The sequence below is a fragment of the Ewingella americana ATCC 33852 genome (assembly GCF_000735345.1).
GTDB classification, from domain to species: domain Bacteria; phylum Pseudomonadota; class Gammaproteobacteria; order Enterobacterales; family Enterobacteriaceae; genus Ewingella; species Ewingella americana.
In genome coordinates this window covers 1-56,748 of record NZ_JMPJ01000047.1, presented here as the reverse complement: position 1 = coordinate 56,748, position 56,748 = coordinate 1, and the positions used below count along the sequence as shown (strand labels likewise).

Here is a 56,748-nt window from a genome sequence, read left to right as displayed (position 1 = left end):
GATTTCAATCGGAATGCCGGCCTCAACGTAGTAGTGGGCCTGTTCTGCAATCCACGCGGCACGTTCGTTAATCACGCTTTGACGCATGGCTAAACGCTCGTCAGGGGAGAGCATGGTGGTCATTTCATAGGAGAAGTCATAAATCGACAGGAAGGCTTTAATGCGCCCGCCGTTTCGTTGGACCAAATAAACCGCACGTCGCAGCGCGGGTTGGTCGTCCTGATTGGGGTCAATCGCGACCAGAAGGTTCTGATACTTAGCCATGAGGAAACTCCTTAACACCTGTGATTGAACAGCGTTATAGCTCAGTGTATTAAGTACAGAGTAAACCAAGATTTAGCAATCGGACAGAGCAGAAATTGAGTCGGATCAACAAATTATTGTCTTTGCTGATCCGATCATAGAGATGACTTATTTGTGGACTATTTTATGAACTATGCGGTAACCGCCACTGAGTGGCCTGCCAGCTGTGAAAGCATCGCATGGTTTTCAATGGTGATATATTTACCTTTCACGCTAAGCATTTCCGATTTCTGGAAACGGCCTAATAAACGACTGATAGTCTCAACCGTTAAACCAAGGTAATTACCAATATCGCCACGGGTCATTGTCAGGCGGAATTCGCGCTGAGAAAAACAACGTTCAGCAAAACGGCGAGAGAGGTTGAAAATAAATGCCGCCAATCTTTCTTCAGCATTTTTCTTCGAGAGCAGCAGGATCATATCCTGGTCGCCCTTAATTTCACCGCTCATTAAACGCATCATTTGCTGACGCAAATTAGGCATTTTACCCGACAGGTCATCGAGGGTTTCGAAAGGAATTTCACAGACCATGGAGGTTTCTAAAGCTTGTGCAAAGCTCGGATGCTCTAAACCGCCGATAGCGTCAAAACCAACCAAGTCACCTGCAAGGTGGAAGCCGGTGATCTGCTCATCGCCTTGTTCTGTAATGGTGTAGCTCTTAATGGTCCCGGAGCGGATGGCGTACAGAGACTTAAGCTCATCGCCTGCTTTGAACAGTGCCTGGCCTTTCTGAATAGGTTTCTTCCTTTCGATGATATTGTCGAGTTGGTCCAACTCGTGCTCGTTGAGCGTGAAAGGAATACAGAGTTGACTAATGCTACAGTCTTGGCAGTGGATTGCACAGCCACCAGATTGGATACGACGAATAATACGTTTTTCCGGGATCATAATAGATTCACTCTGGCAATATTGATATGGGTCAATTTTAACATCTTTTGCCAGAATTGATAAGTGGGGAATATAGGCCAAAAGGGCTAAATTATTAAAATACCCGATTTTTAAAGGGATTTTTTTTCTTATTATTTGATCTCGACTGCCAAAAATAAGCCAATCGAGAATCAATAAGATCTAAATTAGATTAAATGTATTAAAAAAGTGAATTTTGTTGATCAAATAAATAACCTTCATGCACCAATAACCATTTTTTTCTTTCGACCCCACCCGCGTAGCCGGTGAGCGTGCCATTGCTGCCAATCACCCGATGGCAGGGCACCACGACGCTTATCGGGTTGGAACCATTTGCCAGCCCGACTGCTCTTGATGCCCCCGGATTACCGAGCTGTGCCGCCATTTGACCGTAAGTCATGATCTGCCCGCAAGGAATAGTGCGCAGCATCTTCCACACGGTGCGTTGGAATTCAGTCCCAGCCGTGGCGACGGGCAGAGCGTCGATGGCTGCCAAGTCTCCGGCAAAATAATCGCTAATTCGCTGCTTTATATTTTCCTCTACGCTCTCTTGGTGCAAAGAAAAGCCCGGTTTAGCGTTAGATTTGGCGGGTGACGCGGCGGAGAGGGTTGAAGACTGGTCAGGCCCATAATGGCGAACCAGCAGTTGCAGCAGTCGATGGTGAAAATCAGCCCATTCCAGCGCGCGCAGCTGGCCCTGCGGGTCAGTGATAATCTCCAGATCGCCGAGCGGGGTATCAATAGTCTCACTCTTTAACATCAACATAGGTTTCTCCGACTGTCTCTCCGACAGTTTCTCCAACAAAGACCAAGACGGGTCTCGAATTATCGCATGACCCATAGCATTTTTCGACTTTCAATACCCAACATCAGCACAACCGCTTACAATGCAACAATCGTTTAGCTTTTGTTTACTTATCAGGAAGTGCAATGCAGTCAGACTCTCTGGGATTCCCACCGGAAACCACCGCCGTTTTTGTTGTTGTCGCCGTCGCGGCGCTGCTTATTGATATTCTGGCTCATCGCAGTCACAAGCCTATCGGCCTGAAAAGCGCTTCCTTGTGGACTCTCTTTTGGATCGCCGTTTCCCTCGCTTTTGCCGGTTTCCTCTATTACCACCACGGCAAAGAGGTCGCCAGCCTGTTCCTCACCGGCTATGCCTTAGAGCAGGTACTGTCAGTCGATAATCTGTTCGTGATTATGGCGATTTTTGCCTGGTTCAAAGTGCCGGACGGCTATCGCCACCGCATTCTCTACTGGGGCGTGATTGGCGCTATCGTCTTCCGAGGCATTTTCGTGGTGATTGGCACCAGCCTGCTGGCACTCGGGCCTTGGGTGGAGATGGTCTTCGCGGTGGTCATTCTCTGGACGGCAATCCTGATGATGCGCGCGGGCAATGACGATGAAGAGTCTGACGACTATTCCGACCATATCGCCAATCGTCTGGTGCGTCGCTTCTTCCCAGTTTATCCGAAGCTGATTGGGCCAAAATTTTTGGTCACCAGCCAAGAAGTGGAAGCCGATTTAGCCAAGCCTGAAAACAAAGATTTTAGCTTCAAAGTGAAGCAGGGCGTGCGTTACGCCACGCCGCTGCTGCTGTGTATCGCGGTAGTGGAAATCTCAGACGTCATGTTCGCCTTTGACAGCGTACCGGCGGTGATTGCCGTCAGCCGCGAGCCGCTGATTGTTTATTCGGCAATGATGTTTGCCGTGCTGGGCCTGCGTACGATGTATTTTGTGTTGGAAGCGCTGCGCAAGTATCTGGTGCATCTGGAGAAATCGGTGATTTCGCTGCTGTTCTTCGTGGCGGTGAAACTGGCGCTTAACTCTAGCGACCACCTGTGGCACCACGGCTACAACATCAGCGCCATGACCAGCCTGTACGTGGTACTGGGCGTGTTGGCGCTGGGCATTGTCGCCAGCTTCCTGTTCCCCGGTAAAAAACAACAGGACGCCTAAGCGTCCCGTTTGACCTGCTTTAAAAGGGCGCCCGCTGTGGCGCCCTTACTTTTTTGGCTTACACATCACCTTCGTTATCCAGCTCTACGGCGTCATGCAGCCGGTCGAGCATATCCGGGAAGGCCGACTGCACGCGGCTCCAGCTCGGTATAAAGGGTTTCTCACTCGGCGTATCCACAAAGGCTTGTCCGGCTTCCATAATCGCTTTGGAAAACAGCTCCACTGCTGACTCTTCATTGTGACGGTCGAAGGACAAACCGTTCATCCGCGCGTCATTTTCAAAGCCGTCAATCATATCCAGCGCGTTGCGGTAGTAGGTCGCTTTCAGAATACGGAAAGACTCGCTGGTGATGTTTACCCCCAGCACCGCCATCTTGCGATACAGCGCCTTGGTGATATCAATACTCATGCGCTGCAAGCCGTTGCTGGCATCTTCCTCTGACATCGGCTGGTGTTTGTGGTCATAGTTGTCGGCGATATCCACCTGACAGATGCGTTTGGTGGCGGTATTGCGGTGCATCTCTGACAGCACGCCAATCTCCAGCCCCCAGTCGCTCGGAATGCGCAGGTCATTCAGCACGTGAGTGCGCATGGCGAATTCGCCAGAGAGCGGATAGCGGAAGGTGCGCAGGTAGTCGAGGAAATCCGAGTTACCGTAGACCTTTTGCAGTGATTTGAGCAGAGGGAACACCAGCAGGCGGCCCACGCGGCCGTTAAATTTACCGTCCGCCACACGAGCATAATAGCCTTTGCAGAAGTCATAGTTGAAGTTCGGGTTGGCCACCGGATACATCAGGCGAGCCAGCATATCGCGATTATAAGTGACAATGTCACAATCGTGCAGCCCGACCACCGAGGTGCGGCGTGAGGCGAGGGTATATCCGACGCAGAACCAGACATTGCGGCCTTTGCCCGGCTCCATCGGCGACAACCCTTTCTGCTGTAACTCTTCATCCAAGGCTTTCAGGCGCGGGCCGTCATTCCACAGAATGCGGTGGCGCTGCGGCAGGCGCGAGAAGAACTCGCGGGCAAACAAAAATTGTTCGCGATCGGCGCGGTCAAGGCCGATGACAATCTCATCCAGATAGGGGACTTTGGTCAGCTCATCAACAATCTTGGTCAGCGCCGGGCCTTCCAACTCGGAAAACAGCGAGGGCAGGATCAGCCCCATCGAGCGGCGGCCGGAGAACACCTGAAGGTCATACTCCAGCTCTTCGGTTTTACGATTGGTCAGATTGTGGAAATTGGTAATGATGCCATCCTGATAGAAATCGCTCATAGAACACACTCCCGTAAATGATTAAATTATTAAAATTAAAGGGATAAAAAGTGATCCAGCCCTTGTCGCCAGCCTTCCGGACCATACAAAGTGGTGCGATAAATATTATTTTCCGCCTTATTGAGCGGCATTTTTTGGTCATGTTTCCCACGAATAACCACCGCAAAATCCACGGCTTCTAGCATTGAAATATCATTCGGGCCGTCTCCCAGACCCAAGCTCACCGGCGGATTGTTGCGCTGCTGCCGATAGTGTTCAATCAGCCATTTGACCGCCTGTCCTTTGCCCGCCTCGCGGCCCATCACGTGCCAGAAACGCCCGCCGCGAGTGAGCGCCAAGCCTTCCTCTGCCAGCAATTTCTCCATATGGGCAAAATCGGGCTGGCTGCCAAACCACATCAAAGGCTCCGAGCCTTCGCGCTGCATTGCCAGCCTAGCGTCGTCGAGAGAAAGCCCGGTCCAGTCCGCCACTTGCTGCGGGCTGACATCGCCAAAGCCGCGAAACTCAAAATCGTACCTTTGGCGAAGTTGAACTAAAATTTCACGCACCCGCTGGTAATCCGCACCAATCACCTGATGCTGTGGACCCTCACTGGCCGGGAGATGAATATAAGCGCCGTTCTCAGCGATAAAAGGTAAGTGATTGAGCTGCAAATCACGCTGCAAGGAGGAGACTTCAGCCGAAGTCTTACTGGTGGTGATAATGACCGGCACCCCGTGCTGCGCTAATTTGTCCAGCCAGCCCTGCGCCGGTTGCCAAGAGTAGCTGTCGTGGTCGAGTAATGAACCATCAAGATCGGTAAAAACTACCAAGGAATCATCAAGGTACGGCATTATTTCTCCTCAATTTCATTAAGGAACCGAATACAATCACGAATGATTATTTCGCTCCCTAATCATTCAGTATATACGGAAAATTCAGATTCACTGGGCGAAGGGCCGGGGCGCGAGGTCAGGGGAGAAAGGTTTCAGCAGCCCAAACCGACCTGTTGCTGGCCCGGCGCGGGACTGTTTCTGCGAGCAAAAATAGGTAAACTAGAGGCGTAACGGGAGGGCGTTTAGATGAAAGATGATGATCAACTCTTCAGTCAGGAAATGGCCGATGTCAGGCCGCTGGCAAGCGATAAACGCGTGGTTTACCTCAAAAGTAGCGGGCATCCGGCGGCCAAAGGCAGCGCGGAAAGCCAACCTGAGCGACCTGAAAACACCTTCACCACTGGCTTTCTGGATATCCTGCCTGTTGATGAGCCGTTGGAGTACAAGCAGAGCGGCGTGCAGCAGGGCGTGCTGGACAAACTGCGGGCGGGGAAATATCCGTTAGAAGCCAGTTTAAATTTGCTCAGAAAGCCGGTCGAAACCTGTCGTCAGGAGTTATTTAACTTCTTCTGCGAATCTCAAACCCACAGTTTGCGTACGCTGCTGATTATCCATGGCCGGGGTCGCGATGATGAAAGCCATACCAACATTGTCAGAAGTTATGTCGCCAAATGGCTGAAGCAGCTCGATGAAGTGCAGGCGTTTAGCGTCGCGCTACAGCGAGACGGCGGGGCCGGGGCCTGTTATGTCGCGCTGAAGAAAACCGCGCAGGCCAAACAAGAGAACTGGGAACGCCATGCGAAACGCAGCCGTTAATTTCTTGTTTAAGTGACATGTCGTACTGTGCAAACACTTTCACCGCTTGCTCTGCAGGCGGTTTGTTTTTTTAGCGAGTCAATTACATGTTCCATTTTAAGCGTTCCTCACTCTCGCTGGCACTGAGTCTGGCAGGGGTTATTGCCGGAGTCACTCTGCTCTCATCCTGTGACAACGTCACTAATTCATCAAAAGATGCACTGGTGATTGACGGCAAAACCATGGGGACTTTCTACCGGGTCAGCCTACTTGGCGTGGATAAGAGCCGCGAGCCAGAGCTGCGTAAGCAGATTGAGGCGCAGCTGGCGGAAGACGACCACGAGATGTCGACCTATAAAGAAGACTCGGTGCTCTCACGCTTTAACCAATATTTGGGTACCGCGCCACAGCCCATCAGCGCCGGGATGGCTGACGCCATTGTGACCTCGCTGCGTATCGGGCAGAAAACTGGCGGCGAAATGGATATCACCGTCGGCCCGTTGGTTAATTTGTGGGGCTTTGGCCCGCAAAAGCAGCCAACCAAAACGCCGACCGATGAGCAAATTGCCGCCGCGCGTCAGGAGATTGGTTTACAGCATCTGAAAGTGATTCAGCAGAGTGACGGCCAGTATCTGCAAAAAGATATGCCAAACATGTATGTCGACCTGTCCACCGTCGGCGAAGGCTACGCAACAGACCATTTGGCGCGTTTGATTGAAGCTAACGGCATCAGCAACTATCTGGTGTCCGTCGGCGGCGCGGTAGTGTCTCGCGGGCATAATCCAAAGGGCAATCCTTGGCAGGTGGCGATTCAGAAGCCGACTGACAAAGACAATGAAGTGCAGGCCATTGTGGATTTACAAGGCATGGGTATCAGCACCTCGGGCAGTTATCGCAACTATTATGAGCTGGACGGTAAGCGCCTTTCGCACATTATCGACCCGGCGACCGGCCATCCAATCACCCATAAGCTGGTTTCCGCCACGGTTATTGCTTCTACCGCGCTAGAAGCCGACGGTTGGGACACCGGGCTGATGGTGCTCGGCACCAAAAAGGCCATGGCCTTGGCCGAGAAGGAGCATCTGGCGGTGTATTTGATCACTAAAACCCCGGAAGGCTTCGAAGTGCATATGACCCCGCAGTTTAAGGCGTATTTGCGTGAGCCTGAGTAGTTGAGGTTGCGGGTTTACTCCTTCTCCTCTCAGAGGAGAAGGTTGGGATGAGGAGTGGTTTGAATCATGCTCAATGCAACCACCCCACACCCCACCTAGCCCCCTCCTGAAAGGGAGGAACAAAGTCAAAACCAAACTAAACCTGCAACAATCACTCCGCACCCATCGCCTGACTCAAATAGTCGAGAAAGGCGCGCAGGGCGGACGATTGACCTCTCTTATTGGCATACAGCGCCGAAATGTACGACGGCGCGGTGTGCCAATCTGGCATCACCAGCTCCAGTTTCCCCTCGGCCAGCGCATCGTGGCAGGCGTGTTCCGAAATCAGCGCAACCCCCAGACCGTCTATCGCCGCTTGCATGACCACCATCAGGTTATTGCTGCGCAGACGTGCCTGCACTTGCACGCTTCGGCTGCCCAATTCGGCATGATGCAGCCGCCATTCGCTGCGTGACGAAGCGGAGTGGCGCGTCAGCACCGGCAGCTGTTCAAGGGTGTCGATACTCGGCGGCACTGCGCACTGGGCGATAAACTCGGGGCTGGCAACCAGCAGATTTCTCAATTGACCCAGAGGGCGACGATAAAGCGAAGAGTCCTCCAGCGGCACTTCGTGGGTGCGGATCGCCACATCCACATTCTCCTCCAGCAGGTCCACGCGGCTGTTCATCCCCAGCACTTCACAGGTAACTTGCGGATAAAGCTGGAGAAAACGGCTGACAATCGGCGCGATAACCACTTCGGCCATCATCACCGGGGCGGTGATGCGCAGAAAACCTTGCGGAAATTGCTGGGCTTGGTCGATCACCTGACGGGCATCCTGTGCCAGTTCAAGCAGCTTTCGGCACTCTTGGGCATAGCGCATGCCGACGTCGGTCACCGAGAAGTGTCGCGAGGTGCGATTCAACAGCCGCACGCCTAAACGGGCTTCCAGCGCCTCAATACGGCGGCTCAGTACCGATTTCGACACCCCGATCATTCGCCCGGCGGCGGTGAAACCCTGATACTGCACCACGGCAGCGAAGTAAGCCATATCGTTCAGATCTTCTTGCACAGCATCGTCCTTTTTTCACAACGATAAGTTGCCATTATGCGTATTTCATCATTTTACGACAACGACTAAACTGCGCCGATTCACTTTTTCTGATTTAAGGCAGCAGCATGAAAATTTTACATATTGATTCCAGCCCGTATGTTGGAACCTCCGTCAGTCGCGAGCTGTCGGCCTTTATCGTCGCTGAACTGTTGGAACTTAATCCCAACGCCACCGTGCACTATCGCGATTTAGGCGTCACGCCGCCGCCACACTTATCGGCGGAGGCGATGACCATGTTCCACGACACCCAAGAGACGGCAATCACTCCTGAGCTGCAACAGGAAATCGACGGCATTTATCAATCCATCGAAGAGGTGATGGCCAGCGACGTCATCGTGATTGGCGCGCCAATGTACAACCATTCGATTTCCAGTAACCTCAAAGCCTGGATTGACCAAATTTCGCAAAAAGGCATCACCTTCACCTATACCTCAGCAGGCGTGAAAGGCCTCATCTCTGATAAAAAAGTTTATATCGCTTCATCGCGTGGTGGGGTTTATTCATCAGCAGCCGGGCAGTTACACGACTTCCAAGAAACTTATTTGGTGTCGATTCTGGCGCTGATGGGCATGAATGACGTCGAAGTGATCACTGCCGAAGGCGTCGGCATGGCGTCTATTGGCCGAGAGTTGGCGCTGGCTAAGGCGCGCCAGTCGCTGCGCGGTGCCATGAGCGGCAAGTAAAGCCAAAAAAAGAGGGCGCGAATCGGCTGACTCGCGCCCTGATGCTCTCACCTAAAGTCTTACGCCGAGTGCTTCCCAGCGCTTAACAGCTCAAACAGCGCCACGGTGCGTGACGGACAGATGTACTCCCGACCGAAATCAAAGTTGTGCTCATTGACATCATCCGGCTGGAAGGTATCAAAGATGTGCCGCCAGCTCTCGCCGTGGGCCACCGATGGCAGGGTAAACACCACTTCCTCATGAGATGCATTGAACAGTAGCAACACGGTGCTTAATGAACCGTAGCGCAGCAGGCCGGTAGGCTGTGCGCGGCCATCAAGCAGCATAGCGATGCTTTTGGCATGAGGATCGGCCCAAGCTTCGTCGGTCATCTCCTCGCCGCGCGGCTGGAACCAGCTCACATCCTTCACATTCAGCTTTTCATGCACTGCCCCAGTCAAGAAGCGCCCACGGTGCAAAATGGGGAAGCGCTTTCTCAGGGCAATCAGCCGATAAGTGAACAAGATCATCGACTTGCCTTTATCTTCGATATTCCAGTTCACCCACGCGATGTCGGTATCCTGACAGTAGGCGTTGTTGTTGCCGTTTTGCGAGCGGGCGAACTCATCGCCTGCCAGCAGCATCGGCGTGCCCTGTGAGAACAGCAGCGTCGCCAGCATATTGCGCATCTGCCGCAGTCTCAGTTCATTAATCGCCGGGTCATCGGTCGGTCCTTCAACCCCGTAGTTGGCGGAGATATTGTTATCGCTGCCATCTTTGCCATCCTCGCCGTTGGCTCGGTTATGTTTATTCTCATAGGAGACTAAATCATTGAGGGTGAAGCCGTCGTGGGCGGTAATGAAGTTTACCGAGGCGTAAGGCTTACGGCCGCGATGGTTGAACAGGTCGGCGGAGCCAGAGAGGCGGGTGGCGAACTGCGCCAGTTGGCTTTCGTCGCCACGCCAGAACTTACGCACTGAGTCACGGAATCGGTCATTCCACTCGGTCCAGCCCGGCGGGAAGCCGCCTACCTGATAACCGCCGGGGCCGCAGTCCCAAGGCTCGGCAATCAGTTTGCACTGGCTAAGTACCGGGTCCTGACGGCAGGTGTCGAGGAAGCCACAGCCTTCATCAAAGCCGTAGCTTTCACGTCCCAGAATAGTCGCCAAGTCGAAGCGAAAACCGTCCACCTGCATCTCGGTCGCCCAATAGCGCAGGGAGTCGGTCACCATTTGTAGCACGCGCGGATGGCTCAGGTTCAGGGTATTGCCAGTGCCGGTGTCATTGATGTAATAACGCTTGTTGTCCGGCATCAGGCGGTAGTAGCTGGCGTTATCTATTCCTTTGAAGGAGAGGGTCGGGCCAAGCTCGTTGCCTTCCGCCGTGTGGTTGTAGACCACGTCCAGAATCACCTCAATGCCCGCCGCGTGCAGGGTGGCGATCATCTGCTTGAATTCATTGACCGTGTGGGTCGCCATGTATTGCGGGTGCGGCGCGAAGAAACTCAGGGTGTTGTAGCCCCAGAAGTTGTGCAACCCTTTTTCCTGCAAGTGCCGGTCGTCGGTAAAGGCGTGGATTGGCATCAGCTCGACCGAGGTCACGCCTAGAGACTTAATGTAATCGACGATTTGCGGGGTGCTCAGGCCCGAGAAGGTCCCGCGCAGATGCTCAGGCACCGCCGGATGGCGCATGGTGTAGCCGCGCACGTGAGTTTCATAAATCAGCGTCTCTTCCCACGGAATATGGTTCTTGCGCGACCTCGCCCAAGAGAAGGCAGGGTCAATCACGCGGCACTTCGGCAAAAATTCGGCGCTGTCGCGGTTGTCGAGGTGCAGGTCCTTTTTGTCGCTCTGCATGTCGTAGGCGAACAGCGCATCGTCCCATTTCAACTCGCCGACAATCTGCTTCGCATAAGGATCGAGCAGCAATTTGGCCGGGTTAAAACGGTGGCCGTTGTGCGGGTCATAAGGCCCGTGCACTCGGTAGGCATACAGCAGGCCGGGGCGGGCGTCGGGCAAATAGCCGTGCCAGACTTCATCGGTATATTCCGGCAGCTCAATGACGTCATACTGCTCGCCCTGATCGTTGAACAAGCACAGCTCGACTTTGGTGGCATTAGCAGAGAATAGGGCGAAGTTGACCCCCAAACCGTCCCAAGTTGCACCTAAAGGCACGGGCAGCCCCTCGCGCACTCGCGTCTTGTGCGCCGAGTCGAAACTTTTGACGATTTCACCGTCGCTATAAGGATGAATAATTCGGACGCCGCCGTCGTCGACCGCGACATTCACTTGCTTGTGAGGCGCGGTGGAGGGCTTGGCTGCTGGGGTTTCGGCGGAAGTTGTGGATTTATGGGGTGCTTTTTTTGCCATTCTTAACGTCACTCCTGAACAGGGAAATCAGAATAAAACCTGAAGGAAAATTGAGCGAAGAACATCAGCGGCAGATAAAGCCGTGTGCACGAAGCCTTGATTGAGTGTAGACCTTGATGCAATTTTTTACCTTTTAAGCCCCTGATAATGCGCTTATTGGCTGTACAAGGTTGCGCCATTCGCCGATAGTCAAAACCATAAGTTGAAACATCTTTGAGCCAATATTCGTTGTTTAATCAGGAGCTATCATGAGTGTCCCGTTGCTATGTCATGTCCCCCTCGAAGCCGGTTATCCAGAACGTTTTGCCGCCGCAGGCTTTGAACTGCACTACGCCATGACCCCGGAAAGCCGGGCAGATCTCGACCCCGCCGTGGCTGAAAAAATCCGCGCCGTGCTGACCATTGGCACCATCGGGCTGACGGGCGAAGAGATGGATAAATTGCCGAATCTGGAAATTATCTGTGCGCAGGGCGTGGGCTATGAGTTAGTTGACGTGGCCGCCGCCAAGCAGCGCGGCATCGTGGTGACTCACGGCCCCGGCACTAATAGCTCGTCGGTGGCTGACCATACTCTGGCGCTGATGCTGGCGATCACCCGCCAAATCCCACAGATGGATGCGAAAGTGCGCCGCAGTGACTGGACCCGCGCCGGTACTGACGTTGGCGGCATGTTTGGCAAGAAACTGGGTATTTTGGGGCTGGGGAATATCGGCGAGCAGATCGCCCGCCGCTGCGCCGGTGGCTTCGACATGGCGGTGGGCTACCATAACCGCAACCCGTTGACAGACAGCCTGTGGCGCTATTTTGACAGCCTGCACGCCTTGGCCGAGTGGGCCGATTATTTGGTCGTCTCGACGCCGGGCGGTCAAGGCACCGCCAAGCTGGTAGATGCCTCAGTATTGCGCGCGCTGGGCGAGAAGGGCTTCTTAATCAACATCTCACGTGGCAGCGTGGTAGACACCCAAGCCTTGGTGGACAGCCTGTCGCAGCGTGAAATCGCCGGCGCGGCGTTGGATGTTATCGACGGCGAGCCGAAGGTCCCGGCAGAGATCATCCCGCTGACCAATCTGGTGATCACACCGCACATCGGCGGTCGCTCACCCGAGGCGATGAACAATATGATGACGCTGGTGATCGAAAATCTACAGGCCCATTTTGGCGGCACGCCGGTACTGACTCCCGTCCGCGCCTGAATGACATCAGCCTCTCTTGCTTAACGCCGGTTTCCGGCGTTTTTTGTTTCTTTAGTCGGAAAAAGCATAAGTAACCGTTTTTTCGTATTTGTCCTGCGCAGCAACAGGCCGTAACAATAGTGCTACGCAAAAAAAGATTTACGAACATTTACGAACTTCAAGAGGCAGAAAACGGTGAATTTCCAACAGCTAAAAATCATTCGCGAGTCGGCGAGATGCAACTACAACCTGACGGAAGTTTCCAACATCCTGTTCACTTCTCAGTCGGGCGTGAGCCGCCATATCCGTGAACTGGAAGATGAGCTGGGCGTGGAAATTTTCATCCGTCGCGGTAAACGTCTGCTGGGATTGACCGAGCCGGGCAAAGAGCTGCTGGCCGTCGCCGAGCGTATTCTGAATGAAGCGCAAAATATTCGCCGTCTGGCCGACGTGTTTTCGAAAGAAGACGCCGGGGTTCTGACCATCGCCACCACCCACACGCAGGCGCGCTACAGCCTGCCGAAGGTGATCAAAGCTTTCCGCGCCATTTATCCTGGCGTGCGTCTTGAGTTGCAGCAGGGCTCGCCGCAGGAAGTGCTCGCCATGCTGCTTGGCGGTCAGGCTGACATTGGTATCGCCAGCGAAAGGCTAATTAACGATCCCGCCGTCGCCGCTTTCCCTTACTACCGCTGGCATCACTCGGTGGTGGTACCGAACGATCATCCACTGATTAACCAGCAGCCGTTGACCTTGCAACACCTCAGCGAGCAGCCGTTAATCACTTATCGTCAAGGCATCACTGGCCGTTCGCGCATTGACGAAGCCTTTAACCGCGCGGGCCTCAACCCGGACATCGTGTTAAGCGCGCAAGACTCCGACGTGATTAAAACCTACGTGGAGCTAGGTCTGGGCGTGGGTATCGTCGCCGACAAAGCCTTTGAAGTTGAGCGCGACAGCGGCCTGACGCTAATCAACGCCGAACACCTGTTCGAAGCCAACACCGTGTGGCTAGGGTTGAAAAGGGCGCAGTTACAACGTAACTATGTGTGGCGTTTTATCGAGTTGTGTAACCCACGTTTGTCGGTGAATGAGATCAAGGAGAAGGCTTTCGCGCAGCCGCAAGAGGAAGAAGTGGTCATTGATTATCAGATTTGAGGGGCTGCAGGCCTGAGCTGCTTTTAGAATCTTTAAATTCAAGTTCAAGTTCAAGTTCAATTTCAAATTCAAAACCGTGGGCGTCGGCCCACACCGACCAAGGGAGGCGTAAACGCGCCTCCCTTGGAACCCTGCGTTTTTTATTGCTGTGAGATCGAGGCTGCGCAGGATTGGAATGGACGTGTTCCAGCGACCACGGTGTTCGTCGCGAAGTGCCGCCGCTTAGGCGGTTCCCTCGCTGCGGGATTCCAACCCGCGTAAAAAGCCACGCGGTTTTCCACCTCTTGCTCGGCGTCACTTCTGAACGCGACCTACTGGCATTTACACCGTGCCGTTCCAGTGGAGTACTGTTCTGCTCCTCCCCTAAATAGGAAAGGATCAAAGTTAAATCTACTGAAACGGCACGGTCGAAATGCCTCAAAACCGCAGTCAAAAATGGCGCTGAGCAAGAGGTTCAAGACCCAAGGCTTGAACCCGCAGCGAAGGTACCGCCTAAGCGGCGACATTTTGCGGTGGAGAACAGGTGTATCTGAAACAGGTCCGCCCGACGAGCGGAGCGCGCAGTAAAGAGCCGGAGATTCTTAAGAGGCGCGGCGATAGGCGCCTCTTAAGGCCGGTGTGGCGGCAGCGCACGGTTTTGACCTTAAAGACCAGTTTGCGTGGCAACGCAAGGTTCCAGCCAGTGTGGGCGGCGAGCCCACGACCTTGACCTTAAGTTTCGAGCTTTTAAAAGCGCAAATTACTGTGCTGGCGCATCCTGACTCGTCCCAGTCTTAGCACTATCATCGATGCGATCGGAAGTCTTGGTATAGACGATTTTCTGCGTGTCATTTTCGCAGTGACCTACTACCTGACCGCCAGCTTGATCGGCTTGATCATTTGGCACGATATCCAATTTAAAATTGGCTTCAGGCAAACCGTTAGCAACGATCTTCTGGGTGATATCGGCTTTGACGCTGTCGCAAGAGGCTTGAGCCGCTAACGGGGCGAGGGCAAGAATGGCCAGTCCGGCTAACATGGTTTTTTTCATCATCTAATCCTTTTATGATTATTAAGTAAAAGAGAGATCTTCTACCTAAGTTTAGCAGCCTGAGCGCAAAGGGGGGCCTTTGCGCTCGTGGGCTGTTAACTCTGCTTTACGGTGCTAACAGGGCGCGACCCGTACGGCGGTCAAGACAGCGCTCGGTGTTAGGTTCCCAATAAGCATTCAGATTTTGGCTTGCTTCACAGGCATCGCGCGCGTCAACGGCTTTATCGAACTTGTTGAAGCTCTTGGTAGCACGTTGGTTGATTGAATGACGCAGCTGCTCGGTGTCATTCCACTGCTCTTTGCTCTGGCGCGCCGCTTCGTTATTCAGCGCGTCATTGCCTGTACCGCTAAACACGCAGGTACCGCCGGAACAGTTGGTATTTGCGGCCTGTGCAGAAACCTGCCAACTTGCCGCCATGACCAACAGGGCAACCGGCAACAACCGGCGGGTCATTTGGGTCATAAACATTGTATTCATTAGCTCTTCCTTATAGGTTTACACATCGCTCAGGCGAATAAATAAATTATACCATTGCGACCACGAACGTCACTCTTTGACGGTCGAGTGGTTTATTACTGATTGAACTATGGACTGTAAACTTACGCCATGCTCAAAACTTCAATACTGTTTTTTGTCACCGCGCTGGCTGAAATCATTGGCTGCTTCCTGCCTTATCTGTGGTTAAGAAAGGGCGGAAGTATCTGGCTGCTGTTTCCCGCCGCGCTGAGTCTCGCGGCGTTTGCCTGGTTGCTCACCCTGCATCCGGCGGCCAGTGGCCGTGTTTATGCAGCTTACGGCGGAGTCTATATTATGACCGCGCTTTTGTGGTTACGTTTTGTCGATGGCGTGAAATTAAGTCATACCGACTGGCTGGGTGCCTGCGTGGCCTTGGCGGGGATGCTGATCATTGTCTCGGGCTGGAAAGCCAGTTAGGTTGTTTCAGATATAAAAAAAGCGCCCATCGGCGCTTTTTTGCTTTCCAGCTCGCAAAAATTACTCTTCGCGATGCACCTGCAAGCCTGCCAGAGACTGGCTGACGGGCATCATTTCGATGCTATTGATGTTGACGTGCGCTGGCAGCGTAGAGACCCAGAACACCGACTCAGCCACGTCGGCCGCGGTCAGTGGGTTGGTGTTGTCGTAGGTTTTGCTGACTTTCTCGTCATCACCTTTAAAACGCACATTGGAGAACTCAGTCCCACCGCACAGGCCCGGCTCAATGTTAGTCACGCGAACGTGTGTGCCATGCAGGTCTGAACGCAGGTTGTAGCTGAATTGGCGAACGAAAGCCTTGGTCGCGCCATAAACGTTGCCACCGGCATAAGGCCAGTTACCGGCAGTGGATCCGATGTTGATGATGTGGCCCACGTTGCGCTCAACCATGCCCGGCAGCACCGCGCGGGTCATGTACACCAAGCCTTTGGCGTTGGTATCAATCATGTTTTCCCAGTCATCCAGATCGGCTTTGTCGGCTTTTTCCAGACCCAGCGCCAAACCGGCATTGTTGACTAGCACGTCAATGTTGCGCCATTCGGCAGGCAGCGCGGCGATCGCTTCGCCAACAGAGGCGCGGTTGGTCACGTCTAACTGCACCACGTACAGCGCATCGCCCAGCTCAGATTTCAAATCGGCCAGACGCTCTTTACGGCGTCCGGAGGCGATAACCTGATGACCTGCTTTAACAAATTTACGGGCAATTTCAGCGCCAAAACCAGCGGTTGCGCCTGTTACAAAAATAATCATCCCAATAATCCTCAATAGTTATCACGCATTAAAATGTGAAGCTGCACACAGTATTAACATAAATGAAGCGAAATCGGCAGTGCGCTAAAGCCATTATTTTCCGCCAGCGGGGGCAGAACTCGGCGGCGCTTTTTTACGGCGAATTTCATCCCCGGCGGTTGGGCTAAGGGAGAGGTTATTCAGCGTGCCGACCAGCGAGAACAGCCCGATAATAATAAACGCCACGTGGAACTGCTCAAGGTGAACCGTGCTGCCCGCGTCAGTCTGGAAATGTTCCGCCACGCGCAGTGACAGCGCGCCGATGGTGATACCCAGACCTGTGGAGAGCTGCTGCACGGTATTCGCCAAAGTGTTCGCGCCGCCCATTTGCTCACTCGGCACTTGGGAGAATGTCAGCGTATTCAGGGCGGTGAATTGCATGGAACGCGTCATGCCGCTGGCGAACAGTAGCAACAAGGTCAGCGAGGTCGGCACTTCAGGTGTCAGCAGCGCACAGGCAAAAATGGTCAGGCTATTGAGAATGCCATTGACCAGCATCACCGAGCGGAACTTAAAACGATGCAAAATGGCCGAGGTAAAAGGCTTCATTGCCAGATTTCCGGCAAACACCGCCAGCACCAGCAGACCGGCATCAAAAGCGCTCATGCCATAGCCTAACTGGAACATCAGCGGCAGCAAGAAAGGCAGGGCGCCGATGGCGATACGGAACAGCGATCCGCCATAAATAGTGACGGCGTAACTTTTTATCTTCATCGCCACCATTGGCAGCAGCGGGAAAGGCGTGCGGATGGAGTGCAGCACGGTTAAGGCTCCCAGCAGAATACTTCCCACTACGCAGGCAATCGGCAACCAGCTCACGCCTTGCTGATTAAACAGATCCAGACCAAACATCAGGCCCAGACAGGCCGCGCCTGTCAGCACAAATCCCAGCCAATCGAAGGGCACGCCTTTCTCGCCCGGCAGCGCCGGAACCAGCTTCTGACTAAAGTAGAGCGCCACCACAGAGAGCGGCACATTGATGATGAAAATCCAGTGCCAAGAGGCAAAAGTGGTAATAAAACCACCCAGCGGCGGGCCGATAATGGGCGCGACCAGACCCGGCCAGGTGATCGTGGCGATGGCGCGAATCAAATCAGATTTGGAGGTATTTCTCAGCACCACCAGACGCCCAACCGGCACCATCAGCGCGCCGGAAAAACCTTGCAGCATGCGGGCGGCAGTAAAGGTGGCGAGACTGGTACTGACCGAGCAGAGGATCGACGCCAGCGCAAAAAGCACGATAGCCATCGAGAAAACTTTGCGCGTCCCGAAGCGATTGGCAATCCAGCCGCTGGCCGGAATAAACACCGTGGTAGTCAGTATATAGGCCGAAACGCCGATATTCATATCGACCGGGTGTACCCCAAACGCCTGCGCCATTTGCGGCAGAGCGGTGACAATCACCGTGGCGTCTAGGTTCTCCATGAAGAAAGCGCCCGCCACCAATAAAGGTAAGGCGGAGCCAGCAGGGAGGCTGAATTTGAAAGACATGAACCACTCCGAAAAGGCGACTGACGATGACACTAATTTACGTTCAGACTACCTTTTCGCGAGGAGGCTGTCACAGGGAATGTTACTGAAATGTAATAAAAAGCAGCAGGATCTGGCGGGCAACTGACTTAATCCAGATGAATTGAAAAGTAGCGAGCTAAAGCCTTTTTGCCTTGGGCGGTGACTGCTAACTGGCGGCTGTCGAGCTGGCGCAAAACCCACTCTTTTCTTTCAAAAGTCGCCAATATTGCCGCGCCCAACGCACCGCCAAGGTGAGCTTTGCGCTCACTCCAGTCGAGGCAGCTACAGGCAAAGTGGCGGCGTGAAGCGGGCTGACTGCAATCCACGCCCAAAGCGGTAAGTTTTTCACGGCCTACATCGCTTAATTGATACTGCTGATCGCCACTCAGCCAACCAGCGCGGAACAGGCTGTCATGCAGTTTCACCGCCACGTCACCCGCCATATGATCATAGCAGGTGCGGGCAAATTGCAGTGCGCCGGGGGTAGAGCTTTTCACCACCGGGCGTTCGACACCGGCCATCGCCATCAGGGATTCCAGCAGTTGAGCGACTTCTAAACCTGCCAGCCGAAAGTAGCGATAACGCCCCTGTTTGACGCAGCTGATCAGGTTCTGCTCCAGCAACCGGGCCAGATGGGCACTGGTTGTGGACGCCGCAACATCCACCGCCGCGCTCATTTCCGTGGCAGTGTAAGCCCGCCCGTCCATTAACAGGCACAACATGCGAGTGCGGGTTTTGTCGGCCATCGCCGCCGCGAGGGCAGCCAGCCTATCTTCAATATCAATGTTATCCATACTTTGAGATTAAGCGAAGTATGGCGTTCGCGCCAGTCATAAACTGATGGGAAAAGTCCCGGAACACCACGACAGGAGAACCCCATGATTGCTGTAATTTTTGAACTACAACCTGCCGAAGATCGGCGCGAAAGCTATCTGGCGATTGCGGCGGCGCTGAAGCCGCTGCTGGAAGAAATTGACGGCTTTATTTCCATTGAACGGTTTCAGAGTCTGTCTGATCCTAACAAGCTGCTTTCGCTCTCTTTCTGGCACGACGAAGAGGCCGTCAAGCAGTGGCGAAACCTCGAGCCGCACCGGCTGGCGCAGAGCAAAGGGCGGGAAAATATCTTGGCGGATTACCGGCTGCGCGTCGCCGAAGTGGTGCGAGACTATGGCCTGAAGGAGCGCGAACAGGCTCCGGCCGACAGCCGCTGCTGTCATGGTTAAAGGCTGATTGACCTGCATACCCGGTCCGTGGCAAAGTCTAATAACTATTACTTCCCTCAAAAGAGGCCATTATGGCGCTGCGTATCGGATTGGTTATTTTCCCCGGATTTCAGATGTTGGATCTGGCGGCTTTGTCAGTGTTTGAAATAGCCAATCTGGAAATGGCGATGCGTGGCCATGAACAGCCTTTCTATCAGTTCGACATTGTTTCCAGTCAGGGCGGGCTAATTGCCAGCTCGGCTGGGGTGAAAATTGATAGCCAGCCGATTGAGCAGCTCGAGTTCGACACCCTGATGGTCGGCGGCAGTACGGATATTCCTCAGGTTGGGCCGCTATTAATTAGCCAAATTCAGCAGGCGGCTTTAGCAACGCGGCGGGTTTCCAGCATCTGTAGCGGCGCTTTTGTGTTAGCCGATGCAGGACTGTTGGACGGTCACAGCGCAACTACCCACTGGGGGCAGGCCGCGGCGTTGCAGCAGCGATTCCCAAAAGTTCGTGTCGATCAGGACAAGATCTACATTAACGAGGGCCAAATCTGGACCTCAGCGGGAATGACCGCCTGCATCGATTTAGCTCTCGCCATGGTAAAACAGGATTTAGGGGCGGACATTGTCAAAAGCGTGGCGCGAAAACTGGTGGTTTATCACCGTCGGATTGGCGGCCAGTCGCAGTTTTCCACCGTGGCCGAAATGGAGCCAGATTCCGATCGCGTTCGCAAAGCGTTGGAATTCGCCAAAGAGAATTTGTGCGAACCTTTAAATGTCGAGCAGCTCGCCGAGCACGTTCACTGGAGCCCGCGGCATTTCAGCCGGGCATTCCAGCACCAAACCGGCCATTCTCCGGCCAAGGCGGTGGAAAAATTACGTATTGAAGCCGCGAAATCGATGATTGAAGCAGGGCATTCTTCTATCGCGCAGATTGCCCTAAAAACCGGTTTTGGCGATGAAGAGCGCATGCGGCGCGCTTTTTTGCGCACGCTAGGGCAGCCGCCGCAGGCGTTATTGCGAGAGATTCGCTCCCGCCAACCTTTTGTAGAACAGGCGTCTGTTGCAGAGTAACGCCTGTTCTTTCAGTCAGTTATAAATAGCGCGGGCCTGGGGTTTTATTCGCAAACAGCCCTGAAAGCTCGACGCGCGCTGCATCATAAGCCAGCCATTTATCACCATCTTGCAAAGGCGGGATGGTGACCACTTCACCCTGATCAAATCCGCGCAACGACGCATCCACCATGGCTTCGGCACTCATTACCCAGTCCTGCGGCAAGTTGGTAGTGTTGGTTCCGGCCACATCCCAGAATTCAGTAGCCGTCGCGCCCGGCAGAACTGCTTGAACTTTAACGCCTTTATCTGCCAACTGGTGATGCAGCGACTGGGTGAAGTTCAGCACATAGGCTTTGCTGGCGTTGTAAACATCGTTCAGCACATTGGTACTGATCGCCACGATGGAAGAGATATTGATGATGGCGCCATTGCCGCGCGCCACAAATCCCGGCACGGCGGCGTAGGTCAGGCGGGTCAGGGCGGTAACGTTCAGGTCGATCATCTGTTCCATTTCATCGACATTGGCATTCAGAAGTGGGAACACTGAGCCAAACCCCGCGTTGTTGACTAGCAAACTTATCGGGCTATCTTCACGGCGTAACAGGGCTTCCACCTGACGCAACTCTTCTCGCAGGCCGAGATCTGCGGCAATAACACTGACGTCTGCACCGGTACTTTCCTTAATAATATCAGCCACTTTCTCTAAGCGAGACTGGTTACGCGCCACCAGAATCAGGTCATAGCCACGGCGGGCTAAACGGTCTGCATAGATAGCGCCGATGCCGGTAGAAGCGCCAGTGATCAGAGCAACAGGGCGAGCAGTAGATGTTGTCATTTTAAGTATCCAATAGTGTCTCATTAAGGGATAGCCAGTATCGATCTTTAAACCGACATCACAAATGACATGAAACCCTCGTTTTATGCCATAGTGAAATGACGCGTTCTGATGAATTCTGCATGGTCAGAGTAGGCAGACAGTTACAAATTTGCCACAGCGTTGTCTTGATTATTACAAGATGATCGGTCATTAATAAAGACACCAACACCGAGGCGTGTTGGCTACAACGCGTGTCTTTTACTTAACAGCAGGATATGAAGCGATGAAAAAATTAGTAGCCGGGCTGATGGTGACTCTTTCTACACTGGCCAGCTTGCCGGCAGCGATGGCGGCGGATCAGGATCCCTTAACAGCGCAAACCCGAGAAGTCATCAGAAATGACTTTATTCATTTAGCGGATTTGGCTAACAAGCACGACATCAAAGGCATTCATGACATGTTCTGGGAATCGCCGTCAGCCATGTTGGTGGCGAAAAGCGCCAATCCAGAAGTGGAGGGCAATTGGTCGGCAGTGTGGGGCAATGCGGCTATCGATCAGAAATTGTCAGACATCGCGCGCTCCGGCCCGGTGGTTTTGACGCCAGATTTGACCAAGTTAAAAGTGGTGGGGTTAACCAAAGACGTGGCCCAAAGCTACGCACCGGTGACCATTACCGTGTCCTACGCTGGGCAAGACGGTAAGCCAAAACCTTTCCTGTTGATTCATAACTGGTTGAAAGTTAATAAAGAATGGAAGATCGCTTCAGAGATTATTCTTCCTGTGCCGCCAACGCCGGTGGTTAAGAGCTAAAGATAGAGTGTTGCGACAGATTGCGGTCATAAGGCCGCAATCTAAATCGTTATCCATCGATGATGGTTCCGGTAGCTGAAGAAATTGACTGAATCATAAAGCTAAGCAATAGAAATACAACAGGGGATGAAGTAAGTCAGTCAGGCTGGTACGTCATGATATCTAATTTAACATAATATACATTATGCGCACTCAGGTAAGGATACGTGGAATCTGGACTTTTGGCGCTGTCATTGTGTTGCTCACGGATCTGCTGTTTTACCCCATTTCCTCTGCTTTTCTCACTTCACTCCTTCATCGGTGTCCCTTGATGAAATCTAAGCTGCCAGCCATACGGCTCTGACCTCTGCCATATTGAACTGCGCAATGTGCGCCGCACTTTCACATTGTCTTGTCTCAACTCGAAACTTTGATAAATCAGAATCACTTGGTCTTCGCTGATTTTGCTCAGCGCAAAGTTTTCTGCTTCTATCTTCACTTGCTCAGTTTCACCCAGTAATGCGTCGACAACCTCGCTTCTGTTATACAGCTGCCCCGAACGACCAATCTCTGCAAACTCGCCATGCAGCAAATGCTCGAGGATTTGCTGGTCGCGGCGTAAAGCTGGCTGATGCAAACAGGTTTCAAGTTCAACAATGTGCTGCACTAATTCTGCGTGGTTTGTCATGCATTCTCCCTGCTGGTAAAAATCTGGCCTACTCGCTGGCGTTATCTGGCAGCATCACTTTGCGTAATGCGCCTGGCGTTAACCCAAAGCGTTCTTTGAATCTGGCAATAAATCGCGATGTCGATGAATAACCTGCCAGACAGGCAATTTGCTTGATGGGCATCTGATTACCCTGAACATGCTCCATGGCCAGCGAAAGATAAACGTCGTCTTTTAATTGGCGAAAATGAGTCCCTTCACTTTTCAGTCGACGCAATAATGTCGATTCACTGACAAACAGCGCTTTGGCAATGTCGGCTAACATTGGCTCTGTTTCCGGACTGCGGCTGATTCTGTCGATGACCCGCTGCGAGAACGTCTTTTCATTCTGGCACACAGTAATGCGGTAACCGGCAATCGATAGTCGTAAAAGAAAACCCTCAAAGTGATGTTTTATCATCTGTGGATGCTCTCTCTTAGTTAGCGCCCTAACTGTTTTCTGCCAGGCTTCGTGCAAATCTAAACCGGCTGGCAATTGCGTCGTGGTGGTAATGTCCTGCGCCGTCTTTAACATATCAGCATATCGGCTGTTAAACTCACGTAGTAAATGAGCAGGAAACGCCACAATTTCTGATGCAAAACCGCCATCTTCCGTGATGTGCTGCATCAAAATGGACTCATGCGGTGCGACAAATATCAGGTTTCCGGCTCCAGAAACACATTTATTATGAGTGAGTTGCATGATTTTCGTGCCCCGCAGCACGTGGCAAAAGACGGGGCGCAAAAAAGTCATGTTTTTGAGAGCGTGGCCCTGACTGGCCTGATAATGAATAATTTCAATGCTTTCATTATCAGGTGTGGCTGTCTTATTTTTTTCCATAAACGGGTTTGAGTTCCGCCTTTGCGATCATATGTGCCTTCAGCTGATACCCTACCAGCGCCCCGCTACTTTCCTCGGTGATTGGCAATTTATCGGTATCCAGTGCCCAAACGGTAAAGATATAAGGATGAGATTTAAAGCCCGGTGGCGGACAAGCCCCGCCGAATCCAGCATAGCCATAATCATTTCTGCCCTGAACTGCGCCAGCGGGTACATTTTTACCATTGGCGTTGCCCGCGTCTATTCCTAAATTATGGACGGAAGCCGGGATATTCACCATGGTCCAATGCCACCATCCGCTGATTGACGGCGCGGACGGATCATAAATAGTGATAGCAAAACTTTTGGTGCCTGCGGGCTCGCCGCTCCAGTGTAAATCAGGCGAAGTATTGCCGCCGTTACAGCCAAAGCTGTTGAAAACCTGCAGTGAATCCAATGGCTTATTGTTCTTGATGGTCTGGCTGGAAAGCTTAAAGTCTGCGGCATGCGCCGACACATTGACTAAAGCAGCTACGGCCAGCAGTGCCAGATTAATACGTGAAGACATAGAAAATCCCCTTAACTCGGTGGAAAGGAGTTAAGGATAAGCTGACGGTTCCCCGGAAGATGCCCCGAAACCGTCAGCTGATGGACTGTCTGCTGTCAGCCCCTTCAATGAGAAGAAATAAACTCCGTGGCCTGATGTTCTGGCGGTACGGCGAAATTCTCTTTCATACGTTTCACTTCCTCGACCGGCGTGCGGCCAAATAAGCGTTTGAATTCACGGCTAAATTGCGACGCACTCTCATAGCCCACTTGCAGCGATGCCGTCAGCGCGGTGATCTCCTTTCTGACCATCAACAGTCTGGCCTGATGCAGCCGCAAAGACTTCAGATATTGCATCGGCGAAGTCTCGGTGATCAGCTTGAAATGGCTGTGAAAAGTCGCCGGGCTCATGTTGGCCATTTGAGCTAACTGATTGATATCTAGGTTTTCGTTATACGCGCTATGGATGTGGCGAATCACGTTATAGATGCGGCCAAACTGACCTTGCAGCTGTAACGCGGTGCGGATCCCGGCACCCTGCTCGCTGGTCAATACGCGGTAGTAGATCTCGCGAACCAGCGCTGGGCCTAGGATGGCGGCATCCTGTGGCTCACTCATTACCTGAAGAAAACGCAACACCGAGTGCTGCATAGCTTCGCCCATGGGTGTCGACACCATGCTTTGCGGCTTTGGCGACTCTTGCGCAGAGTTTTGGTCAATCTTCATGATCAGTTCAGCGGCGACAGAAAAGTCGAGATGCATATAAATAGCTAACAGCGGCTGTTCCGCGCTGGCATCGGTTTCCATAGTAAAAGGCACTGGCAGCGCCACGGCGAGGAAATGCTGTGCGTCATAAACGTACACCCGGTCACCAAAATAGCCGCGTTTTGTGCCCTGACAGACAATCACAATGCCCGGGTCATAGAGCACCGGCATGCGTTTCAAGGGGCGGTTTGAGCGTAAAAAGCGCACATCGGGCACCCGTGACAGGTTATAGCCTTCGACCTGCGCCAGTGTTTCCAACAGTTTGACCATCTCCTGCTGTACTGCCCCAACCTGCCCTACATTTTCGCTGTTCATGCCAATCATCCCATAGATACCCCTAGTGCAGTGTAGCAAGTTATGGTGGTGATAAAAACAACACTCATAGTTTTAGGCAATAAACTCCGAGTTTCAGGTCTCTTGCGAATGACACATCGGCGTTACTCTGAGCGCCGTGAAAAGCCGCGTTGGCTTTATCAATGCTTTTGGAGAAATAACCATGTCTGATACTAAAAACATTTTGATCACCGGTGTAAGCAGTGGCTTTGGCCGTGCTCTGGCGCAGCAGGCGCTGACTGACGGCCATCGCGTGATTGGCACCGTGCGCAACGCCAAGGCCGCCGAAGAATTTACCGCGCTGCACCCGACTCACGCCATCGCGCGCATTTTAGATGTTACCGACTTTGCCTATATCGACGAAACCATTGTTGAAATTGAAGAAAACGTCGGGCCGATTGACGTGCTGGTGAATAACGCGGGCTACGGCCACGAAGGCGTGTTCGAGGAGTCGCCATTGGAAGAGATGCGTCGCCAGTTTGACGTCAACGTGTTCGGCGCGGTGGCCGTCACCAAGGCCGTGGTGCCCTTTATGCGCCAACGCCGCCGTGGCCATATTCTGAATATCACCTCCATGGGCGGCTTTATCACCATGCCGGGGATCGCCTACTACTGCGGCAGCAAGTTTGCTTTAGAAGGGATTTCTGAAGTGCTGAGCAAAGAGCTGGCGCCCTTCAACATCTTCGTTACCGCCGTCGAGCCAGGCTCGTTCCGCACTGACTGGGCCGGTCGCTCGATGGTGCGCAGCCCACGCTCGCTCACTGATTATGACGCCCTGTTTGACCCAATTCGTCAGGCGCGCGAAGCCAAAAGTGGCAAGCAGCTTGGCGATCCGCAGAAGGCCGCTCGCGCCATGTTGACGCTGATTGCCAGTGAAAATCCACCAGCCCACCTGCTGTTAGGCAGCGATGCCCTGCAATTGGTTCGACAAAAACTGGCTAGCTGGAGTGAGGAAATCGACCAATGGGAAAGCCTGACGCGCTCTACCGATAGCCAATAGCCGAGCTTAATTATCGCCAGCCGTTTACATTCTCCCCGTGCTTCTTACAATGGGTTTTAAACGGCTGGTGACGCCTGCGTGCGACGCTTCGCCAATCAGATGATCAGGCAATAATTCCCGGCCACACAACAGGAACAACAATGAAAAGCATCACTTTCTTCTCGCGCTTTGAAACCGATATTTTGGCCGAACGCAAAACCATTACCCTGCGCGAAGCCAGCGACGCCCAGTTCTCAGCGGGTGATAAAGTCCGGGTTTCGCGCTACGAAGATGAGGTGTTTTTCTGCAATATTGAAGTGATTGCGGTGACACCGGTGCTGTTTTCAGAATTGAATCAGCGCCACGCCGATCAGGAGAACATGACCTTAGAGCAACTCAGGGAGGTGATTTCAGAAATTTACCCCGGCCTGAATGAGCTATTTATGATTGAGTTCCGCCTGCTGAAATAAAGCCTATTAGCCTGCGGCGGGACTCTCCTGCCGCACCATCTCAATAAATTTATCCCGCACGCCATCCTCTATTCTTGGGTCCCAGGCAATTCCCGTCTGCCAGCGCAACGCGCGCCCTTTCAGTTGCACGATATTCAGATCCGACGGCGCAATATGCACAATGCTCTGCGGCAGCAAAGCCACGCCCAGCCCGGCGAGCACCATAGCCAAAAGCGTATGAATATCAGCAGCATATTGTTCACTACTGGCCTGATAGTGTTGCTCATGCATAAACAGGTCAATCTGCCCATTCAGCCCCTGCCCGCGCCCGGACTGCAACCGCAGCAGCGGATGTTTTGCCAGCCACTGATCTACCGTCAAAGAACGGCTTTCTGGCGTGATCAGCACCAGACGGTCCTCAAACAGCGGCAAATACTCCAGCGGGCTAGGTGGCGGAACGCGCACGAAACCCATCTGCAATTCGCCCTGCTGCAACATCTGCATTTGCTGGCTTGAAGGCAGGTCCTGCAAGGTGATGTTGATTGCCGGAAAACGCTTACCAAACCGCGCCACGCTCTGCGGCGCATAGACAAAGCTCGATAACCCGAACCCTATGGCGATTTTGCCCTCAAGGCCCTGTGCCACCAGCCCGGCGTGCTGCATAAACAGGGCCGACTGCTTCAAGACTTTACGCGCTTCGGGCAGCAGCTGTGCGCCGCCGGGCGTCAGCAGCGTCCCTTGCCTGCCACGATTAAATAGCCGCAGATTGATCGCCGACTCGAGCAGATTAATCTGCTTGGTCAGCGCCGGCTGAGTCATCGAGAGCGCCGACGCCGCCTCGGCATAATTCCCCTTCTCGGCCAGTGTCACAAAGGCTTTCAGCAGCTTAAGGTTCATGATTTTACATTCCATTTGGTAATCAATATTGGAAAATACTTCATTATAAAGTTATCAGCGAAGTTGCTGTAATACCAGCCAGTGACCTCAAGTGAACTGGAGAATGACATGACCGAAAGCAAACTGATTAAAAGCGCCGTGGTGCAGTTTCAGCATCAGGCGGGTGACAAGAAATACAATTTGATGGTGATTGAGAAGTATATTGAGCAGGCCGCGCTACAGGGGATTCAGATCCTCGCCTTCCCGGAGATGTGCATTACCGGCTATTGGCACGTGCCAAAACTCAGCGCGGATGAAGTGAAGGATCTGGCCGAACCCCTGTCCGACAGCCCTTCTCTAGCGCTGATCCGCTCACTGGCGATGCGCCATAATATGCTCATTGGTGTTGGGCTGATTGAGCAGGCCGACGACGGGCGACTTTATAATGCTTATGTGGCCTGTCTGCCGGACGGCAGCTTTCACACCCATCGCAAACTCCACGCCTTCGAGCATCAGGCCATCAGCAGCGGCGACGCCTATACCGTGTTTGATACCCCTTGGGGCGTGAAGGTCGGCATTCTGATCTGCTGGGATAACAACTTGGTGGAAAACGTCCGGGCGACCACTCTACTGGGCGCTGATATCCTGCTTGCGCCCCATCAGACCGGAGGGACGAACTCCCGTAGCCCGCACGGCATGAAGCCTATTCCGCTGGAGTTATGGCATCAGCGGCATGAGAAGAAGGAAGAAATTACCGCCGCCTTCCGTGGCCCGAATGGCCGTGAATGGCTGATGCGCTGGTTGCCGTCGCGGGCGCACGACAATGGATTGTTTATCCTGTTTAGTAATGGCGTGGGGGCGGACGACGACGAAGTGCGAACCGGCAATGCGATGATCCTCGACCCTTATGGCCGGATTATCAATGAAACCTGGGCGGCGGCAGATAGGATGGTTACCGCTGAACTGGATCTGACGCTGATCCCTCTGAGCACCGGGCGGCGCTGGATTTACGGCCGTCGGCCAGCTTTATATAAAATCCTCGCCGAGCCGCAGGGCTATGAACGCGACGCCATCACCGCGCGTTTCAGTGAAGAAGAGACCGCCGTGTCGGGCAGCAATAACAAGCAGGATTGAAGCTTTAATCCCGCGCCAAAGATTAATGGCGCGGGGAATCAATTAGTTAACTCACGCTTTCCAACGCGAAGCGCGAATAACTTGGCAGAAATTACCTTTCACAAAGTTCGGCTCTTTATCGGCAATGACGTCGGCTTTAACGTTACCGAAAGTGGTATCCTGCTTGTGTTTAATCCCGTCGTAAAATGCCTGAATAATATCTTCTTTAAATTGCGCAGTGCGTGGGAAAGCGGCCACCACTTCTTCGCGGATCTTATCTTCATAGCCGCCGTAGTTAATGCCCAGCACGTCCATCTCTACCCCGGCGGTGACCAGCGCAATGACGGGGTCCATAAACTCCGGGATGCCCGGCGTGGTGTGCAGCGCAATGGCGGTCCACACCTTGTCGATATCCTGTGTTGAGACGCCATACTGTTTCATAAAGTCACGCGCGGTGTTGGCGCCATCCACTTCGAAGCGTTTGTCGCAGCTACAGTGCTCGTGGGTCAGGCCCATGTCGTGGAACATACAGCCGATGTACAGCAGCTCTTGGTCGACGGCCAGATTGCGCTGTTGCCCAGCCAGCGCTGCCCAGTAGTAAACCCGGCTTGAGTGGTTAAACAGCAGCGAAGACTCGGTGTCGCGCACCAGTTCTGTCGCCTCGCGGGCCATTTTGCTGTCGGGAATGCGAATACCGTTAATGTTCAGACTCATGATTGTTCCTCGTTGGTCAGTAGTGATGCAGTGAGTTGCATGAGCAGAGAATAAGGGGGATGATAAATGTCTTCAAACGTCGTTATACGACTAAAAGCGACATTGCGTTGTTACACGACAGGAAAACAGAGGAAAGTGCTCAGATGGTAAAACAGGTGATAATTTTGGCGGTGCCCGGCGTGCAGTTGCTCGACGTCTCGGGGCCTCTTGACGTGTTTGCCGAAGCCAATGCCCAACTGGGCCGCGAGCTGTATAAGCTTAGCGTGATGGCGCTGGATGACCAGCCGATCGTCTCCTCTTCCGGCGCGCGGCTGTTGCCGGACCTCAGGCTTTCTGATGAGCTAACCCAGCCTATCGACACCTTTTTACTGGCCGGAGCGCCGGTGCTCGACACCTTTGTCTCCGATGACTCGGTGCTTGCTTCCATTCGCCGTTTGGCCCTGCAAAGCAGCCGTTATGGCTCAGTGTGCAGCGGCGCGCTGCTGTTAGCCGCCAGCGGCCTGCTGGATAACCGGCGCATCACCACTCACTGGGCGGTGGCTGACCAGCTGGCGCGTGACTACCCGCAGGTGCAGGTTGATGCCGATGCCATCTTCCTCTGCGACGGCCCGCTGCGCACGGCGGCGGGTGTGACTTCGGGCTTAGACTTGGCGTTGAATATGGTGGAGGAAGACGTTGGCCGGGAGATCGCCATGCAGGTGGCTGCCCAACTGGTGATGTTCTTCAAGCGCCCCGGCGGCCAGCTGCAGTTTAGCCGCCACGGCAAAGCCTCGGTCAGCGGCCGTTCTGCGTTACAGGATGTGCAGCGCTGGGTGCTGAGTTCTCTGGCGTCGCCGCACAATGTGCAGACCATGGCACAGCATATGGGGGTAAGCGTCAGGCACCTGACTCGGCTGTTTAATCAGGAAATTGGCCAGACTCCGGCGGAATGGCTGGAGCAACAGCGTATTTCTCAAGCCAGAACGCTGTTGGAAAACGGCGAGCTGGCGATCAAGCAAATCGCCGATGAGTGCGGGTTTTCTAGTGTGGATATCCTACGGCGGGCGTTTCTGCGTCAGCTAAAAGTGACACCGTCACAGTATAAGAAGTTTTATGCCAATGGTGAGGTGAAAGCTTAACTTCCTCTCCCCATTGAGTAGAGGAAGTGATTGAAACTGTTACTTAAAGTCGGCGTAAGGCACCAGCGGGCGCGGTGGCATATCCAGATCGCCCTGCCAGCCCGCCAGCGAGTAGCGGACATAGAGCAGATAGTGGCTCGGGGTATAATCTTTGGCTTGCTGAATATCAATCGCCGCGCCAACCGTCCAGTGCGAACTGACGCGCCTTTCAATCAGCGCCTGCGCCGTATAACCAAATCCTGAGCTACTGCTGCCCTGTTCAATGGCGTCTTTATCCTCGAAATTACTCGGAAGCAGCCCCTGCAGCGGATAGCGTTTTTGGTCCTTGGTGGAGGAGCGCGACCAAGAGACCGACCCGCCTACTTCCCATGACCAGTTATCCGTCCGCTGGCGATAGTTCACCGGCACCGCCAGCGAGAAATATTGCTGCGGACTGTAGTAACCGCCCTGACCCAGCGTATAGCCGCTGAGGTCTTTCTGGTAGTGCCACAGCATGGAGTTCAGCCCCACGGTGGCGCGGCGATTATCCTCATTGATGACTTTATAGTAGTAGCCACCCATCAGGCGTTCGCGGCTGTTGTCGGCAACGTTTTTGCCGGTCAGCTGATGAGCACTGATGTCGCCCCACAGCCCGTGCGCTTTGCCCTGATCGTAACTGACACCGAGACTAACGCCGGTGGCGCGCACGCCGCCCCATGTGGTGCCGGTATGCGGATCTTTCGCTCCGGCGTAGGAGAGCATCGAGCTGGAGATTGGCCGACGCGACGCCATTGCCGTCCAGCCAATATCCTGCCAGTCACTGCTGTAAGCTAACCCGCCGACCCAATCCACCACCGGGAAGCCGAGCGGCGTGGTGCCTAGGTCACCTTCCCACGTCTGGTCTTTATAGCCAGCGCCAAAGCTAACGCCGCTGGCTCGCTGACCATAATCGCTGCTGCATCTTGAATTACTGCCACAGGAGCCAAACAAGGTGGTGTAGCCCGGTTGTTTGTTAGGATCACTCTCTGCGATAGGGGTATTTTCAAACGAGCCGTTATCCATGCGCACAATGTCGGAACGCAGGAAGGCGCGCCCCTGATACCAAGGCATATCGGCCTGTAGCATGGTGGTGCTAGCTTTGAGGTCTGACTTGCCCGGCGTGCCGCTGTTGGTGGACATATCCTGATCGAGGGTGAAATTGACATCCTGCTGGCGGTAAAGGTCATGGGCATCGGCGCGAATACTGCGATTGAGCCAATCATCACCAGCCTGATTGCGCGTCAGCCGGGTGTAACTGTCATTGTCGGCAGGCAACTGCGGGGTCATGCCGCTGGCGAGCATTGCCTGCTGGTAGTCTTCACGCGCGGCGGCTGGCTGGGCCGCCTGCTGCTCAAGGCGCGCCGAATCACGGTAAATCAGCGCCTTGTCTTGGCCGACCGGCAAATCGCGGGCGGCGGTTTTGACGGGCTGAAGCAGGCGAGCGGCTTGTGCCGCCTCTCCCACATCATGCCAAGCCATCGCCACGCGGCGCTGCTGGTTGAGGCTTAAACTGCTCACCGGCAGCTGGCTGGCGGCCAGTTTCTGCCGCGCCTGCGGCTTCTCACCACGGGCAATCAGCTGGTCAATCTCATTTAAAGTCTTGTCGAGAGTGATGCGCTGCGCCAGTTCTCGCATATTGCTGTCCCAGCGCGCCTGCGGCAGAGAATTCAGGTGCTGCACGGCGGCGGCATCGCGATCTGTGCCGGAAAGATATAGCGCGTAGGCATAAACCTGCTGCGGATCGTCCGGGTGTTTGGCGACCAGAGGCTTGAAGGCGGCGTCCGCCTCGGCGTTGCGCCCTGCCTCACGCAGCGCATTGGCGTAGTGATAAGTGGCCCAAACGTTATCCGGATCCAGTTTGAGCAACTGCTGATAGCTCTGCGCCGCCGCGGCCCACTGTTGCTGACTAGCTAGGCGCTCGGCCTGTTCAGCCAACTGGTTATTCTCAATGCCGCGCTGCATATCCTCGAGCTTGGCACGTTGCGCCGCGGGGAGCGCCTTGATGTAGGTCAGCGCCTTTTGCGGCGACTGGCGCTGGTAGATATTCGCTAGCCCGCGCTGGGCGCTGCTGTTATTGCTCTCAACGCGCAGGGCGCTGAGATACGCCTGCTCGGCCTGCGCATCGTCGTGGCGCGCCACGGCGATATCTCCCAGACCAATCCAAGCCCAAGGGTCACGGCTGTTGATCTGCCTTGCCCGCTGATAATGCTGGCTGGCCAGATTGAGGTTCTGGGCCTTCAACGCCTTATCGCCCTGCTCGATTTCCAGCCAGTAGCTGTCGGCTTTGATCAGGCTGTCCCACTTATTGCCATAAGCCGCGTTTACATCGGCTTTTTTGGCCTGCTGGTAGAAAGACAGCGCCTGCTGGCGGTTACCAGCGCGGGAGTAAGCCTGACCCAACGCGCCCAGCACGTCGGCGTCGTTTGGCGTCTGTTGAAGGGCTTTTTTCAGCGGCGCGATGGCGCTGGTCGAGGCCCCGCTTGCCACTTTTTGCAGCCCGCTGACCCGCGCCTGATAGCGAGGGTCAGCCAATAAGGCTTGCTGGCGCTGTAGCTCCTGCTGGGCTTCAATCGCCGAGTCGCCGCTGGTGAACACTTCACCAAAATGCCGCAATGCGTCGACGGACTGATTGCTCACCGGCTGCGATTTTATCTCGCTTAACCACAGGTCAGCTGCCGGCTCACGGCCCTCGTCGACATAAGAAAGCTCGGTTACCAGCGCAATGGCGCGGGCGTTTTGCTTCTCGGCAAAGGCCATTTTTGCCAGCTGCAAACGCACTTTTACGTCGCCGGGGAAGTGCTGATTCAGCGCCTGCAATTGGCGCTCGGCCAGTGTAGATTGCCCCGGCATGCGCGCCACCAGTTGCCAATACTCCAGCGCCAGTTCGCGCGGCGGCGGTTGGCCTTCGAAAGCCTGATCGTACAGCGCTTTAGCCTCTTGCAGATGGCCGGTAATGCCCAACAGGCGTGCCTGTTGCAGCTGTTTCTGCTTGTCCGTCGAGGTCAACTCCAGACTCAGTTTCGCCTGACGATAAAGCGCCGAATCTGGCGCAACTTGCTGAATTTTATCTAACTGCTGCTGGGCCAGCGCCCGGTTACCTTCGCGCAGCGCGAGACGCATGCGGGCCGATAAGACCTGCGGATTTTGCGGCGCCATCAGCTCCAGCCGATACAAAGACTGGCGCACCAAATCATCGCGATGGCTGGCTTCGCCAATCCGCACCTGCTCCAGCAGCCACTCTTCAGGGGCCACTTGGTCGGCGGCAAACAGCGCCGAAGGAGTCAAACAGAGCTCCAGTGCCAGCGCCAAGGCGCTCAGTGACAAAGGGGCTCTTAAAGAAATCTGCCTCACGGGATTAGTCCTGATCGTCGGAAGATAAACGGCGACGGCTCAGCGCGCGTAGCCCATTCCACAGCAGGATGGCGATTAACACCACTGCCACCACTGCCATAAAGGCCAGCAGCACCGGGTGCGTCGCTAACTGATTCCACACGCGTTCCCACCAAGGCAGGTGGCCGACATAGTACACATCGCCGACTTTCAGGCTGTTAACCCCAGAATCGCGGAAAATCGCCACCGAGCCATACACCAGCGCCTTCTGCTTGCTGTCTTGCAGTGCGAGATTGAGCATCTCGAAGCCTTGCGGGCTGTCAGCCAGTAGCGCGACGATGCTGCGCTGGTCGTGGTAAGGCGATTGCAGGCCGACAATGGCGGAAATCGGCCCTTGGGCGCTAACCTGCACATCGGCATCCGGCGTGGCATCGCTGACGGGCGCGGTGTTCTCCGGCAAGGCAACTTGACGGTTTGGCGTATTGACGGCGGCGCGAGTGGCGTCAAGCAGCAGGTTCGCCTTCTTATCATCACGCACGGTTCCGTCGCGCAAATCATCCGGCATCGCGCCAATCATCAGGATATCTGCATCGGCATTTTTGGCCTGCGACCAGTCATTGCTGACCGAGACGCCGGTTGCCGGGTAGCCGGTCAGTGAGCCAATATTGCCCAACTGGTTCAGCATGGTGGTGAGCTGCACCGGCTGTGGCTGAGCTTTCACCAGCACCAGCGTTTGCGACAGGTCCGCCAGACGGCTGAAGGGGAATCCGGCGTTGGTAAAGGCGCGCAGGTCCGGCATCGCCATAAAGTGGCGGTAGCCGGAGAAGTCGATAGTCGAGCTATCATCAATCACCACGTGGTTTTGCACCGTGGTGTAAGTCTCACAGCGCCCTTCGGCGGTGCCCGCCAGCAGTGAGCTGTAGTCGAAATCAAAACGCAGCTGGTTCACGGCACCCAGCTTCAACGCCGGGATCATCAGGTCTTTGTGGTCGTCCAGCAGCCCTTGCAACATGGTCAGGCGCAGCAATTGCGAGCCCTGCTCGCTGCCCGGCACCAGTGCGAAATCTTGCAGGAACTGATTGTTCAGGCTGATGCTCAGACGCGAGGTATTCTTCACCTGCGGCGAGGTGTAACGGTACTTCAGTCGCATATCAATGCCGTGGCTGTTAATCAGGAACAGGTCCGGCGGCAGGTTCATATTCAAGGTGATTGGGTTTGGCTCAATGCCGTTACCCTGTAACTGTTCGGCGTACTGCTTCAGCTCGCCAAAGTTCATTGGGCGGTCGGTGCGCACCCAGTTTGGCGCGTCGTAAGGCTGGCGCGGGTTGAGCTGTTCGACATTATCCACGCTGACATTCGACCCACGGAACAGCAGGTTACCCTGCGCGATGCCCTTGGCGGCGGTGATCAGGTCTTTATCGTCACGGCCTAATACCAGCAGCATTTTGACATAAGGGTTGTTCGGCTGGCTGACCATCTGCACGCTCGGCCCTTTCACCGGCGGCAGGTCGCGCAGGAAGTCCGGGCGATGGTCATTGGTGGCGAACACCACGGCGTGGCTGTCCGGCAATTGGTTATAAAGCACCGGGAAGGTCTGGCCGCGCCACTGGGCTTTTACCCCAAACCACGAGGCTAGAATCGCCGCGGCCTGCTGCTCACCGGCGTCCGGCGCGGCGGAGAACACCATCGGCAGCGTCAGCGGACGACTATCGCGAGCGTCAAAGAACGGCACCGGGAAATGCGCCAAATCGTTACTCAGCGGCAGCTTTTGCACGGTCAGCGACAGCGAACTGCCCTTGCCCACTTCGAGCCACAGCGTGCTGTTGGCCGGGTTTTCACAGACATTCTGATAGTGGCCGACAAACTCCAGCCGGATACGGTTGAAGTCGGTAATGTAGCGCGGGTCGATGGCCATTTTCAGCTGATTCGGCTTGCCGAGCTGGTCTTTCTCGATGGTTTGCACGCCCATCAGTTGGTCATTGAGAAACACCTTCAGGTGCGACTGCACCGGGATCAGCGACGGCGACGGCGTGTATTGCAGATTCAAGGTGGACTGGGTCACCACTTCGTCACTGCGCACCCCAAACTCAATCACGCCAGAAGGCTTGAAGCCGCGCAGGGTCATGGCCCCCGGCTCTGGCACGATAGCCTGAAACGGCAGGTTTACCTCACGTACCGGCGCGCCGGGGATGATCATCGGCACGGCCGCCGGAGCAACCAGCGGGATGGCGGTGGCCTGCGGCGGGTTCAACGGCGCGGTTTCGGCATGCAGCGCCGGAGTTGTCATACCCCATGCGGCAGTCATCAAAGTGAGTAAAGGAAGTAGTTTCATTTTTTTGTCATCGTTAAGGTTGAATCATCAGCCTGCGCGGAGAGCGACGGATTGCGCGGCAGGAAAGAGATAGCCCAGCGGCCAAAGGTGTTGCTGCGAGCGACCAGCGGGCGGAAGCGATAAGGGGCAATATCCAGCATGCGCAGATAGCCACGGATGCCCAGCCCCAGCACTTCTCGCAGGCTTTCCAGCGGCTTATCTTCTGGGAAGCTGTCGCCACGAACTACCCAGCTGTCGGCGCGGGCAAAAGTACATTGGATATAATCGACGTGCTGCGCGGTGGTCATCGGCAGCAGCTGCACGCCAATGTTTTCACCAAACACCCGGCTTACGCGGCACGGGAACGCATATTCTTGCTGGCCACGTTGAAGCAGTAATGTGACATTGTCACCTTTACTGAAGTGCGCGGCGCTGGCGGTGGCGATCCCTGCACCACTGTCTGAGAAGTCCTGCAATGTGGCGACATAGATATGACCATCTTCACGAGCCAGCGCGGCGGGCATGGAGACTTCCACGCGATGCGCCTGCCGGACCTGCTTGGCTTCAAAGGCCACGGCGATAGCGCCGCCGAGAATGATCATGTTGTAGGTCACCCACGCCAGGCTTATCAGCACGGTATAAAACTCGTCGGACTGAGTGTGGAACAGACGCCAGATGCCCACGCCGAAGCCCAGCAGATTGAGCAGCATCAGGAACTGATAAGGCCGGGTGATTTTCCAGTCGACATAAGACTTGTCGTGCATCCCCCCTTTCGCCGTGACGTTAAAGCTCCCGGCGTGCGGGTTAAACAGCGCCACCGTGGTTGGCCGGGCGATATACCACGCCAGCACGGTTTCGTAGATTTCACTCCAGAAGGAGTGGCGATATTTACCCTGCACCCGCGAGGTCGCCAGACTGGCGTGAACCATGTGCGGCAGCACGTACAGCGCGATAGCCAGCGCCGGAGCATAGATGATGTAGGCATTGAGCAGCAGGAAGGCCAAAGGCGCCGTCAGGAAGATAAGCCGCGGAATACCCGCCAAGAAGTGCAACATGGCATTGGCATAGCAAAGGCGCTGCGCCAGCTTCAACCCTTTGCCCCACAGCGGGTTGTCGAGCCGGAAAATCTGCACCATGCCGCGCGCCCAGCGAATACGCTGGTTAACGTGGGCCGACAGGCTTTCCGTCGCCAGACCGGCGGCCTGTGGAATACGAATATAAGCCGAGGTGTGGCCGTGGCGGTGCATGCGCAGTGAGGTGTGGGCGTCTTCGGTGACAGTTTCTACCGCAATACCACCGATTTCATCCAGCACGCTGCGGCGCAGTACGGCGCAAGAGCCGCAGAAGAAGCTGGCATCCCACAGGTCGTTGCCGTCCTGCACTAAACCATAAAACAGCTCGCCCTCGTTTGGCGTGCGGCGCACCCGGCCCAGATTGCGTTCGAACGGATCCGGCGAGAAGAAGTGATGCGGGGTCTGTAACATGCCGAGCTTGCTGTCTTTGAAGAACCAGCCGACGGTGAGCTGCAAGAAGGAGCGCGTTGGCACGTGGTCGCAGTCAAAAATCGCCACCAACTCCCCTTTACACTGCTTCAAGGCATTATTGATGTTGCCCGCCTTGGCGTGTTCGTGGGTTGGGCGCGCAATGTACTGCACCCCAATTTCCTTGGCGAAGTCGGCAAACTCAGGGCGATTGCCGTCATCGAGCAGCCAAATGGTCAGTTTCTCTTTCGGCCAATCCAGCCCCAGCGCGGCGTACATCGCCGGTTTCACCACGCTAAGCGGTTCGTTATAGGTCGGGATCAGCAGGTCAACCTGTGGCCAAACGGCGATGTCAGCAGGCATCGGCACCGGCTTACGGTTCAGCGGCCAAATGGTCTGGAAGTAGCCCAGCACCAGCACCACCCATGAGTAGGTTTCCGCCGCCAACAGCAGCAGGCCGCAAATCAGGCTCACCGGGTCATCCCAGTTGAGGGTCGAGGTGTAGCGCCACCACAGATAGCGGCAGGAGATGGTCAGCGAGAGGACGATCAGCATCAGCGTTGGGAAGCGCCCGGGAATGCGGCGCACCAGCATGGCGAGGCTCCACAGCAGCACCACAAACACGAACTGCGCCAGATAGCCAAAGGGCTGCGAGATGCAGAACATCACCAGCACGGCGGCGACCACTGAACCCAAGACAATCAACACGCGCCTTGCCAACTTGCTCAGGCCGCGTATTGGATGCATCACCTTGTCTGACAAGGGGCTGTGAGTGATGCGCGCGGGGACCGCGCCGAGCCAGTTATGCACTCTGGCGCGCAGACGCTGCGGCCAGTCGCTGACTTTGACTCGCCCGCGCAGGCCGCCAGCGGGGATAAACAGCAGCAGCCAGCAGGTTTGAAGCAGGTAGCGGATTGGGTCCGCCGGGCGCGGGCGCTGGGCTGAAATATGCGGGAACCACTGGGCGCGGCGTTGGCGCACGCGCTGCCACGCCGGAGACTCAAAGCGCAGCAAGAGCCAGCCCAGCGCCACGCAGGTCACCATCAGCAGGCTAGCAACGACTGACGCGCCCTGCTGGCGATAATGACGATAGCGCTGTTGTAAGGCGCTGGCGACCGGAGGCACCAGCAAGGCGCGAAGCAGACGACTCATTACTTCTGCCCCGCGCGCAGGTGGATTTGGCACCAGCTGGCGAGTGCGTGGATCTCTTGGCAGCTTTTGCTTTGTGGCGCCATCTCGCCTACCGGGCGCTTAGCCGCCAGAGACTCCGCCATGGCTTCGTCGCGATGCAAAATCACCGGCAGCAGGCGCGGCAGGCTCTGTTGCCACAGCAGCAGAATGTCTTGCTGTAACTGGCTGGCGGGCATGAACTGATTCACCAGATAATGGCTATCTGTAGGCACAGCCTGTTGATGCAGGCGAACGTGCGACTGGCTGTCGGCATGCAACAAAGTAAAGGTGTGGTCGGCAATAGAGAGCGCCTGCGCCGCTAATGCAGGTTGGTCAACAGGCGTGTCGAGCAGCACCCAATCATAGATGCCGGTATTAGCGATTTTTGTCAGGTTATCTTGCCAGTCACAGTAAACCTGCGCCTGCTCAATGGCAGGCAGTTGGCCGAAAGGCAAGAAATCAAGCTGGGCGTTATAGCGCATCGCGCCCTGCTCCCAGCCCTCTCCCGCACGCACCGCCGTGGCCCAGCCACGGGCTGAGTCATAAGACATATTGAAGTGCAAACGTAAGAGATTGGCGGGAGAAAAGTCGATGGCTAACACCTTCTCGCCGGACTGAGCCAGCGCCCAAGCCAGTGCCGCGGTCACTGAGGTGACGCCGCAACCACCACGGATCCCCTGAAGGGCAATAACAGGCATGAGTCTACCCTTGGTTTGGTGTTGATGGTTGGTCGGAGTTATTTTGCGCAGACTGGGATAATTCGGCCAGCAAAGGCCAGCGCGTTAATACCTGCGGAATTTTTTCTTTACGGGCTATATCGATATAATTTAATTCAGGTAAGGAAAAAAGGCGACTTAACACTAGAAAATCATCGTTTTCATTATCTTTTTCGCCGTTTACTGACAGGCTTTCAGGTCGCATCTCTTTTTCCACTCCGCTTCCCTCTCATTTCCAGAGATATAAAAATAACACCTGCGACTAAAATTAAGTCGTGGCGTTAGGATGTTCTTTACTGGATATGGTGGGTGGCAATGCCAGAAATATTCATACTAATAAATTTCGGTTATTATAATCATATTTCCAATTGTGTCCAAAGCATACTTTCAATTAAAATGAAACCACATCTTATGCCAGCAAGTCAGGCTGACTTATTCCGGCAAACTTATTTAGGCTATACAGATAATGGCTCTTTCCCTTTCTTTTGGCAGCAAGCAATTCTGGAATGAATTGGCTGAAATGCAGTCCTGCGGGCTTTACTGGGTCAATGCTGACAGCCAACACGCAGCTTACGAGTTGGCGGGCCAGGTGCTTGATGCACAAGAGATGAAAATAATAACGACGATTGTTTATCCTCAAGAAAATCTCATTACGGGTAACAAGCAACGCCCACTTCCTGCCGAGCACGTTCTGACGTCACGTATTATTTCCGCAGACCCTTCAGTCAAACAATTTGCGCTGTCGACGGATAAAAAAGCGTTTAAATCTCTGCCCCGCGACCTTAACCGCGCTGTGGCTAAAGGCAATAAACTGGTTGTTTTATTGTTTCCCAACAGTGCTTGGCAGGGGTTTAGCCAGCAAGAGTTTGCTCATTGGCTGCGTGAAATCAATGCTCTGGCGAAATCAAAACAGAGTGCCGTACTTATTATCGCCCATGGAAAATCCGAGCAGAACCTTAAATTAAAGCTCAATACTTACCATCGGGAATTATATGGTCTTTGCCATTTGCGCAGTGATATTGAACCTGCACAGTGGGTTATTTCCTGGTGGCATAATCCATTGGCCGCTGAGGCCAATACCACCTATGCCCTACAAAAGCGCGCGTTTGGCTGGTCGGTAATGCCTAAAGTTACAACGGACAACGGGCCCGTGGCGCTCGGTGACGACCAGTGGGCCTTTTTGGCCGAGCGCGGCGTGCTGGAAGGCGCGCCGCCGCTTTCAGGTAACTGGCAACTGTTTGATGACAACGCCGCACTGGCTGAAAGTGGCATGCGCGCCCGCTCGGCCACGCTGATTTTCGCCCTTAATAGCAATGAACAGGTGGAAACCCTTGCCAGGCAAATTCATCTATTGCGCACCCAGCGCGGTAGCGGGCTGAAGATCGTGGTGCGCGAACTGGGCGCTGCTCTGCGCTATGCCGATCAGCGCTTATTGCAAGCCTGCGGGGCCAATTTGGTGGTGCCACAGGCGGCGCGCCTCTCCAGCTTCCTCACCCTGCTGGAGGATATCCAGCCTCTGAGCTTCACCCGTCAGGTGTCGGACGATATCGAGCAGTTGTTGCAAGGCCGCCTGCCGACCCATCACAAAGGTTATTTGCCGCTGCCTGCCTTCTGCACAGTGATGCAGTCTATCTGGAGCCACGCCGAGCAGCAGACTGACGCGCCGGGCGTGCTTATCTCCCTGCGCCCGGTGACCGGCATCAATCCGGCGCAATCAATGTCGCTGTGTCATTTGCGCCGCGACGGCGATGTGTTGACCCTGACCGAGCGCCATCTGCTGCTGTTCCTCTCCAATTGTCAGGCCAGCGATGTAGAGCAAGTGCTGCGTTCGCTGTTCAGCTTGCCGGTGGATGAAGTATTCGCCAGCCGCACGGTTTGGCATCAAGCCAATGATATTCAGTCAGAAATTCGCCGGTTGGCCGCCAAGCCTGCCCTGCCGGCCCCTATCGCCGAGCCGGAGCAAATGACCGTGCCGCAGCCAGACGCCGCCCACGCGCCTGAACCCACCCGCCCTCAGCCCATCGTTTTGGCGCTGAGCGCGACGCCTGTGCATTCTAAGGATCAGCAATAACTATGAATATCAGCGACATCATCGAAATATTCATTCTGGCAGCGATTATTTTGATCCCCTGTGGAATGTACATTGGCCGCCGTTTGGAGCATTGGAAACTGAGCTTCGAGGCGCGCTTTTTGTCCCCTCGCTACCTTAAACGCATTACCGCCAAGGATGTCAGCCGCGCCCAGCAAGGGTTCGCGGCTTCTTCTGATCCCGCGCAGGACTCATCGAATACACCATCATGAATAACAACAAAACAACTGCAACGCGCCTTCCCCTGTGGCAATCATGGCGTGGACTTGGGGCGTGGAATTACTATTTCCTGCTGAAATTCATTCTGTTATGGCAGGGTTATCTCAATTTCGACGCGGTGGGCAACCTGATTTTCGCCGCCTGCCTGCTGTTCCCCCTGCCTTCTCTGCGCCTGCATCGCTGGCGTCACTGGCTGGCCCTGCCGTTTGGTTTAGGGCTGTTCTACCACGACACTTGGCTGCCGGGCTGGCGCACTATCATCAGTCAGGGCGGCGATGTCAGCGGATTTAGTCTCGACTACCTGCTCGAGTTGGCAGACCGCTTTATTAACTGGCAGTGGGTCGGCGTGGCCTTCGTGCTGCTGGTGGCTTATCTGTTTGTGGCGCAGTGGATCCGCATCACTACGCTGACCGTGGCGGTGCTGGTGTGGCTCAATGTCAGCCTGCTGGTGCTGCCGGGCTGGTCCTCCCCGGCGGCGAAAACCGTGGCTAGTACGTCAGCGCCGGTCAGCCAGCCAGTCGCCCAGCCCAGCCCCGGTGAATCCTTGCCGAATACCGTCAGCGGCCCGCCGACTAATGAAAATCTGAATGCCTATTTAGAGCAGTTCTATCAGCGCGAGCGCACTCGTCAGACGCAGTTCCCTGAAGCTCTGCCCGCCGACGCCCAGCCGTTCGATCTGTTGGTGATCAACATCTGTTCGCTGGCGTGGTCAGATCTGGATGCCGCCAATCTGGCGAATTCTCCGCTCTGGTCGCGCTTCGACATGGTGTTCAGCAATTTCAACTCCGCCACCTCCTACAGCGGCCCGGCCTCAATTCGCCTGCTGCGCGCCAGCTGTGGACAGACCTCGCACCACGATTTGTATCAAACCTCAGGCCAGAAATGTTACCTGTTTGACGATCTCGCTCGCCTTGGTTTTGGATCCCAGTTGGCAATGGATCACACCGGTGAGTTTGGTAATTACATTAAAGACTTACGCAAAGATGCCGGGTTGCAGGCTCCTCTGATGTCACAAGCCGGGCTGGGCCATAACCTGACCTCGTTCGACGGTTCGCCGATTTATAATGACGGCCAACTGTTCACCCGCTGGCTGGAAAATCAGCAGAAAGCGGGCAGCGATCGCACCGCGACCTTCTTCAACTTAGTGCCGCTGCACGACGGCAACCGTTTCGTCGGTACCAATAAACCGGCGGATTACCGCACTCGCGCCGAGACGTTATTCACCCAGTTGAATGCTTTTATGGATCAACTCGAGAAGTCTGGCCGCAAAGTGATGCTGGTGGTGGTGCCCGAGCACGGCGCAGCGTTAGCAGGAGATAAGATGCAGATCTCCGGCCTGCGTGACATCCCAAGCCCGAGCATCACGCACATCCCGGTCGGCGTGAAGTTCTTCGGCATGGAGTCTTCGCACCCCGCCACGCCGCTGAAAATCGATCAGCCAAGCAGCTATCTGGCCCTGTCCGAACTGGTCTCCCGCGCCGTCGACGGGAAACTGTTCACCACCCCAACCGTCGACTGGCCAACCCTCAGCGGCAACTTGCCAGAGACGCCAATGGTGTCAGAAAACGAGAACGCCGTGGTCATGGAGTACCAAGGGGACTTTTACATTCGGTTGAATGGGGGGAGTTGGGTTCCCTATCCTAAGTAAAGGGAGGGCAGCCCTTTGAGCTGCTTTAAGGTCAAAACCTTGCGCTGCCGCCACGCCGGCCTCAAGGTCAAAACCTTGCGTTGCCACGCAAACTGGCCCAAAGGGTTTTAAACGAAACCCTTTGGAATCCTGCGTTTTTTTGCTGCTGGGAGATCGAGGCTTCGCAGGGTTGGAATGGACATGTTTCAGCAGCCACAGTGATCGTCGCGAAGTGCCGCCGCTTAGGCGGTTCCCTCGCTGCGGGATTCCAACCCGCGTAAAAAGCCACGCGGTTTTCCACCTCTTGCTCGGCGTCACTTCTGAATGCGACCTACTGGCATTTACATCGTGCCGTTTCAGTGTTTTGGGTTTACTCCCTCTCCTTTTTAAGGAGAGGTCTGGGGTGAGGTTTGCCAGATTGAGCATGATTTTAAACCACTCCTCATCCCAGCCTTCTCCTCTGAGAGGAGAAGGAGCAAACCCACCAAGACTGAACTAACCCGCTGAGTTTTCTGCAATACCCCATCCCAATGAAACGGCACGGTCGAAATGCCTCAAAACCGCAGTCAAAAATGGCGCCGAATGAATGGTTCGAGACCAAAGGCTCGAAGCCTGAAATTCGGGCACCGCCTAAGCGGCGACATTTTGCGGTGGATAACGGAAGTAACTGAAACACGTCCGCCTCACCAGCGAAGCGCGCAGTGAAGAGCCGGGGAGTCTTGAGGGGCGCGGCGATAGGCGCCCCTTGAGGCCGGTGTGGCGGCAGCGCACGGTTTTGAATTTGAATTTAAAAGCGACTCCGACTGTTTCCCCCAACAGTCATAAATCCTTCATCAATCCCCTTTAAGCTCCAGCGATACATTAAATCCCAAAGAGGATAGTTCCCATGACCACTCCAGACCTTGCGGCTCTGGGATCGCGCCCGTGCGCGTCTTCCTTGCCCGCAATCGCTGTTCATCAGGTTTGTCACCAGTTTGGGGCAAATCGGGTACTCAATAACGTCAATCTCGAGGTGCCGAAAGGTACCATCATCGCCCTGCTCGGCCCTTCTGGCTGCGGGAAAAGTACGCTGCTGAAACTGTTAGCCGGGCTGCTGCATCCGTCGTCGGGTGAGATCCATTTTGGTGCCACTCGCGTGGCTGCCGGTCGATTCAGTTTGCCGCCGGAGAAACGCTCGCTGGGCATGGCGTTTCAGGATTACGCGCTCTGGCCGCACATGAGCGTGTCGCAAAACGTCGCCTTTCCTTTGCAGATGCGCGGTGTGCGCGGAGCGGAGCAAAAGCAGCGCGTGATGGCGACGCTCGAGCGCGTAGGCTTAGCGGATTTTGCCGAACGCCGCCCTGCCGAGCTCTCGGGCGGGCAGCAGCAGCGTGTGGCCTTGGCGCGGGCGATTGTCGCTGAGCCGCAAATCTTGCTGTTCGACGAACCCCTCTCCAACCTCGACCGCCACCTGCGCGAAACCCTGTGTGAAGAGATGGCAGTGCTCCTGCGCCAGCTAGGTACCACGGCGGTTTACGTCACCCATGACCCGCAAGAAGCCCAAGCCTTGGCGCACTGCGTGGCTCGCATGGAGCACGGCCAGATCGCGCGAATTGACCATATTGAACCTTCCCGTGTTGTTCCTTTTGCTCTTTAACCTCTGATGGATAACTGATGATGAAACGCACTCCTTTTATATCGAAAACAGGTTTAATCACTGCAATGACTCTTTCTCTCGCAATGGTGGGCAGCGCAAATGCCCTAACGCTCTACACCGCAGGCCCCGGCTCTCTGGCTAAAAAATTGGCCGCAGGTTATGAAAAGCAGACTGGCGTCAAAGTCGACGTTTTTCAAGCCACCACCGGCAAAGTGATGGCGCGCCTTGACGCTGAACAAGCCAATCCGCGCGCGGACATTCTGATTTCCGCCTCGTGGGATACCGCCGAAGATCTGCAAAAACGCAACTGGCTGCTGCCTTATCAAAGCCCGAACGCGGCGCAGGTTCCGGCACAGTTCAAAACGCCTTATTACGTGGCTCAGGGGATTTCGGCGCTGGGGATTGTCTGGAACAGCAAAAGCGGCACGCCGGAGCCAAAAGATTGGGCTGACCTCGCCAAGCCTGAATTTAAAGATAAAGTCACCACGCCAGACCCGGCACTCTCCGGGGCTTCGCTGGATTTGCTGATCGGGTTACAAAATGCCCAGCACGAGCAGGCGTGGAAGCTCTTTGACCAGCTCAAAGCCAACGGCATGGTGATTGCCGGCCCTAACGCACAGGCCCTGACGCCGGTGCTGCAAGGGGCGAAAGCCGCGGTGTTCGGCGCGGTGGATTATGTTTCTTACAGCAGCGTGCAGGACGGTGAAGCAATAAAAGTGATTTTCCCGTCGACCGGCACGGTGATCGCGCCACGCCCGATGATGATCCTCAAGTCGAGCAAAGAGCAAAAAGAGGCCAAAGCCTTTATCGATTACGCCCTGTCGGAAGAAGGCCAGAAGCTGGTTGCCGAAGCTTGGTTGATGCCAGCGCGCAGCGATATCGACGCCAAGCGCCCGCTGTTTAAATCGCTGAAACTGCTGCCGGAAGCTGCGCAGGCTTCGGCATCGCGCAAAGAGGTTCTCGACCGATTTGCCGCTCTGTTTGGTCAACGCTAAGTCATCCATGTTCAGGGCCGAATCACCGGCCCTGACGTTTATCTTCTCCGTTTACACCAACAGATGCCCTTCTGATGAATAAGACTTTTTTGTTACCCGCGCTCACCGGCGCTGCGCTGCTGCTTCTGGTGGGACTGCCGGTTAGTTTTGTCGTATTACAAGCAATTTTCCCGCATCTCGACGGCGGCGCGTTTAGCGATGCCTTCGCCCCTTTTGGCCGACTTTTTTGTGACGCTCAACTGAGGGAAATGGTCAGTAGCACGCTGAAAGTCGGGCTTGGCGTGGCGCTGTGCAGCGCGATAATTGGTATTCCGCTCGGCGCACTGCGCGGCTTGTTCGCCTTGCCCGGCGCGGCGTTGTGGGACTTAGTGTTTTTGATCCCCTTCATGGTGCCGCCTTATATCGCCGCCCTGTCGTGGATGCTGGCGTTGCAAACCAACGGCTATCTGGAGCAACTGCTGGCCGTGCGACTCAATGCGTTTCTGTTCTCGATGCCAGGAATTATTGCGGTAATGACGCTCAACATCTTCCCGGTGGTCTACTTCGCGGTGTCGCGCAGCATGGCCGCCAGCGGCAGCCGACTGGCAGACGTCGCGCGTATTCACGGCGCGGGGCCGTGGCGGGCATTTTTCCGCGTCACCCTGCCTTTGGCCCTACCCGCCATGGCCTCCAGCCTGCTGCTGGCTTTCACCCTGACGATTGAAGAGTATGGCGTGCCCGGCGCGTTGGGCGCGCGCAGCGGCGTAAATCTGCTGACTACCGGCATTGAGCAGAAGCTGGCCGACTGGCCGGTGGATATGCCCGGCGCCGCCGTGCTCTCTCTGGTCTTGGTGTCGCTGGCGCTCTGTGCCTACTGTGTGCAGCGCGCGGTGCTGGCCGGGCGCAATGTGGAAACCCTGACGGGCAAACCGGCGGACGTGGTGGCGAAACCCTTGGGCGCGGCGAAATGGCCGGTGTTAGCCCTGTTCTCACTGGTTGGCTTGGTCACTGTGGTGATGCCGCTGTGCTCCATGGCGCTGACGGCGTTTTCCAACACCCTGTCCGGCGGGATTTCATGGCAAAACCTCTCGCTTCGCCACTACGCGGCGCTGTTTGAAATCGACGGTGATGCGCTGGGCGCGCTCGGCACCAGCTTGGGTCTGGCCTTGGGTACCGCGCTGATCACCGGGGCCGTCGGTCTGCTGGCGTCGTGGCTGGTCGTGGTGCGCAAGACGCGTGGCTCGGCGGCGATTGACGGCTTATCGCTGCTCCCCGCCGCGCTGCCGGGCATTGTAGTAGGCGTCGGGCTGATTCTGGCGTGGAACCGCACCTTCTGGCCGGTCACGCCCTACAACAGCTGGGCGATTTTGCTGCTGGCTTACTGTTGCCTGCTGCTGCCTTACCCGGTGCGCTACGCCAGTGCCGCGATGAAACAGATTGGCGGCAACCTCGACGCCGCGGCGCGGGTTCACGGAGCCAGCGCGGGTCAGGCGTTGTGGCGAATTCTGCTGCCGCTGGTGCGCCCGAGCCTGCTGGCCGCCATGATGATGGTGTTCGCCGTGGCTTCTCGCGAACTGGTCACTTCGCTGCTGCTGGCCCCCGCCGGAGTGCAGACGGTGTCGGTGTTTGTCTGGCGGCAGTTCGAGCAAGGTTCGGTCGGCGACGGCATGGCGATGGCGTCGATTGCCGTGCTGATAGGCGTCACGCTGATGCTGATCGCCGTAAAATTGCAGAATCGCAAGTTGGCGTGATCTGCCAATCGCGTGGCGCATTGTACTAATTACCGGGGCTGGGGATGTCTATAACCTGACGACAGTTGGTTCAGCGTGACTGGACATCATCCACCCTCGACAGGAGTACAACCCATGACTCACCCTATTGCTCTGGTAACCGGCGGCACTTCAGGTATCGGTAAAGCTACAGCCAAACTTCTCGCCGCCAAAGGCGCTATCGTGACCATCAGCGGCCGCCGCGAAGCCGAAGGCGCGCAGGTTGTCGCCGAGATCCGCGCCGCTGGCGGACAGGCGAACTTTGTTCGTTGCGACGTCAGCGATGAAGATAAAGTCCGCAGCCTGATTGAAGGCGTTGCCGCCCAGCACGGTCGCCTCGACTGGATGGCAAACTGCGCGGCGGTATCGCTGGAAACCAAGCTATTGGCCGACTCCGATAGCGAAATTTTCAAGACGATGATTGACATCAACCTGATGGGAACTTATTACATCATGAAGCATGTTATTCGTCAGATGCAGCAACAGGGCGGCGGTTCTATCGTCAACATCAGCTCAATTGCCGGTATCAAAGGTTCGCCGCTGTTTGGCCCTTATGCCGCCACCAAGTTTGGCGTAGTAGGCATGACCAAATCAGCCGCGCTGGAGTGCGCCGCGCAGAATATCCGCATCAACGCCGTGGCGCCGGGCGGTGTGCGCACCGAGCTGCTGGAGGGCCTGTTCGCCATGGGCCAGTTTGACGAAGCCGTGGTGGCAGGCATGCACCCTGTGAAACGCATCGGCGAGCCGGTCGAAATTGCCAACGGCATTGCCTGGTTGCTCTCCGACGAGTCTTCTTTCGTAACGGGTCACGTGCTGTCCATCGACGGCGGCCTGCAAGCCCTGTAACACCAGACTGAGTTAATCCGATGACAGAGAAGTTTGCCGACCGTATCAAAGTCCCTTCTGGCTTGTGGCTTGGGCTACAGAACATGGGGGTGAGCGCGGCAGAGTTACTCCGCCAGGCTCAGTTGCCACTGGCCGTGTTCACCCATCAGGGGCCAATCAATACGCGCCAATATTTTGCGCTCTGGCAGGCGATGTTTGATGTCACCGGCGACAGCGCTATTGGCATTAAACTGCCTGCTTTTCTTCCTGCCGAGAAGCTTCCTCCTAGCCTGATCGATGCCTATCACGCCCGTGATTTTCGCGACGCGCTGCAACGCATGGCGCGCTATAAAAGGCTGTGCGTTCCCGAACATTTAGAACTCCAAGAGGAAGGCGGCCTGTGCCGGGTGGAGTTTTCATGGCTATTCGCCGAACAAACCGAGCCTTTGGTGCTGGTCGACGCCAGCATGGCGACTCTGTTGGAGATTGGGCGACGCGGCACGGGGCATAATATCAAGCCGAGCCGCGTCGAACTGGTCGAGTCAAAGCTGGACGTCCGCGCCCACGAAGCCTATTTCGGCTGCCGGGTGCGCACAGGCGCGACGCACAACCGCCTCTATTTTCATCTCAGCGATCTGGATCGCCCTTTCCTCACTTACAACGCCGAACTGCTGGAGATGCTCACTCCCGCCCTCGATAAACAGCTGGCCGAGTATCACCATCAGCCGGCGTTTCGCGACACGGTGAGCTGGCTGTTAGAGCGCCAACTCAGCGCCGGACGCCCGGACATTCCCGCCGTGGCGCAAGAGCTGGGCGTTAGCGAACGCACCTTACAGCGCCGCCTCACCGAAGAAGGCACCAGCTTCCAGAACCTGCTCTCCGCCGTGCGCCGCGCCCGCGCCCATCAACTCCTCGCCGATCCCGCACTAGACCTCACCGAAGTCGCCCTACTGCTCGGCTACGAGGATCAAAGCTCCTTCTTCCGCGCCTTCAAAATATGGGAAGGCGTGACGCCTGCGACTTGGCGAGGGAAGGTTTGATATGGGGTTTGGTATATTTGGCGAGTTTTAAACCACTCCTCATCCCTGCCTTCTCCTCTGAGAGGAGAAGGAGTAAACCCACTCCGAGATTGGGCTAACCCACTGATTTTGCTGCAATACCCTTCCCAGCCTCCCCCTTATCAGGGGGAGGCGCAGAACAGCAAAACTACTGAAACGGCACGGTTGAAATGCCAGTAAGTCGCATTCAGAAGTGACGCCGAATGAATGGTTCGAGACCAAAGGCTCGAAACCTGAAATTCGGGAACCGCCTAAGCTGCGGCACTTCGCGGCGATCACCTTGGTCGCTGAAACATGTCCATTCCGACCCTGCGAAGCCTCGATCTTCCAGCAGCAAAAAAACGCAGGATTCCAAAGGGTTTCGTTTAAAACCCTTTGGGCCAGTTTGCGTGGCAACGCAAGGTTTTGACCTTAAGGCCGGTGTGGCGGCAGCGCACGACCTTGACCTTAAGATGAAATTGAAAAGAAAGCGCCCAGAAGTCGCTCTACTTCAACAACACCTCATATTGCGGATTAAACTCATCAAATATCGGCAAAGCTGCCGCACCCAACGCGGCGGTGTCAGTACCGGACATCCCCATTCTTAGCCGCATGCCGCGCGGATAGCGGCTTCTTACTGAGCTGTAGAGCGGCGTCAGGCGTTTCATCAGCTTTTCGAGTAAAGGCTGTGGCACCATGCCGCCGATGATCACGCATTCGGCGTCGAACACGCATTCCATGATGTTGATGGCCTGACAGGCAGGCTCGACGGTGGTATCAAGCCAGCGGTCGAAGGCGTCGTCATCCACCTCGAGCAGATCTTCGGGCTTGGCGGACATCGGATCCAGCCCGCAGGCTTCATAGGCGGCTTGTAGGGAGAGGTAGCGCTCCAGACAGCCTTTGTTGCCGCAGTAGCACTCTCGGCCGCCGGGTTGCACCACCATGTGACCCACCTCGCCCGCATTGTGTGCATGACCGGTGTAAATTCGCCCGTCCATAAAGATGCCAGCTCCCAGCCCGGTGCCTATATAGAGATAAATGAAGGAGGTGAGTTGCTTGGCGACGCCGTGAAAACGCTCGCCGATGGCTGCAACTGTGGCATCGTTTTCCAGCGTGACGGGCCAGCCGGTGCTGCTGCGCAGTCGCTCTTCGACGTCGACGTTATCCCAGCCGTGCAAGGTGGTTGGGCCTTCGGAAGAGATGCCTTCGACGCCAAAAGGTCCAGGCATCACGATGCCAATCCCCAGCATTTTTCTCCAATCGATTTTCACCTGTTGGCGCATTTCTTGCAGTATCTGCTCTATCAGGGCCAGCGTCGTTTCCGGCTGCGGTTTTTGCACCGCCAGCCAGTGGCGAAAACGCACGCTGCCGGTGAGATCTACCAGCACGATCAACAATGACTGATGGTCGAGATGGATGCCGATGGAGTAGGCGCTGTCTGGATTGAGGGTCAGAGGCGTGGCCGGTTGCCCTCTTCCTCCCGCTTTACGCGGCAGATGGGACGAAAGCACGCCCGCTTGTTCAAGCTCGGTGGCAATGTTGGAGACGGTTTGCGGCGTTAAGGCCGTCATGCGAGCAATTTCAGCGCGGGTGAGTTCACCATTCAGGCGTATCGCCTCGATAACCACCCGACGATTGTGAGCACGAGCATGCTCGAGGTTAGTACCAGAAGTTGTCATAACTACCTATGCACCAAGGGAAAGCCTGAAACCAGTATGCTGATAGATAATTGAGCAATCAAATTGATTTTATTAATCACCCTGCGCCGATCTAAGTGTTGAGAATGACGCCGCTATCACAGCTTTCAGTGTTATGAGCATGTTAAGTTTTTATTATAATTTTGCGTGATGATAATTCAAATACGGCATTATCTTCACGGTCATCTTTAAAACCACGTGTAGCAGCGATGGAAATTCGGCATGGATGCTGCCCCTACGGGGGCAAGGGGCGGGACTTTTTTTTCGCCCATTAAAGCAATCAAATTGATTTAATTATCCACCCACCCATTACCGAGTTATTGGAGATGAAGATATGCGATTAACCCCTGCCGCAACACTTTGCGCCCTATCCGCTCTGGCGTTCAGTTATTCCGCGAATGCGCTGGCTGAAACCCAGCTCAGCGCCCTGTTTATGACTCAGGCGGCCTATAGCGAAGCTGACATTCGCGCCATGACCGCCGACTTCACCAAGCAGCATCCTGATATCAAGGTCAATCTCGAATTCGTCCCTTACGAAGCCCTGCATGACAAAATCGTCGCCGCGCGCGGTGCCGGGGCCAATGGCTATGACGTGGTGCTGTTCGATGCCATCTGGCCTGCCGAATTCAACAAATACGGCCTGCTGCAAGATGTGACTTCACGTATCAGCGCTGACGAAAGCAGCAAAATCTTCGACGGCGCTATCTCTACCGTGACCTACAAAGACAAACGCTGGGGCATGCCGTGGATCCTCGACACTAAATACCTTTATTACAACAAAGCCATGCTGGCGAAGGCCGGGATCACCACCCCGCCAACCACTTGGGCTGAAGTTGAGAAGCAGTCTGAGATCCTGAAAGAGAAAGGCATCGTCAAGTTCCCACTGGTGTGGAGCTGGTCACAGTCCGAAGCCTTGCTGTGTGACTACACCACGCTGGTTTCTGCGTTTAAAGGGGTTTTTTATAAGGACGGTAAGCTGAACTTCAACAATTCTGGCGCGCTGAAAGCCGTCGACTTCATGAAAGAGACGCTGGATAAAGGGCTGACAAACCCGAACTCCCGCGAGTATCTGGAAGAAGACGTGCGTAAGTCCTTCTCCAACGGTGACGCGGCCTTCGCGCTGAACTGGACCTATATGTACAACATGGCGAATGACCCGAAACAGAGCAAAGTGGCGGGCCAGGTTGGGGTTATTCCGGCGCCGGGTACGGTGGCGGGTCAGGCGTCTGGCGTTAACGGTTCCATGGGCTTGGGCATCGCCAAGGCCAGTACGCATCCGGATCAGGCATGGCAGTACATTACCTATATGACCTCCCAGCCGGTACAGGACAAATACGCCAAGCTGAGCCTGCCAATCTGGAAATCTTCTTATGATGACCCGGCCGTGCAGAAGGATCAGGAAGCGCTGATCGCCGCCGCGAAGACCTCACTTAACGTGATGCTTTCTCGCCCGGTAACTCCTGATTACTCTCGCCTGTCCAACATCTTGCAGCAGAACCTGCAAGGCGTGCTGCAAGGCAAAGTGAGCGCCAAAGATGGCATGACCACGGCGACCGAAGCCGCAGACCGTCTGCGTTAAGTTCCACTTTATTAGCGAAACTCAATGCCCCACATAGCGATATGCGGGGCAAATCAACACCACGGAACTTAGAACATGCTTACTTTACCGCAACGAGAGCGACGTCAGGCTTGGCTGCTGCTGGCGCCAATGCTGCTGATGATGTTCCTGCTCACCGCATGGCCGCTGGCCCGCACGCTTTGGCTGAGTTTTACCGACGCCGGGCTGATTGGTGACGGCACCGCGCCTAATTGGGTGGGCAGCGACAACTTTATCTATGCCCTGACCGACCCAGATTTCCGCGCCGCGCTGTGGCGTACCCTCTATTTCACGCTGGTGTCGGTGCTGTTCGAAGGCATTATCGGCGTGCTGGTTGCCCTGCTGCTCAATCAACAGTTCTGGGGGCGCAGTGCCCTGCGGGTGCTGGTTATCCTGCCTTGGGCGCTGCCGACCATCGTTAACGCCACCATGTGGCGGCTCAACTTCAACCCGGATTACGGCAGTATCAACGCCCTGCTGACCCAACTCGGCGTGCTGGATAGCTATCGCAGCTGGCTGGGCGATACCACTTCAGCCCTGAACGCGGTGATGTTCGCCGATATCTGGAAGAACTACCCGCTGATCACCCTGCTGACGCTGGCGGCGTTGCAAACCATTCCCGAAGATTTGTTCGAAGCGGCGCGTTTGGACGGCGCTTCTCCTTGGCGACGTTTTTGTAAAATCACCTTCCCGGCGATTGCGGCTCCGCTGGCGGTGGCGCTGGTTCTGCGCACCATCGACGCCTTCAAAGTGTTCGACATCATCTATGTGATGACCCGTGGCGGCCCGCTCGACAGCACCAAAACGGTGAGCTTCTTTGTTTATCAAGAGTCGTTTAGCTACCTAAGAGCCGGCAGCGGCGCGGCTTACGCCATTCTAATGACCCTGATTTGTGGGATTTTAATCTTGATTTACATGCTGATGTTATTGCGCCAGCGCCGTTCAGGGAGCGTGGAATGAAATCGAAAATTCGTCTGGTTCTGCGATACACCTTCGCCCTGCTGCTGGCCGTGTCGATTCTGGCTCCGTTGCTGTGGATGTTCTTGATGAGCGTCAGTTCGGCGGAAGATTTAACCCGCATTCCGCTGGAATGGCTGCCGCGCCACTGGGACTTCAGCCGCTACGCCAGCCTGCTCACCCTGCAAGCCGGGCAGCCGGGGGCGCTGTTCCTGCACGCGCTCGGCAACAGTCTGCTGGTCGCCTGTGGCGCGACCATTATCTCACTGCTGCTGGCGATCCCTGCGGCCTACAGCTTCTCGCGCTATCCGGGGCGCAACGGCTGGCTGTTCGGCAGTTTGGCGATTTACATGGTGCCGCCGGTGGCGTTCGTGCTGCCGCTGTACTTCATTTTGCAAAAATTGACCCTGCTCAACACCCATTTGGGGCTGGTGCTGGTCTACTGCTCGATGATTTTGCCCTTCCTGACGTGGATGCTGAAAAACCAGTTTGACGCCCTGCCGGTGGACATCGAACAGGCTTCGCGCCTCGACGGTTTGCGCTATTGGCAAGTACTGCTGCGCATCACACTACCTCTGGCTAAGCCCGCGCTGGGTGCGTCGGCGATGTTCGGCTGGCTGCTGGCGTGGGATGAGTTCTTCTACGCGTTGCTGTTTACCAACAACATTGATGCCCAAACCCTTCCCGTGACCATTGCCGGTTTCACCGCCGGGCGCGCCACCGACGACGGCCTGATCGCCGCCGTGGGTATTTTGGCGGCTATTCCGCCTCTGTTTATTGCCTTGTGGCTGCAAAAAACGCTGGTTAGCGGCTTAACCAGCGGCGGCAGCAAAGGATGAATGTCAGCATGATGGGAAACTTCGACAACATGAATAAGCCAGAAACCCTGTCCACCCTGTACGTGGTGGGCAATCTGAACGTTGATTTGATCATGAGCACCCTGCACCAGTGGCCGCAAAAAGGCACTGAAACCATGCTGGAAACCAGCTCGATTCGCCCCGGCGGCTCGGCAGGAAATTGTGCCTTAGCGCTGGCGGCGCTGGGAACACCGCACCGTCTGGTTGCCAATCAGGGCAATGACCAGTTTACCGACTGGCTGGCGAGCCTGTTCCCGCAGAGCGCGCCGCACTGGCCGACCGTGGAGTGTGAAACCTCGCTGACTTTTGGCGTGACTCACCCCGACCACGAACGCACCTTTTTCAGCAATCAGGGGCACATTGTCCGGCTGAATCTCGACGACGTGCTGCTGCAACTGCCTTCTCAGGCGCAGCCCGGGGACTGGGTTTTGCTGTGCGGCACCTTCCTCTGCACCCGGCTGTTCGAGCAGTATCCGCAACTGCTGTCGGCCCTCAAACAGCGCGGTTATCATGTGGTGGTAGATAGCGGCTGGCCGCCGCAGGACTGGAGCGACGCCCTGCGCCAGCAAATCACGCCATGGTTGGGCTATTGCGATGCGCTGCTGCTCAACGAAGTCGAAACGCTGGGCATGTCGGCCCGCGACACCTTAGATGACGCCGCAGTCTACCTGCTGTCGCAGATGGCGGAAAACGCATTTGTGGTCGCCAAATGTGGCCCAGACGGCGCGCGGCTGTGGTCTGCTCGCGGGCAGCTATATCAGGCGGCGGATCCGGTGCAGGTGGTTGACACCATCGGCGCTGGCGACAGCTTCAACGCCGGTTTCTTGTCGGCGCTGGTTTATGGTCAAGAGCCGCAGCAGGCACTGCAATGGGGCGTGCGCGTGGCGGGAAGCGCCATCAGCAGCAACCCGCGTCAGTATCCAGATTGGCAGGTTTTGCTTTCACTTTCGGCAGAAAAAATTTCGGTGGAGAAATAATCGATGGCATTGGTTGAATTAGTAAAAGTTGCCAAAAACTATGGCAAGCAGCAGGTGTTAAAGCCGCTGGACCTGACCATCAAAGATGGCAGCTTCACTGTACTGGTCGGCCCGTCCGGCTGTGGTAAATCCACTCTTTTACGTCTGTTGGCGGGTCTTGAGTCGCTCTCCGACGGCGATATTTTGCTGGATAAGGTGAAGATCAACAATTTCGACCCTGCCGACCGCGATATCGCCATGGTGTTTCAGTCTTACGCGCTCTATCCGCACCTGACCGTGGCCGAGAATATGGCGTTTCACATGCAGGTGAAGAAGGTGCCGAAGGCCGAGCAGCAGGCCAAAGTGGCACAGGCCGCCAAGGTGCTGGGGATTGATCATCTGTTGCAGCGCCTGCCGAAAGATCTCTCCGGCGGCCAGCGTCAGCGCGTCGCCATGGGCCGCGCACTGGTGCGTAATCCGAAGGTGTTTCTGTTCGACGAGCCGTTATCTAACCTCGACGCCCAACTGCGTATGGAGCTGCGCGCCGAAATCAAATCGGTGCATCAGCAGTTCCGCACTACCACGGTGTATGTGACGCACGATCAGGTGGAAGCCATGACCTTGGCCGACAATATCGTGGTAATGAAAGACGGTTATATCGTGCAGCAAGGCTCGCCGCTGTCGATTTACGATCAGCCCGCTAACACCTTTGTGGCGCGGTTTATCGGCTCTCCGCCAATGAATCTGCTGTCCGGCTCTTTTATGAATATGAGCGGCACGCCTGGCGTCGCCTGCGGCCAGCTGTGGTTCCCTCTCCCCGAGAAATGGTGGTCCCAAGCCCGCCACGCAGAAGGTCAGCCTGTTACCGTCGGCCTGCGCCCGCATGATGTAAAAATCGTCGAAAGCAGCCTGCAAACCCCGGCGGAGCTGCGCTTGTTAGAAGTCACCGGAGAAAGCAGCCTGCTGCACGTCACCTGGAGCGGCTTCCCGATGCACGTCCAATGCGCCGGCCGCGCCGCAGTAAGCACCGATAAACCCGTCTGGCTCGAAGCCAATAGCGCAAATATTCATCTGTTTGATGCTAAGACCGGGGTAAGGTTGGATAGTGAATGATTTAGGGTTTTAGCGCCTTCTCCTCTCAGAGGAGAAGGTTGGGATGAGGAGTGGTTTGACTTGTGCTCGATGCGGC

General features: G+C 55.4%; 52 protein-coding genes (1 of these 52 only partly in view). 27 read left to right on the top strand and 25 right to left on the bottom strand.

All coding sequences use genetic code 11. The features are described from left to right. The 3 genes from uspE to ogt all read right to left on the bottom strand — a co-directional run. Positions 1–264, bottom strand: the 5' portion of a protein-coding gene (gene uspE, locus GEAM_RS08510) for a universal stress protein UspE (RefSeq protein ID WP_034790525.1). The gene continues 696 nt to the left of window position 1, outside the view; the window shows 264 of its 960 coding nt (coding positions 1–264); it begins with the start codon at positions 262–264; its stop codon lies off the left edge, out of view. Between the two features lie 170 nt (positions 265–434). After that, the gene (fnr, locus tag GEAM_RS08505) at positions 435–1,190 is read right to left on the bottom strand and encodes a fumarate/nitrate reduction transcriptional regulator Fnr (protein WP_034790522.1); all 756 of its coding nucleotides are present in this window, start codon (positions 1,188–1,190) and stop codon (positions 435–437) included. Positions 1,191–1,389: 199 nt separating this feature from the next. After that, positions 1,390–1,968, bottom strand: coding sequence for a methylated-DNA--[protein]-cysteine S-methyltransferase (gene ogt / locus GEAM_RS08500; protein ID WP_419471227.1), 579 nt, complete (start codon positions 1,966–1,968; stop codon positions 1,390–1,392). 170 nt (positions 1,969–2,138) lie between these two features. On the opposite strand from ogt, the gene GEAM_RS08495 reads away from it, so the two are divergent. Continuing rightward, a complete protein-coding gene (locus GEAM_RS08495) occupies positions 2,139–3,167 on the top strand; it encodes a TerC/Alx family metal homeostasis membrane protein (protein WP_034790517.1) in 1,029 nt (342 codons plus the stop codon). Between the two features lie 58 nt (positions 3,168–3,225). Here GEAM_RS08495 and GEAM_RS08490 read toward each other — a convergent pair whose 3' ends face one another. Then, positions 3,226–4,446 carry a glycosyltransferase family protein gene (locus GEAM_RS08490; RefSeq protein ID WP_034790515.1) on the bottom strand — a complete coding sequence of 407 codons (1,221 nt, stop codon included), beginning with the start codon at positions 4,444–4,446 and terminating at the stop codon, positions 3,226–3,228. Between the two features lie 35 nt (positions 4,447–4,481). Next, complete coding sequence (locus GEAM_RS08485) at positions 4,482–5,279, bottom strand: mannosyl-3-phosphoglycerate phosphatase-related protein (RefSeq protein ID WP_034790513.1); 798 nt, start codon at positions 5,277–5,279, stop codon at positions 4,482–4,484. 228 nt (positions 5,280–5,507) lie between these two features. Between GEAM_RS08485 and smrA the strand changes: the two genes are divergently transcribed. Both smrA and apbE read left to right on the top strand, forming a co-directional pair. Further along, positions 5,508–6,077, top strand: a complete 570-nt coding sequence (gene smrA / locus GEAM_RS08480) for a DNA endonuclease SmrA (protein WP_034790511.1) — start codon at positions 5,508–5,510, stop codon at positions 6,075–6,077. A gap of 86 nt (positions 6,078–6,163) precedes the next feature. Next, on the top strand, positions 6,164–7,228 hold the full coding sequence (gene apbE / locus GEAM_RS08475; RefSeq protein WP_051899453.1) for an FAD:protein FMN transferase ApbE: 1,065 nt from the start codon (positions 6,164–6,166) through the stop codon (positions 7,226–7,228). Between the two features lie 151 nt (positions 7,229–7,379). Here apbE and GEAM_RS08470 read toward each other — a convergent pair whose 3' ends face one another. After that, positions 7,380–8,279 (bottom strand): LysR substrate-binding domain-containing protein, encoded by a 900-nt coding sequence (locus tag GEAM_RS08470; RefSeq protein WP_084674086.1) that lies wholly within the window; start codon positions 8,277–8,279, stop codon positions 7,380–7,382. Positions 8,280–8,386: 107 nt separating this feature from the next. Between GEAM_RS08470 and GEAM_RS08465 the strand changes: the two genes are divergently transcribed. Then, entirely contained in the window at positions 8,387–9,004 is a 618-nt protein-coding gene (locus GEAM_RS08465) for an FMN-dependent NADH-azoreductase (protein ID WP_034790509.1), read from the top strand. Positions 9,005–9,063: 59 nt separating this feature from the next. Here GEAM_RS08465 and glgX read toward each other — a convergent pair whose 3' ends face one another. Then, positions 9,064–11,352, bottom strand: a complete 2,289-nt coding sequence (glgX, locus tag GEAM_RS08460; RefSeq protein ID WP_034790507.1) for a glycogen debranching protein GlgX — start codon at positions 11,350–11,352, stop codon at positions 9,064–9,066. Between the two features lie 248 nt (positions 11,353–11,600). Here glgX and GEAM_RS08455 point away from each other — a divergent pair, with 248 nt between their 5' ends. Continuing rightward, positions 11,601–12,545 carry a 2-hydroxyacid dehydrogenase gene (locus GEAM_RS08455; protein ID WP_034790505.1) on the top strand — a complete coding sequence of 315 codons (945 nt, stop codon included), beginning with the start codon at positions 11,601–11,603 and terminating at the stop codon, positions 12,543–12,545. 174 nt (positions 12,546–12,719) lie between these two features. Further along, a complete protein-coding gene (gene cbl, locus GEAM_RS08450) occupies positions 12,720–13,679 on the top strand; it encodes an HTH-type transcriptional regulator Cbl (protein WP_034790503.1) in 960 nt (319 codons plus the stop codon). 739 nt (positions 13,680–14,418) lie between these two features. Here the strand turns inward: cbl and GEAM_RS08445 are convergent. Beyond that, the gene (locus GEAM_RS08445) at positions 14,419–14,709 is read right to left on the bottom strand and encodes a DUF1161 domain-containing protein (protein WP_034790501.1); all 291 of its coding nucleotides are present in this window, start codon (positions 14,707–14,709) and stop codon (positions 14,419–14,421) included. 106 nt (positions 14,710–14,815) lie between these two features. Beyond that, the gene (locus GEAM_RS08440) at positions 14,816–15,187 is read right to left on the bottom strand and encodes a DUF1283 family protein (RefSeq protein WP_034790499.1); all 372 of its coding nucleotides are present in this window, start codon (positions 15,185–15,187) and stop codon (positions 14,816–14,818) included. 129 nt (positions 15,188–15,316) lie between these two features. On the opposite strand from GEAM_RS08440, the gene GEAM_RS08435 reads away from it, so the two are divergent. Further along, entirely contained in the window at positions 15,317–15,643 is a 327-nt protein-coding gene (locus GEAM_RS08435) for a YnfA family protein (protein WP_034790496.1), read from the top strand. Between the two features lie 60 nt (positions 15,644–15,703). Here GEAM_RS08435 and ydfG read toward each other — a convergent pair whose 3' ends face one another. The 3 genes from ydfG to GEAM_RS08420 form a co-directional block, all read right to left on the bottom strand. Then, complete coding sequence (ydfG, locus tag GEAM_RS08430) at positions 15,704–16,453, bottom strand: bifunctional NADP-dependent 3-hydroxy acid dehydrogenase/3-hydroxypropionate dehydrogenase YdfG (protein WP_034790494.1); 750 nt, start codon at positions 16,451–16,453, stop codon at positions 15,704–15,706. Between the two features lie 93 nt (positions 16,454–16,546). Then, a complete protein-coding gene (locus GEAM_RS08425; protein WP_034790492.1) occupies positions 16,547–17,983 on the bottom strand; it encodes an MFS transporter in 1,437 nt (478 codons plus the stop codon). A 128-nt stretch (positions 17,984–18,111) separates the two neighbouring features. Beyond that, positions 18,112–18,798 carry an ArsR/SmtB family transcription factor gene (locus GEAM_RS08420; RefSeq protein ID WP_034790490.1) on the bottom strand — a complete coding sequence of 229 codons (687 nt, stop codon included), beginning with the start codon at positions 18,796–18,798 and terminating at the stop codon, positions 18,112–18,114. An 84-nt stretch (positions 18,799–18,882) separates the two neighbouring features. Here GEAM_RS08420 and GEAM_RS08415 point away from each other — a divergent pair, with 84 nt between their 5' ends. Together GEAM_RS08415 and GEAM_RS08410 are read left to right on the top strand one after the other, a co-directional pair. After that, on the top strand, positions 18,883–19,227 hold the full coding sequence (locus GEAM_RS08415; protein ID WP_034790488.1) for an antibiotic biosynthesis monooxygenase family protein: 345 nt from the start codon (positions 18,883–18,885) through the stop codon (positions 19,225–19,227). 71 nt (positions 19,228–19,298) lie between these two features. Beyond that, entirely contained in the window at positions 19,299–20,285 is a 987-nt protein-coding gene (locus tag GEAM_RS08410; protein ID WP_034790486.1) for a GlxA family transcriptional regulator, read from the top strand. 19 nt (positions 20,286–20,304) lie between these two features. Here GEAM_RS08410 and GEAM_RS08405 read toward each other — a convergent pair whose 3' ends face one another. Continuing rightward, entirely contained in the window at positions 20,305–21,102 is a 798-nt protein-coding gene (locus GEAM_RS08405) for an SDR family NAD(P)-dependent oxidoreductase (protein WP_034790484.1), read from the bottom strand. A 265-nt stretch (positions 21,103–21,367) separates the two neighbouring features. Here GEAM_RS08405 and GEAM_RS08400 point away from each other — a divergent pair, with 265 nt between their 5' ends. Continuing rightward, entirely contained in the window at positions 21,368–21,895 is a 528-nt protein-coding gene (locus GEAM_RS08400) for a hypothetical protein (RefSeq protein WP_034790481.1), read from the top strand. Between the two features lie 286 nt (positions 21,896–22,181). On the opposite strand, the gene GEAM_RS08395 is transcribed toward GEAM_RS08400, so the two are convergent. The 4 genes from GEAM_RS08395 to GEAM_RS08380 all read right to left on the bottom strand — a co-directional run bounded on the left by GEAM_RS08395 (position 22,182) and on the right by GEAM_RS08380 (position 25,026). Then, the gene (locus GEAM_RS08395) at positions 22,182–22,562 is read right to left on the bottom strand and encodes a nuclear transport factor 2 family protein (RefSeq protein WP_034790480.1); all 381 of its coding nucleotides are present in this window, start codon (positions 22,560–22,562) and stop codon (positions 22,182–22,184) included. A 28-nt stretch (positions 22,563–22,590) separates the two neighbouring features. Continuing rightward, positions 22,591–23,421, bottom strand: coding sequence for a helix-turn-helix transcriptional regulator (locus tag GEAM_RS08390; RefSeq protein ID WP_034790477.1), 831 nt, complete (start codon positions 23,419–23,421; stop codon positions 22,591–22,593). Then, entirely contained in the window at positions 23,408–23,968 is a 561-nt protein-coding gene (locus tag GEAM_RS08385) for a YbhB/YbcL family Raf kinase inhibitor-like protein (RefSeq protein WP_034790476.1), read from the bottom strand. Before GEAM_RS08385 ends, GEAM_RS08390 begins: the two co-directional genes overlap by 14 nt. Positions 23,969–24,072: 104 nt before the next feature. Further along, positions 24,073–25,026 carry an AraC family transcriptional regulator gene (locus tag GEAM_RS08380; protein WP_034790549.1) on the bottom strand — a complete coding sequence of 318 codons (954 nt, stop codon included), beginning with the start codon at positions 25,024–25,026 and terminating at the stop codon, positions 24,073–24,075. A 181-nt stretch (positions 25,027–25,207) separates the two neighbouring features. On the opposite strand from GEAM_RS08380, the gene GEAM_RS08375 reads away from it, so the two are divergent. Continuing rightward, positions 25,208–26,044, top strand: coding sequence for an oxidoreductase (locus GEAM_RS08375; RefSeq protein WP_034790475.1), 837 nt, complete (start codon positions 25,208–25,210; stop codon positions 26,042–26,044). A gap of 140 nt (positions 26,045–26,184) precedes the next feature. Next, complete coding sequence (gene yqfB / locus GEAM_RS08370; RefSeq protein WP_034790474.1) at positions 26,185–26,493, top strand: N(4)-acetylcytidine aminohydrolase; 309 nt, start codon at positions 26,185–26,187, stop codon at positions 26,491–26,493. 6 nt (positions 26,494–26,499) lie between these two features. On the opposite strand, the gene GEAM_RS08365 is transcribed toward yqfB, so the two are convergent. Next, positions 26,500–27,369: a LysR family transcriptional regulator gene (locus tag GEAM_RS08365; protein WP_034790473.1), complete on the bottom strand. Its 870-nt coding sequence runs from the start codon at positions 27,367–27,369 to the stop codon at positions 26,500–26,502. A gap of 108 nt (positions 27,370–27,477) precedes the next feature. Between GEAM_RS08365 and GEAM_RS08360 the strand changes: the two genes are divergently transcribed. Continuing rightward, positions 27,478–28,482, top strand: coding sequence for a nitrilase family protein (locus GEAM_RS08360; RefSeq protein WP_034790472.1), 1,005 nt, complete (start codon positions 27,478–27,480; stop codon positions 28,480–28,482). Between the two features lie 51 nt (positions 28,483–28,533). Here GEAM_RS08360 and GEAM_RS08355 read toward each other — a convergent pair whose 3' ends face one another. Then, positions 28,534–29,175, bottom strand: a complete 642-nt coding sequence (locus GEAM_RS08355) for an HD domain-containing protein (RefSeq protein WP_034790471.1) — start codon at positions 29,173–29,175, stop codon at positions 28,534–28,536. A 143-nt stretch (positions 29,176–29,318) separates the two neighbouring features. On the opposite strand from GEAM_RS08355, the gene GEAM_RS08350 reads away from it, so the two are divergent. Further along, positions 29,319–30,293: a GlxA family transcriptional regulator gene (locus tag GEAM_RS08350; RefSeq protein ID WP_034790470.1), complete on the top strand. Its 975-nt coding sequence runs from the start codon at positions 29,319–29,321 to the stop codon at positions 30,291–30,293. A 39-nt stretch (positions 30,294–30,332) separates the two neighbouring features. Here the strand turns inward: GEAM_RS08350 and GEAM_RS08345 are convergent, their stop codons facing one another. Genes GEAM_RS08345 through bcsR form a run of 5 tightly spaced genes read right to left on the bottom strand, consistent with a single transcriptional unit; the run spans position 30,333 to position 39,524 of the window. Beyond that, the gene (locus GEAM_RS08345) at positions 30,333–33,635 is read right to left on the bottom strand and encodes a cellulose synthase subunit BcsC-related outer membrane protein (protein ID WP_051899452.1); all 3,303 of its coding nucleotides are present in this window, start codon (positions 33,633–33,635) and stop codon (positions 30,333–30,335) included. Between the two features lie 31 nt (positions 33,636–33,666). Continuing rightward, positions 33,667–35,973 (bottom strand): cellulose biosynthesis cyclic di-GMP-binding regulatory protein BcsB, encoded by a 2,307-nt coding sequence (gene bcsB, locus GEAM_RS08340; protein WP_034790468.1) that lies wholly within the window; start codon positions 35,971–35,973, stop codon positions 33,667–33,669. After that, on the bottom strand, positions 35,970–38,585 hold the full coding sequence (gene bcsA, locus GEAM_RS08335) for a UDP-forming cellulose synthase catalytic subunit (RefSeq protein ID WP_034790467.1): 2,616 nt from the start codon (positions 38,583–38,585) through the stop codon (positions 35,970–35,972). Before bcsA ends, bcsB begins: the two co-directional genes overlap by 4 nt. Next, positions 38,585–39,301, bottom strand: a complete 717-nt coding sequence (gene bcsQ, locus GEAM_RS08330) for a cellulose biosynthesis protein BcsQ (protein ID WP_034790464.1) — start codon at positions 39,299–39,301, stop codon at positions 38,585–38,587. Before bcsQ ends, bcsA begins: the two co-directional genes overlap by 1 nt. Before the next feature lie 4 nt (positions 39,302–39,305). Further along, on the bottom strand, positions 39,306–39,524 hold the full coding sequence (gene bcsR, locus GEAM_RS08325) for a cellulose biosynthesis protein BcsR (RefSeq protein ID WP_051899454.1): 219 nt from the start codon (positions 39,522–39,524) through the stop codon (positions 39,306–39,308). A 261-nt stretch (positions 39,525–39,785) separates the two neighbouring features. On the opposite strand from bcsR, the gene bcsE reads away from it, so the two are divergent. The 8 genes from bcsE (at position 39,786) to GEAM_RS08285 (ending at position 49,498) form a co-directional block, all read left to right on the top strand. Then, positions 39,786–41,390, top strand: coding sequence for a cellulose biosynthesis protein BcsE (bcsE, locus tag GEAM_RS08320; protein WP_034790461.1), 1,605 nt, complete (start codon positions 39,786–39,788; stop codon positions 41,388–41,390). A 2-nt stretch (positions 41,391–41,392) separates the two neighbouring features. Further along, complete coding sequence (gene bcsF, locus GEAM_RS08315; RefSeq protein WP_034790459.1) at positions 41,393–41,620, top strand: cellulose biosynthesis protein BcsF; 228 nt, start codon at positions 41,393–41,395, stop codon at positions 41,618–41,620. Next, a complete protein-coding gene (gene bcsG, locus GEAM_RS08310; RefSeq protein WP_034790457.1) occupies positions 41,617–43,275 on the top strand; it encodes a cellulose biosynthesis protein BcsG in 1,659 nt (552 codons plus the stop codon). Before bcsF ends, bcsG begins: the two co-directional genes overlap by 4 nt. A gap of 865 nt (positions 43,276–44,140) precedes the next feature. Then, positions 44,141–44,890 (top strand): ABC transporter ATP-binding protein, encoded by a 750-nt coding sequence (locus GEAM_RS08305; protein ID WP_034790455.1) that lies wholly within the window; start codon positions 44,141–44,143, stop codon positions 44,888–44,890. A gap of 20 nt (positions 44,891–44,910) precedes the next feature. Continuing rightward, entirely contained in the window at positions 44,911–45,885 is a 975-nt protein-coding gene (locus GEAM_RS08300) for an ABC transporter substrate-binding protein (protein ID WP_034790545.1), read from the top strand. A 74-nt stretch (positions 45,886–45,959) separates the two neighbouring features. Then, complete coding sequence (locus GEAM_RS08295; protein ID WP_034790453.1) at positions 45,960–47,615, top strand: ABC transporter permease; 1,656 nt, start codon at positions 45,960–45,962, stop codon at positions 47,613–47,615. A gap of 114 nt (positions 47,616–47,729) precedes the next feature. Next, positions 47,730–48,479 (top strand): SDR family NAD(P)-dependent oxidoreductase, encoded by a 750-nt coding sequence (locus GEAM_RS08290; protein ID WP_034790451.1) that lies wholly within the window; start codon positions 47,730–47,732, stop codon positions 48,477–48,479. 20 nt (positions 48,480–48,499) lie between these two features. Continuing rightward, positions 48,500–49,498: an AraC family transcriptional regulator gene (locus GEAM_RS08285; protein ID WP_034790445.1), complete on the top strand. Its 999-nt coding sequence runs from the start codon at positions 48,500–48,502 to the stop codon at positions 49,496–49,498. Between the two features lie 503 nt (positions 49,499–50,001). Here GEAM_RS08285 and GEAM_RS08280 read toward each other — a convergent pair. Continuing rightward, complete coding sequence (locus GEAM_RS08280; RefSeq protein ID WP_034790443.1) at positions 50,002–51,174, bottom strand: ROK family transcriptional regulator; 1,173 nt, start codon at positions 51,172–51,174, stop codon at positions 50,002–50,004. A gap of 352 nt (positions 51,175–51,526) precedes the next feature. Here GEAM_RS08280 and GEAM_RS08275 point away from each other — a divergent pair, with 352 nt between their 5' ends. The 5 genes from GEAM_RS08275 to GEAM_RS08255 all read left to right on the top strand — a co-directional run bounded on the left by GEAM_RS08275 (position 51,527) and on the right by GEAM_RS08255 (position 56,672). Further along, positions 51,527–52,771 (top strand): extracellular solute-binding protein, encoded by a 1,245-nt coding sequence (locus tag GEAM_RS08275; protein ID WP_034790441.1) that lies wholly within the window; start codon positions 51,527–51,529, stop codon positions 52,769–52,771. Positions 52,772–52,846: 75 nt separating this feature from the next. After that, the gene (locus tag GEAM_RS08270; protein ID WP_034790438.1) at positions 52,847–53,749 is read left to right on the top strand and encodes a carbohydrate ABC transporter permease; all 903 of its coding nucleotides are present in this window, start codon (positions 52,847–52,849) and stop codon (positions 53,747–53,749) included. Continuing rightward, positions 53,746–54,585, top strand: coding sequence for a carbohydrate ABC transporter permease (locus GEAM_RS08265; protein ID WP_034790435.1), 840 nt, complete (start codon positions 53,746–53,748; stop codon positions 54,583–54,585). The genes GEAM_RS08270 and GEAM_RS08265 overlap by 4 nt, the downstream gene beginning before the upstream one ends. Positions 54,586–54,614: 29 nt before the next feature. Next, entirely contained in the window at positions 54,615–55,580 is a 966-nt protein-coding gene (locus GEAM_RS08260; protein ID WP_034790542.1) for a carbohydrate kinase family protein, read from the top strand. Positions 55,581–55,583: 3 nt separating this feature from the next. Beyond that, positions 55,584–56,672: an ABC transporter ATP-binding protein gene (locus GEAM_RS08255; protein WP_034790434.1), complete on the top strand. Its 1,089-nt coding sequence runs from the start codon at positions 55,584–55,586 to the stop codon at positions 56,670–56,672. Positions 56,673–56,748 lie beyond the last annotated feature (76 nt).

Coding starts and splice junctions, on each gene's coding strand:
- fnr (WP_034790522.1), bottom strand. CDS start 1,190: ATGATCCCGGAAAAACGTATTATTCGTCGTATCCAATCTGGTGGCTGT.
- ogt (WP_419471227.1), bottom strand. CDS start 1,968: ATGTTAAAGAGTGAGACTATTGATACCCCGCTCGGCGATCTGGAGATT.
- GEAM_RS08495 (WP_034790517.1), top strand. CDS start 2,139: ATGCAGTCAGACTCTCTGGGATTCCCACCGGAAACCACCGCCGTTTTT.
- GEAM_RS08490 (WP_034790515.1), bottom strand. CDS start 4,446: ATGAGCGATTTCTATCAGGATGGCATCATTACCAATTTCCACAATCTG.
- GEAM_RS08485 (WP_034790513.1), bottom strand. CDS start 5,279: ATGCCGTACCTTGATGATTCCTTGGTAGTTTTTACCGATCTTGATGGT.
- smrA (WP_034790511.1), top strand. CDS start 5,508: ATGAAAGATGATGATCAACTCTTCAGTCAGGAAATGGCCGATGTCAGG.
- apbE (WP_051899453.1), top strand. CDS start 6,164: ATGTTCCATTTTAAGCGTTCCTCACTCTCGCTGGCACTGAGTCTGGCA.
- GEAM_RS08465 (WP_034790509.1), top strand. CDS start 8,387: ATGAAAATTTTACATATTGATTCCAGCCCGTATGTTGGAACCTCCGTC.
- glgX (WP_034790507.1), bottom strand. CDS start 11,352: ATGGCAAAAAAAGCACCCCATAAATCCACAACTTCCGCCGAAACCCCA.
- GEAM_RS08455 (WP_034790505.1), top strand. CDS start 11,601: ATGAGTGTCCCGTTGCTATGTCATGTCCCCCTCGAAGCCGGTTATCCA.
- GEAM_RS08445 (WP_034790501.1), bottom strand. CDS start 14,709: ATGAAAAAAACCATGTTAGCCGGACTGGCCATTCTTGCCCTCGCCCCG.
- GEAM_RS08440 (WP_034790499.1), bottom strand. CDS start 15,187: ATGAATACAATGTTTATGACCCAAATGACCCGCCGGTTGTTGCCGGTT.
- GEAM_RS08435 (WP_034790496.1), top strand. CDS start 15,317: ATGCTCAAAACTTCAATACTGTTTTTTGTCACCGCGCTGGCTGAAATC.
- ydfG (WP_034790494.1), bottom strand. CDS start 16,453: ATGATTATTTTTGTAACAGGCGCAACCGCTGGTTTTGGCGCTGAAATT.
- GEAM_RS08425 (WP_034790492.1), bottom strand. CDS start 17,983: ATGTCTTTCAAATTCAGCCTCCCTGCTGGCTCCGCCTTACCTTTATTG.
- GEAM_RS08420 (WP_034790490.1), bottom strand. CDS start 18,798: ATGGATAACATTGATATTGAAGATAGGCTGGCTGCCCTCGCGGCGGCG.
- GEAM_RS08415 (WP_034790488.1), top strand. CDS start 18,883: ATGATTGCTGTAATTTTTGAACTACAACCTGCCGAAGATCGGCGCGAA.
- GEAM_RS08410 (WP_034790486.1), top strand. CDS start 19,299: ATGGCGCTGCGTATCGGATTGGTTATTTTCCCCGGATTTCAGATGTTG.
- GEAM_RS08405 (WP_034790484.1), bottom strand. CDS start 21,102: ATGACAACATCTACTGCTCGCCCTGTTGCTCTGATCACTGGCGCTTCT.
- GEAM_RS08400 (WP_034790481.1), top strand. CDS start 21,368: ATGAAAAAATTAGTAGCCGGGCTGATGGTGACTCTTTCTACACTGGCC.
- GEAM_RS08395 (WP_034790480.1), bottom strand. CDS start 22,562: ATGACAAACCACGCAGAATTAGTGCAGCACATTGTTGAACTTGAAACC.
- GEAM_RS08390 (WP_034790477.1), bottom strand. CDS start 23,421: ATGGAAAAAAATAAGACAGCCACACCTGATAATGAAAGCATTGAAATT.
- GEAM_RS08385 (WP_034790476.1), bottom strand. CDS start 23,968: ATGTCTTCACGTATTAATCTGGCACTGCTGGCCGTAGCTGCTTTAGTC.
- GEAM_RS08380 (WP_034790549.1), bottom strand. CDS start 25,026: ATGAACAGCGAAAATGTAGGGCAGGTTGGGGCAGTACAGCAGGAGATG.
- GEAM_RS08375 (WP_034790475.1), top strand. CDS start 25,208: ATGTCTGATACTAAAAACATTTTGATCACCGGTGTAAGCAGTGGCTTT.
- yqfB (WP_034790474.1), top strand. CDS start 26,185: ATGAAAAGCATCACTTTCTTCTCGCGCTTTGAAACCGATATTTTGGCC.
- GEAM_RS08365 (WP_034790473.1), bottom strand. CDS start 27,369: ATGAACCTTAAGCTGCTGAAAGCCTTTGTGACACTGGCCGAGAAGGGG.
- GEAM_RS08360 (WP_034790472.1), top strand. CDS start 27,478: ATGACCGAAAGCAAACTGATTAAAAGCGCCGTGGTGCAGTTTCAGCAT.
- GEAM_RS08355 (WP_034790471.1), bottom strand. CDS start 29,175: ATGAGTCTGAACATTAACGGTATTCGCATTCCCGACAGCAAAATGGCC.
- GEAM_RS08350 (WP_034790470.1), top strand. CDS start 29,319: ATGGTAAAACAGGTGATAATTTTGGCGGTGCCCGGCGTGCAGTTGCTC.
- bcsB (WP_034790468.1), bottom strand. CDS start 35,973: ATGAAACTACTTCCTTTACTCACTTTGATGACTGCCGCATGGGGTATG.
- bcsA (WP_034790467.1), bottom strand. CDS start 38,585: ATGAGTCGTCTGCTTCGCGCCTTGCTGGTGCCTCCGGTCGCCAGCGCC.
- bcsQ (WP_034790464.1), bottom strand. CDS start 39,301: ATGCCTGTTATTGCCCTTCAGGGGATCCGTGGTGGTTGCGGCGTCACC.
- bcsR (WP_051899454.1), bottom strand. CDS start 39,524: ATGCGACCTGAAAGCCTGTCAGTAAACGGCGAAAAAGATAATGAAAAC.
- bcsE (WP_034790461.1), top strand. CDS start 39,786: ATGGCTCTTTCCCTTTCTTTTGGCAGCAAGCAATTCTGGAATGAATTG.
- bcsF (WP_034790459.1), top strand. CDS start 41,393: ATGAATATCAGCGACATCATCGAAATATTCATTCTGGCAGCGATTATT.
- bcsG (WP_034790457.1), top strand. CDS start 41,617: ATGAATAACAACAAAACAACTGCAACGCGCCTTCCCCTGTGGCAATCA.
- GEAM_RS08305 (WP_034790455.1), top strand. CDS start 44,141: ATGACCACTCCAGACCTTGCGGCTCTGGGATCGCGCCCGTGCGCGTCT.
- GEAM_RS08300 (WP_034790545.1), top strand. CDS start 44,911: ATGAAACGCACTCCTTTTATATCGAAAACAGGTTTAATCACTGCAATG.
- GEAM_RS08295 (WP_034790453.1), top strand. CDS start 45,960: ATGAATAAGACTTTTTTGTTACCCGCGCTCACCGGCGCTGCGCTGCTG.
- GEAM_RS08290 (WP_034790451.1), top strand. CDS start 47,730: ATGACTCACCCTATTGCTCTGGTAACCGGCGGCACTTCAGGTATCGGT.
- GEAM_RS08285 (WP_034790445.1), top strand. CDS start 48,500: ATGACAGAGAAGTTTGCCGACCGTATCAAAGTCCCTTCTGGCTTGTGG.
- GEAM_RS08280 (WP_034790443.1), bottom strand. CDS start 51,174: ATGACAACTTCTGGTACTAACCTCGAGCATGCTCGTGCTCACAATCGT.
- GEAM_RS08275 (WP_034790441.1), top strand. CDS start 51,527: ATGCGATTAACCCCTGCCGCAACACTTTGCGCCCTATCCGCTCTGGCG.
- GEAM_RS08270 (WP_034790438.1), top strand. CDS start 52,847: ATGCTTACTTTACCGCAACGAGAGCGACGTCAGGCTTGGCTGCTGCTG.
- GEAM_RS08265 (WP_034790435.1), top strand. CDS start 53,746: ATGAAATCGAAAATTCGTCTGGTTCTGCGATACACCTTCGCCCTGCTG.
- GEAM_RS08260 (WP_034790542.1), top strand. CDS start 54,615: ATGAATAAGCCAGAAACCCTGTCCACCCTGTACGTGGTGGGCAATCTG.
- GEAM_RS08255 (WP_034790434.1), top strand. CDS start 55,584: ATGGCATTGGTTGAATTAGTAAAAGTTGCCAAAAACTATGGCAAGCAG.